This window comes from Stenotrophomonas geniculata ATCC 19374 = JCM 13324, assembly GCF_001431625.1.
GTDB classification, from domain to species: domain Bacteria; phylum Pseudomonadota; class Gammaproteobacteria; order Xanthomonadales; family Xanthomonadaceae; genus Stenotrophomonas; species Stenotrophomonas geniculata.
In genome coordinates this window covers 1-57,089 of sequence record NZ_LLXT01000111.1, presented here as the reverse complement: position 1 = coordinate 57,089, position 57,089 = coordinate 1, and the positions used below count along the sequence as shown (strand labels likewise).

Below are 57,089 nucleotides of genomic sequence, written 5' to 3'. Positions count from 1 at the left end.
CAGCGCGGCGCCCAGATCAGCCAGCAGGTCACGCTCGGCCTCGATCCCAACCGACAGGCGCAGCAGCCCTTCACTGATGCCCGCGGCGGCGCGCGCTTCGGCGGTCATCGCCGCATGGGTCATGGTGGCCGGATGCGCGATCAGGCTTTCGACGCCGCCCAGCGATTCGGCCAGGGTGAAACAGCGCAGGCCATCGACGAAGGCACGCACTGCGGCATGCGGATCATCGCCTTCGCAGTCGGCCAGTTCGAACGACAACATCGCGCCAAAGCCGCTTTGCTGGCGTGCGGCGATGGCATGCCCGGGGTGATCGGCCAGGCCCGGGTAGTAGACCCTACCGACTGCCGGATGCTGGTCCAGCAGGGCAACGATCGACGCGGTGTTCTCCTGGTGCACGCGCAGGCGCGCATCCAGCGTGCGCAGGCCGCGCAGGGTCAGGAACGCATCGAACGGCGAACCGGTCAGGCCCAGCGCGTTGCCCCACCACACCAGCTGCTCGTGCAGTGCCTGATCGCGCGCGACCACCGCACCACCCACCACATCGCTGTGGCCATTGATGTACTTGGTGGTGGAATGCAGCACCAGATCTGCGCCGAAGGCCAGCGGTTGCTGCAGCGCCGGCGACAGGAAGGTGTTGTCGACCACCACGAGTGCACCGGCCTTGTGCGCGGCATCGATGACGAAGCGCAGGTCGGTGATGCGCAGCAGCGGGTTGGACGGGGTTTCCACCAGCACCAGCTTCGGCTGGGTGGCCAGCGCCTGTGCCAGTGCACGCGGATCGGTCAGGTCGGCGGTGACCAGTTCGAAGTGGCCCTTCTTCGCCAGCGCATTGAACAGGCGCCAGCTGCCACCGTACGCATCGTGCGGCACCACCAGGGTATCTCCCGGCTGCAGCAGTGCATTCAGCACCAGGTTGATCGCCCCCATGCCGGTGGCGGTGATCACGCCGCCGGCACCGCCTTCCAGTTCGGCCAGCGCCTCACCCAGCAGGTCGCGGGTGGGGTTGCCACTGCGCGTGTAGTCGTACTGGCGCTTGTTGCCGAAGCCTTCAAAGCTGAAGTTCGACGACAGCACGATCGGCGGGGTGACCGCGCCATGGGCGGTATCGCGATCGATGCCGGCACGGACGGCGGCGGTGGTGCGACTACAGGACGGCTCGTTGGCGTGCAGGCTCATGCGGACTCTCCAGAGGTGCGGAAGGCAGTGGCGAGGATCGCGTCGATGCGATCGGCTTCTTTGAGGAAGGCGTCGTGGCCGTAGGGCGAGCGCAGCACGCGCAGGCTGCCGCGCGGGCCCAGACCTTCGACCAGGCCGACGAGGTCGGCCAGCGGCACCAGGCGGTCGCCCTCCACGGCCACCACCACGGTCGGCGGCAGGATCGCGGCGGGGTCGACGCGGTGCAGGTCGATCGATTCGGACAGGCGCAGGTAGGCGGTCACCGGTGTGCGCGCGACGTACTGTGCGCCGGCGGCGTCGAGATAGTCTTCGGCGGCCACGCGCACGCGGCCGTTGATCACTTCCGGCGCGGCGTCGAAGCGCTCGCCGAATTCTTCCGGGGTGCGGTAGCTGAGCATGGCGAACTGCCGGGCCAGCGCCAGGCCATGATCTTCGCCGCACTGCAGCTGGCCCAGCGCGACGGCGCGGCGCTGCAACGCGCGCCAGGCGGCGGCATACGGGTGCGGGCGATGTGCACCGCTGGCCAGCACCAGCTGGCGCACGCGGGCACGATGACGGATCGCGAACTGCTGGCCGACCAGCGCGCCATACGAATAGCCGACGAAGGCTTTCAGCGCGCGGATGCCGAGATGATCCAGCACCAGCGCCAATGCGTCGGCCTGATCGGCGGTATCGATCGGCACGTCCAGCGCACCGTCGGCGCCGATGAAATCGAACGCCAATACGCGCAGCTGCTGCGGATCCAGCGTGCGCCCCCTGCCGACCAGCTCTTCGGCCCAGCCCTTCTCGCTGAACTGTGCGTTGGAGGCCACATGGCGATGCGCGGAGATGCCGCCGGCCAGTACCACCACCGGCGCGTTGGCCGGGCCGACCCACTCGTAGCGCAGGCGCACCGGGCTGGGACAGGCATGACGCATCGACAGCACCGCGGCGAACTCACCGCGCTCGGCATGCACACGGTCTTCGACCGGCACGCTGACGGGGACAAAGGGTTCGGGGCGAACGGCGGTACTGGTGGCGAAGCTCATGGCGGGATCCGGTTGGGGAATCGGCCATCGAGCCTTCGCGGGGCCCGCGTTCGAGATGCACGTGTGGTGCATGGTTCGAACCATCTTTCGGTGGACGCCACGGTCCCCGCAGGATTTGGCACCTACGCGGACGCTTGCGCGCCTGCGGGCTGCCCCGGCTTCAAAGGGCCTGTCCCTCTGCCGGTCTCGATGGTGAGGCCACGATGCCAGCCCTTCCGTGCACTGTCAATCCCTTCATGCGGATAAAGCGATGAATATTTTCGTCCCGGGTATGCGAAGGGCGTCGCGGTTGTCCCGTTCAGGATCCGGTACAGTCCCGGCGGTCCCTGCCGCTGGACCCCCCCGATGCCACGCCTGCCCCTGACCTGGCTGCTGCTGCCCCTGCTGGCGAGTGCGACGGCCAGCGCCGGCGACTGGCGCCAGGGCTGGGGACTGGTACCTCCTCCCGCTTCTGCCGCCCGCGCAGGCGATGCCGAGGCTGCCGCACCGATGGCCCAGCTGCGCCTGCAACCGGTCGGCACGCAATGGCAGGCCCGCATCGACAACACCCTGGCCGGACCGCTGCAGATCGAGCTGCGCGCTGCACCCGGACACCCGGTCGAAGGGCTGCCGGTGCAATCGCTGATCCAGGGCGACAGCAGCCTGGTGGTCGGCCACCTGCCTGCCCCGCTCGACGGCCGCACGCTGGACCTGCGCCTGCAGTCGGTACCGGGCAACCCGGCCGCACAGGCCGAGGATGTGGCCTATCGCCTGCCGTTCGATGCGGCCCGTCCACGCGTGGACCAGGCGCCGCAGGGCCGGTTCAGCCACGACGACGAGGAAAACCGCGATGCGGTCGACTTCGCGCTGCCTGAAGGCACGTTGGTGCTGGCCGCACGCGAGGGCACGGTGATGCAGATCCAGGATGGCTTCCGTGGCAACGGCCAGGACCGCGAACGCGATGGTGGCCGCGCCAACTTCATCCGCGTGCTGCACAGCGACGGCAGCATGGCCCTGTACGGCCACCTGCAGGCCGGCGGCATGCGCGTGCGTCGCGGCCAGGCGGTGGGGGCCGGGCAGCCGATCGGCCTGTCCGGCAACAGTGGCTACAGCAGCGCCCCACACCTGCACTTCGTGGTACAGGTCAACCGCGGCATGGGCCTGCGCTCGGTGCCGGCACGCATCTTCGCCGAGCAGGGCCAGCTGCAGTTCGCCCGCCAGGGCGAGGCCGACGGCGGTACCGGGCGCTGACCGGCCCCGGCCGGTATAATCGGGCGCTTATCTCTTTGAAAAGCGCCCCGGGCGGGCGCCACTGCCATGTCCGAAGTCGCCAACGAAGCGTCGCGTCGCCGCACCTTCGCTATCATTTCCCACCCTGACGCCGGCAAGACCACGCTGACCGAAAAGCTGCTGCTGTTCGGAGGCGCGATCCAGATGGCCGGTTCGGTGAAGGGCCGCAAGGCTGCCCGCCACGCCACCTCCGACTGGATGGCGCTGGAAAAGGAGCGCGGCATCTCCGTCACCTCCTCGGTGATGCAGTTCCCGTACGAAGGCAAGATCGTCAACCTGCTCGACACCCCCGGCCACGCCGACTTCGGCGAGGACACCTACCGCGTGCTGACCGCGGTGGACTCGGCGCTGATGGTGATCGACGTGGCCAAGGGCGTGGAAGAGCGCACCATCAAGCTGATGGAAGTGTGCCGCCTGCGCGACACCCCGATCATGACCTTCATCAACAAGCTCGACCGCGAGGGCAAGGACCCGATCGAGCTGCTGGATGAAGTGGAAACCGTGCTCGGCATCCAGTGCGCCCCGGTCACCTGGCCGATCGGCATGGGCCAGCGCCTGAAGGGCGTGGTGCATCTGCTCACCGGCGAAGTGCACCTGTACGAACCGGGCCGCAACTTCACCCGCCAGGACTCGACCATCTTCCCGTCCATCGATGCCCCCGGCCTGGCCGAGAAGATCGGTGCACAGATGCTGGCCGACCTGCGCGACGAACTGGAACTGGTGCAGGGCGCCAGCCACCCGTTCGACCTGGACGCTTATCGCGCCGGCAAGCAGACCCCGGTGTTCTTCGGCTCGGGCGTGAACAACTTCGGCGTGCAGCCGCTGCTGGACTTCTTCGTCGAGCATGCGCCGTCGCCGCAGGCACGCTCCACCACCGGCCGCGAGATTGCCCCGGAAGAGAACAAGCTGACCGGCTTCGTGTTCAAGATCCAGGCCAACATGGACCCGCAGCACCGTGACCGCGTGGCGTTCATGCGCGTCTGCTCGGGCCGTTTCAGCGCCGGCATGAAGACCTTCCACGTGCGCACCGGCAAGGAAATGAAGCTGGCCAACGCCCTGACCTTCATGGCCAGCGATCGTGAAATCGCCGCCGAAGCGTGGCCGGGCGATGTGATCGGCATCCACAACCACGGCACCATTTCCATCGGCGATACCTTCACCGAAGGCGAAGCGGTCACCTTCACCGGTATTCCGAACTTCGCCCCGGAGCTGTTCCGTCGCGCACGCCTGCGTGATCCGCTCAAGCTCAAGCAGCTGCAGAAGGGCCTGGCCCAGCTGTCCGAGGAAGGTGCGACCCAGTTCTTCCGCCCGCTGACCAGCAACGACCTGATCCTGGGTGCGGTCGGTGTGCTGCAGTTCGACGTGGCCGCGTACCGCCTGAAGGACGAGTACGGCGTGGAAGCCACCTTCGAGCCGGTCAGCGTGACCACTGCGCGTTGGGTCCACTGCAGCAACGAAAAGAAGCTGGAAGAGTTCCGCGAGAAGAACGCACTGAACCTGGCACTGGATGCGGCCGGCCACCTGGTCTACCTGGCACCGACCCGGGTCAACCTTCAGCTGGCGCAGGAACGCTCGCCGGACGTGCGCTTCTCGGCCACCCGCGAAGCGGCGCATACGGTTTCGGTGGGCTGATGCCACGCGGTCGGATCCCTTTCCGCAGGAAAGGGCTCTGACTCCTGCAGTGCCGGGCGTTCATCCACGCATGGCGTGGATCTACCATGGACCCGGCGCAGGCCGGCAATTCATCGACCATACGGTGACGGGCGTGCAGACGCCGCCCATCGCGGCGATGATAGGGGGGTGCGGGTCCCCCTCCCCGCGAACGATGCCTACGCCATGTCCACGACTTCCGTTGCTTCGATCCGCGAAGAAATCGCCAGCGCCCTGACCCACGGCCTCGGTGCCGTGCTCGCTCTGGGCGCCGGTGCGGTACTGATCACCCTGGCCGCCATCTACAGCGATGGCTGGCAGCTGGCCGGCGCGATCGTATTCGGCATTGCGCTTCTGCTGCTGTACACCGCCTCCACGCTGTACCACGCCATCCAGCACCCGGTCGCCAAGGGCCGCCTGAAGGTGTTCGACCACTGCGCAATCTACGTATTGATCGCCGGCACCTATACCCCGTTCACCCTGATCGGCCTGCGTGGCCCGTGGGGCTGGGGCCTGTTCGCCGCGATCTGGACCCTGGCCCTAGCCGGGGTGGTGTTCAAGCTGTTCTACACCGGCCGCTTCAAGGCGCTTTCCACCGGCATCTACATCGCCATGGGCTGGCTGGTGATCGTGGCGATCAAGCCGATGCTGGCCTCGATCGACGGCTGGACGCTGGGCTGGCTGCTGGCCGGCGGCCTGTCGTACACGCTGGGCACCTATTTCTATCACCGCGAATCGATCCCCTATTCGCACGCGATCTGGCACCTGTTCGTGATCGGCGGCAGCGTCTGCCACTTCGTCGCGGTGACCATGCAGGTGCTGTAACGGCGCGGGTTGTGCACACCACGCACATGGACGCTTCGCGCCCCGTCCACGATGAAGGGGCAACCATGGCAGCGTGAATGCTGCCGCCTCCCCTGCCGCAACGCGCGCTTCCCGCTGGCGCCTCCGCAGACCTGGCCCGCGCGGCCGGCGCTGGCTCACGGTCCTGGTCTTCCTGCTGGCAGTGATCCTGGTGGTGATCGCGCTGTGGGACTGGAACTGGTTCAAGGGTCCGGTCGAGCGCGCGGTGCAGGCACGCACCGGTCGTGCACTGCACATCGGCCACCTGGATGTCGACCTCGGCCGAACCAGCACCATCCGTGCCGATGCGATCACCTTCGCCAATGCCGCCTGGGCGAAACAGCCGAACATGGCCACGGCCGACCGCGTCGAGATCGACGTGCGGGTATGGCCCCTGCTGCGCGGCAGCGTGCAGCTGCCGGAGGTGCGCCTGACCCGACCGGACGTGCTGCTGGAAACCGCCCCGCGCAAGGGCGAGCCGGGCAACTGGGATTTCCTGGGTGACAGCAGAGGCGGGACAAGCCCGCAACTCAAGCGCCTGCGCATCGACGACGGCCGGCTGCAGTTCCTCGACGCACTGGGCCGTACCGACATCCGCGTGGGCGTGCGCAGCGGCCAACCGAAACAGGCCGATGCCTCGCCGCCGCTGCTGGTGCGGGGCAAGGGCCGCTGGCAGGGCAACCCGTTCACCCTGCAGGGCGGTACCGAATCACCGCTGGAACTGACCGACAGCGACCACCCGTTCCGCATCCACCTCGACGGCCGCGCCGGTGCCACCCACGCAGTGGCCCGCGGCACGCTCACCAACCCCTTCCAGCTGCGCGTGTTCGACCTGCAGTTCGCGCTCAGTGGCCAGGATCTGGCCGATCTCTACCCGCTGCTCGGCATCGCCATCCCGCCCTCACCGCCCTATGCGTTGGACGGACGCCTGAAGCGCGACCACAACGTCTGGCGTTACGACGGCTTCACCGGCAAGGTCGGCGACAGCGACCTGGGGGGCAACCTGCAGTTCGAGGTGGGACGCGACCGTCCACGACTGACCGCGACGCTGGAATCCAGGCGCCTGGACTTCGATGACCTGGCCGGCTTCGTCGGCGCGCCACCGAAGACCGGCGGCGGCGAAACCGCCAACGCAGAACAGAAGGCCGAGGCCGCACGCGTTGCTGCCCGTGCACGCGTGCTGCCCGACACGCCCTACAACCTCGGCAAGCTGCGCGCGATGGATGCCGACGTGCGCTGGAAGGCCCACCGCATCAACGCCCCTTCGTTGCCGCTGGACGACATGGATGCGCACCTGCTGCTGGATGACGGCGTGCTACGGCTGGACCCGCTGAACTTCGGCGTGGCCGGCGGCGATATCCGCAGCACGATCCGCATGGATGCACGTCAGCCGCAGATCCGCACCGCGCTGAAGGCCAGCGTGCGCGGCGTGCAGCTGGGCCAGCTGCTCCCGGACGCGAAGCTGGCCGAGCAGGCCAAGGGCGGCATCGGCGGCGAAGTGGACCTGAGCGGCCGTGGCAACTCGATCGCCGCCATGCTGGGCAGCAGCGATGGCAAGGTCGGCCTGGCGATGGGCCGCGGCCATGTCGGTAACCTGGTAATGGAACTGGCGGGGCTGGACATTACCGAATCGCTGAAATTCCTGGTGACCGGCGACAAGCAGATCCCCCTACGCTGCGCCTTCGCCGACTTCGGCGTGCGCGACGGCCTGATGACCAGCCAGGCACTGGCGGTGGATACCACCGACACGATCCTCATCGGCGAAGGCACGGTCAGCCTGCGCGACGAGACCCTGGACCTGCTGCTGAAACCGCGCCCGAAGGACAAGAGCATCCTGGTTCTGCGCTCTCCGCTGCATATCAGCGGCACGTTCAAGGACCCGTCGTTCCGCCCGGACTTCAAGGCGCTGGGTATTCGTGGCGCCGTGGCCCTGGCGCTGGGCAGCATCGCGCCGCCGGCGGCGTTGCTGGCGACGATCGAACTGGGGCCGGGGAAGGATGCCGACTGCGGGGGGCAGTATGCGAAGTAGGTTTACAGCGTTGTTCGCGGCGCCTGCATTGATCGCGGCCTGAGGGGGACGGGTGACGCAGGCAGGACACGCCGCAAGTACGTCCCTGTAGGCTCGATGGCGCCATCCATGGCGCCAACGGTCCTGCCTGCGTCACCCGTCCCCCTTCCGACAGTTTCCTGCGCGCGCGGAACGAGAGCGGAAATTCAAAGTCAAAAGAAAAAAGCAAAGTCAAAAGCTGTTGCCAACCAAGGTTGGCAGCTACCAAGGGCGAGGCACCGCGCATGTACGCACCGCGCTCGCAGAAATGTGTCCAGAGGCGGAGGGTGCGGCTGTGGCTTTGGCTGTGGCTCTGGCTTCGAAAAGCGGGCCGGCGGGCCGCAGGCCCGCCAGCGACACCCTCACCCGGCGACGATGTACTGCTGCAGCTGATCCAGCTCGCGCCGCTGCGCGTCGATCACCGATTTCACCAGGTCGCCGATGGAAATCACCCCCAGCACCTGCGCCCCCTCCACCACCGGCAGGTGGCGGATGCGGTAATCGGTCACCAGCTGCAGGCAGTGCTCTACCTGTTCGCCCGGCGAGACCGTCACCACCTTCGCCGTCATGATCTCGGCCACCGCCGTATCACGCGACGAACGATCACGCAGCACGATCTTGCGCGCGTAATCGCGCTCCGAAAGGATCCCGACCAGCCGCGGCCCGTCCATCACCAGCACCGCGCCAATGCCCTTTTCCGCCATCAACCGGATCGCATCGATCACCGCCGCATCCGGCGCGACCGCATGTACTTCAGGAGACTTGCCGTCCAACAGTTGCCGTACCGTGGTCATCTGCCTGCCCTCCGAGGGTGGGTTGCAGGGCCGAGTCTGCCACGGTGGATGCTAGCCACGCGTCAACCAGGTACAACGGGCGCTGCTTGGATTCCTCGTACAGCCGTCCCAGGTACTCACCGATCAGGCCCAGGGCGATCAACTGCACCCCGCCCAGGAACAGGATCACCGCCATCATCGTCGGCCAACCCGCCACCCGGTCACCGTACAGGGCCGCCTTGGCGATCACCCATACACCGAATACGAAAGCAACCGCCGCCGTGGCCAGGCCCATGTAGGTCGCCGCCCGCAGGGGAACGGTCGAGAACCCGGTGATACCTTCCAGCGCGAAGTTCCACAGCCGCCAAAGGCTGAACTTGCTGGAGCCGGCCACGCGCGCGTGGCGGTGGTAGGGCACGGCAATCCGCTTGAATCCGACCCAGCTGAAAAGACCCTTCATGAAGCGATGGCGTTCACGCATCTCGCGCAGCGCGCTCAGCGCGCGCGGCGACAGCAGGCGGAAGTCACCGGTATCGGCAGGGATCGGCGTGCGTGAGAGGCGACCGATCACCCGGTAGAACGCCGCCGCCGTGGCGCGCTTGATCCAGGCCTCGCCGTCGCGGGCCATGCGCGTGCCATAGATGTTGTCATGCCCTTCGCGCCAGCGCGCAACGAACTGCGGCACCAGTTCCGGCGGGTCCTGGCCATCGGCGTCCAGGATCATCGCTGCGCCTTCGCGCACCAGATCCAGGCCGGCAGTCAGCGCGGCCTCCTTGCCGAAATTGCGCGACAGCTTCAACGCCGATACGCGCGCGTCGCCCTGCGCCAATCCTGCGATCACCTGCCAGGTCCCGTCGTGGCTGCCGTCGTCCACATACAGGATGTGACCATCGACGTCGGGCATACCATCGAGCACCGCGCACAGCCGTGGATGCAGCAGCGGCAGTGCCAGGGCCTCGTTGTAGGCGGCGATGACAAAAGTGAGCCGTTCGCGGTTCATGTCCGGAATTGTACGTTGCCGGCGCGCACACGACCCGCCGCCTGCCGATCGCAGCGCGCCCGCCTCAGTCCTCCGACAGATAGGACGCGCCGCCCAGCTGTCGTGCCTGGCGCTGGATCCATGCCGCGCGCCGCTGCACGTACGGCCCTGGCTTGGCCGCGTTGTAGCGTCGCGGTGCCGGCAACACCGCCGCCAGCCGCGCACTCTCGGCCGGACTCAACCGGGCCGCGTCCTTGCCCCAGAACGTCTGTGCCGCTGCCTGCGCGCCATATACGCCATCGCCGAACTCGGCGATGTTGGCGTACATCTCCAGGATGCGTTCCTTCGGCCACAGTGCTTCGATCAGCACCGTGTACCAGACTTCCAGGCCCTTGCGCACCCAGCTGCGGCCCTGCCAGAGGAACAGGTTCTTGGCGACCTGCTGGCTGATCGTGCTGGCCCCCCGCAGGCGCCCGCCCTTGGCGTTGTGGTCGCGGGCCTTCTCGATGGCCTGCAGGTCAAAGCCGTTGTGGTCGGGAAAGCGCTGGTCCTCTGCGGCCACCAGCGAGATCGGCAGGCTCGCTGCCATCTGGTCCAGGTCGCGCCACTGGTAGTGCAGGCGATAGGACCAGTCGGCCTCGCCCAAGGCCTCGCCATAGCGCCACAGCATGACCGTGGATACCGGCGGGTCGATGAACCGCAGCACCAGCACCTGCAGGCAGCTGAAAGCGGCCAGCAGCAGCGGCAGCCAGAGCAGCCGTTTCCAGCGCCAGCGCCTGCGGCGCGGGACTTCCGCGATGGCCTCCACCTTGTGCTGCTCTCCCCCTGCCCCCATTACTGGTGCATCCTTCTTCTATCTGGTTGTCGGCGCATTATCCGGCAACCGCCCTCGTTTACGCGCGATGTGAGCCGATGACCGCCAACCCCGATTCCCTGATCCGCTTCCTGCTTCCCGATGCTGGCGTCCGTGGCGTCCACGTGCGCCTGCAGGCCACCTGGCAGGAGATTCTGTCCCACGCCGAGTACCCGGATACCGCCGCCGAACTGCTCGGCGAGGCCTGCGTGGCCTCGGCGCTGTTCACCGGCCACACCAAGATCGATGGCCGCCTCTCGATCCAGCTGCGCAGCAGCACCGCCCTGCGCACCCTGTTCGCCGAGTGCACCGCCGCCGGTACCCTGCGCGGCATCGCCCAGCTCAGCGAGGGCGCCGATGCGCCGCGCGACCTGTCCCGCCTGGGTGATGACGCCCTCCTCGCGATCACCATCGAGAACCCGGGCCTGGACCCACGCGAGCCGCAGCGCTACCAGAGCCTGGTCGCGCTGACCGCGCCGGAGCTGGACGAGGCCTTCGAGGACTACTTCCGCCAGTCCGAACAGCTGCCGACCCGCCTGCTGCTGGCGGCCGACCGCAAAGGCGCCGCCGGCCTGCTGCTGCAGAAGCTGCCGGGCGACGAGGGTGACGAGGACGGCTGGGCGCGTGCCAGCGCCCTGTTCGAGACCCTGGGCAAGGCCGAGCTGCTGGCGACCCCGGCCGAGCAGCTGCTGCACCGCCTGTTCCACGAAGAGAAGCCGGAACTGATGGGCGACAAGCCGCTGTCCTTCGCCTGCTCCTGTTCCCGCGAGCGGGTCGCATCGATGCTGCAGTCGCTGGGCGAAGACGAGGCCCGTGCCGCGGCCGCGGACACCGGCGCCGTCGAGGTCCGTTGCGAATTCTGCGGGCGGGAGTATCACTTTCCTTTGACGGAGTTCGGCATACTGTTCCACGGTGCCGAGGGGACTGTACCGGCGCCTGAACGGCTTCAGTAAACGGCTTGTCTTGCATCTGGGGGGATCAAGGCTTGTTAAGAATTCATAAACACCCTAGGATCAAGTTCCCGTCTCTGCGGGAACTTCCGTTGTCCGTCCCTGTCTGAACTGGTCCGATGCGTACCTTCCTGCGTCTACCGCTGGCCCTGCTGATCGCCCTTGGCGCGATCACGGGCGTGCACGCGCAGAGCAAGGACACCCGGACCGTGCTGCCGGTGTGGAACAAGGGCAGCGGCAAGGTCGAGGCCCTGCTGTACCTGGAGCCCACGGGTGAACAGGCCGCCGGCGCCCGCTGGCACTTCGGCCGCAACTCGCTGGATGCGGCCTTCGGCCTGTCCTCCGGCGATTCACTGGGCCTGCTCTGCAACAGCAGCAGCGGGACCAGCATGAGCGGCCTGGCCAGTCACTGCATGCTGGCCAGCCTGGGTGACGACGACGACCTCAACAGCCGCCGCTTCACCGGCACCGCCGCGCTGAACCGCGGCAACAGCCGCCTCGGCATCACCGCGGGCACCGGCCGTGAAACGCTGCCGGCGTGGCTGTCAGGCCCGAACAAGACACCCTCGCTGCGCGCCGAGCAGAACGACCTGACCGTATTCGCGCAGAAGAACATCGGCCGCGAGGGTTTTGTCTCGATTGCCGGTACCTACGCCAAGGCCCGCCTGGTACCGCTGGCCGACGCCGCGCCGTCCATCGTCGACCGCTGGGACAGCAAGAGCCTGAGCATCGGCGCCGGCTATGGCAACTTCACCGGCAGCATCATCGGCCGCGTGATCGACGTACCGGGCAAGCCCGGCAAGTGGGAAGGCCTGGGCATCGGCCTGACCTGGCGTACCCCGTGGTCCGGCCAGCTTACCGTTGGCGCCGAGAACGTGATCAGCCGCGGCAAGAATCCGTTCTCCCCACGCAATGAAAGCAACGACGACGGCACCGTGCCGTACGTGCGTTACGAACAGGACCTGTAACTCCAGCCGCGGCGCAGCATACGGCCCCGCATGGTCGCCAGGCCCAACGGCTGCGAGTCGTTGGGTCAACGCGCTGAACGCCCGTCACACCAGGCATTGCGGCTGCGGCACGAGGCCAGTCCGAGGCCTGCCTTCATCTATTTCACACAAGTCATTAACAGCCCTTTAATTATTGGAAAAGGGCAGTTAGTATCGGCTCAGCTTCACGTGTTTTGGTGGCGCCTTTCGCCTCCCGCGTGAAGCACTCAGCAGCACCACCAAGAATCCTTGGAGAGAGAGCCAATGAACAGCAAGACCAGCAAGCTGCGCGATGCAGTTGTCCTCGCGCTGATCGCAAGTGCCGGTACGGCGGCTACCGCCAGTGCCCAGGAAGGGAAGTCAGGGCAGGCGGGTACGACCCAGCTCGACCGTATTGAAGTAACCGGTTCGCGCATCAAGCGCACGGATGTTGAAGGCCCCAGCCCGGTCAGCGTGATTTCCCGCCAGGACATCGAAACCTCCGGCGAAATCTCGGTCGCGGACTTCCTCCGCAACAACATCTACAACTCGTTCGGTTCCACCCGTGAGTCGTCGGGCTCGGCAACCGGTTCCGCAGCCACCATCAGTCTGCGCGGCCTCGGCTCTGAGTACACGCTGGTCCTGCTGGACGGCCGTCGCATGACGTCCTCGCCGACCCTCGGTGGCGGTGCGCAGAACATCAACCTGATTCCGACGGCCGCCGTCGAGCGCATTGAAATCCTGCGCGAAGGCGCAGGTGCAGTGTACGGTTCGGATGCCATCGGCGGCGTGGTCAACGTGATCCTGCGTAAGGATTATGAAGGCCTGGGCTTCAGCGTCGGCTATGAAAATCCTGAAATCGGCCCGGCCGGTCGCACCGGCAGCCTGTCCGGTGGCATCAGCTCCGACCGTGGCAACCTGACGTTCGTGATCGACCATCAGGAACGCGAGTTGATGTACAACCGTGATATCAAGAAATACGTCACTGATGCAGGGCTGACCTGGGGCCTCAGCCCGTACAACTCGAGCGCGACCTTCTCCGGCGCCCGCACCGGCAGCGCCAGCGTCGCCAACTGCGACACCTTCGAGAACAGCGTCCGCATCAGCCCGACCCGCTGCGGCTTCGACCACGGCGCGACCTCGGCCAACGAAGCCTCGATGTCGCGTGACTCGCTGCTGCTGAACGGCAACTACCAGCTGACCGACAACACCTCGTTCTTCTTCCGTGCAATTGCGTCGGATACCAAGAGCGTTGGCGTTTATGCGTCGGCCCCGGTCGACAACGCCGGCGGCGGCCGTCCGCTGACCATCGCAGCCAACAATCCATTCAATCCGTTTGGCGAGGACGGCGTGCTGTCCTACCGGTTCACCCCGCTGGGTACGCGTGATGCCGTCCGTCGCGATACCTATCGCGATTTCAACTTCGGCCTGCGCGGTACGCTGGACCTGTTCGGCGGCGCCGACTGGGAAGTCGGTGTTGGCCATGGACGTGTCCGCCAGAGCTCGGTGAACTACAACTACGGCATCGGCAGCATCCTGCAGGACATGGTTGATTCGGGCGAGTACAACCCGTTCGATCCCACCCATCCGAGCGTGGCCGCTGCGGCTCCGAAGATCGCACACACCGTGTACGTGGAATCGGAACAGCGCACGGTCTCGGCCGACGGCAACATCTCCTTCGACCTGTTCCAGATGCCCGCCGGCGCCGTCAGCTTCGTGACCGGCTTCGAGTACCGCGATGACCGCCTGTCCATGGCCTACGACGCACAGAGCGCCGCAGGCAACGTGTTCGGCTCGGCAGGTGCAGGTACGGGTGGTGAGCGGTCCTACTACGCAGGCTACTTCGAAACCCTGATCCCGCTGTTCAGCAGCCTGACCGCCACTGTGGCCGGCCGCTATGACAGCTACAACGATCTGGGCAGCAAGTTCTCGCCGCGCGTATCGCTGGAGTTCCGTCCGATCGACTCGCTGCTGGTTCGTGGCTCCTGGGGCAAGGGCTTCCGTGCTCCGACCCTGGATGACATGTACGGCTCCAACTCCACGACCAACCTGAACAGCCCGGTGCTGAGTGCGATCGGCCACAACGGCGGCGACGAACTCGCATGCAAGGCCTTGTCCGCCGTCCGCGCTTCGACCGGCAATACCGGTTACCAGCCGTACCCGGTTGATCCCTGCAGCACCAGCAGCCAGTACCAGTGGCTGGTTTCCTCGAACCGCAATCTGAAGCCGGAGGAATCGAAGAACTGGAACGTCGGCTTCGTGTTCAGCCCGACCGAAGCACTGTCGATGGCAGTCGACTACTACGATGTGCAGATCGACAACGTGATCACTTCGGTGCCGCGTCCGCTGGCATGGCGCTACGGTGACGCAGGCCAGCCCGGCTATGGCGTTGATCGTGGTCCGGACATCACTGCACCGAATGGCGCAGTACTGCCGGGTATCCCGTTCCAGATCAAGCTGCCGATCGACAACGGTGCTTCGAAGAAGGTCCGTGGTATCGACGCCGAGTTGAACTTCCGCCAGAGCCTGGGCACCTACGGCGACCTGATGGCAAGGCTGAATTGGGCCCACCAGATCGAATTCACCGAAACCTCGATCATCAACGACAAGGTTGAACTGCTGGGCACCGGCGGCTATCCGAAGGATCGCGCGCAGTTCACCCTGGGCTGGAGCTACGGCGACGTCAGCATTGCGGCGATCACCAACTACATCGGCAAGAGCGGTTCGGAAGACACGCGCCTGCCGAGCTGGATCACCAATGATCTGCAGTTGACCTGGAATGCGCCGTGGAAGGGCAAGGTGACTCTGGGCGTCCGCAATGTCGGCAACAAGCTGCCGCCGTTCAACGATTCACTGAACTCCTTCCCGTACTACGACAACAGCCTGTACAACATCTGGGGCCGTACCCCGTACATGCGTTACGAACAGAACTTCTGATCCACGCCTGTCAGCAGTAGTGCAGCGACCCGCTTGTGCGGGTCGCTGCTTTTGGGCAGTCTTGCAGCTGCGTCAACTTCCCATGATGTGCATAACCTGTGCACCGGGCCCCGCCACAATGCATGACGGAAGCGCCGCAATGAGCGCAGATCCCCACTCCTTCCCGCAGGCAGCGCACTGGACCCAGCTCTGGCGCACCGGCGTGCTTCATTCGTGCAGTCACGGCATCGAAGGAAACTACGATGGCGAACTGCGTCTCTTCTGGGAGCGCAACGCCGCGGTTCTGCCACAAGGCGCGCGTGTGCTTGACGTTGGCACCGGCAACGGCGCCATCGCCCTCTTGATCCATCGGTTCCGCCCCGATCTTCAAGTGGTGGGCACCGACCTGGCCGATGTCGACCCCCGCTCGAATGTCGCCAATGGCAGAGAGCTTTTCTCCGGAATCACCTTCCTGCCTCGTACGCCGATGCACGCCATTCCGCTGGCAGACGGTAGTGTGGACCTTCTGGCATCGCAGTATGCATTCGAGTATGCAGCTCAGGGCCCAGCACTTCAGGAGTTTTCCCGGCTGATCGGGCCTGGAGGGCGAATCGCGTGGATCCTGCACAGCACGAACAGCGAAATCTCGCGCATCTCATCGCGCCAAGCCCAAGCCATCGCCGATGTACTGCGGAGCGACGGCATCTTTGATCGGGCTGAACAAGTGATCAAGGAACTGTACGCGGCCAAGGCCAGTGGCCCCTCCTTTCTTTCGGGGAGCAGAACTGCGGAGCAATCCCGCCTGGCTTTCAACGAGGCGGCAGGCGCGCTTGTCGACCGTGCCCTGGCGGAGCGGGATCTGCCGGTCCTGGGCCGGAGCGTCGGCATTCTGCAGGACGCGCTGGGCCCCGCCGCGCAGGATCCATCGACCGCCCTGCGGCGACTTCAGAGTGGTCGTGCCCTGCTTGCAGAGGAAGCCGCTCGCCTGCAGGAGCTCATGCGGGCGACCCGAAGCGAGGACGAGATGAAGCGCCTGGCGGCCGCATTGGGTGCCCAAGGCATGAATTCAGGATTTGAACCTCTGATGTATCGCGGGGTAAACATGGGCTGGGCGTTGGAGGCAGTACGTGAATGAGGCCGCTGAGGCTCGCCGTTATCACCATGCAGCTCGGCTGGATGATGCCCTCCCGCACTACAGGCGAGCACTGCTGCTGGATCCGTCTGACGATGTTCTTCGCTACGACGCAGCGCTTTGCATGATGCAACTCGGCCACGCACAAGAAGCCGCAGTACTGTTCCAGCAGATCCATCCCGCGTCCACCGCCTGGCAACCGGCACGCGCCCCTCTTGCGATCTGCCTGCGTGACAGCCATCGTGCGGGAGAGGCGCTTGAACCCGCACGCCAGGCAATCACGACGGCAGAACCGCAAGCATGGCAATGGATGCTGCTTGGTGACCTCCAGCAACGCACGGGCCAACAAATGGCTGCTGTCGACAGCCTCCAACGCGCGCTCGCGCTGGATCCCACCCTTCTTGAGGCCCACCACCTGCTGGGTCTCGCCCTGCAGGAAACGGGCAGGTACGAGGAGGCGATCAAGAGCTATGAAGTTGTAGCCGCCCAACTTCCCATGGAGCTCATCAACATCGCTCAGTGCCTTCAGCACCTCGGCCGGTGGGAATCCGCACGTGACGTACTGGCGCAACTTCACACGCTGCAGCCCGCACGTATGGACGTAATGTGCTGGCTCGCGCATGTCCATGCACAGCTGTGCGAGTTCGATGCCACGGACCGGATCGTGGCGCGGCTCATTGCACAGTTGCGCGTGACCACGCCCACAGCCGACGACGTACCGCAACCATTCACCTTCGCGACGCTGCCATTGGGCAACGACCTGCACAGGCAGCTGCTGGATCATGCGGCCGCATCGATCCAGGCCGGCCGGCAACCGTTGCCACGGGCGGCTGCCCGTCGGCACGGCCACCCAAGAATCGGCTACCTTTCCAGTGACCTGCACCACCACACCGTGGGCACCCTGTTGCACGGATTCTTCGCAGCGCATGATCGGAGCCGGTTCGAAGTGCATGTGTACGATTCCGGCCGGCAGCCGGCGTCCATCAACGGCGCAGAACACATCGAGCACGTTGGCGCGCTGAGCGACGCTGAGCTGGCAAAGCGACTGCACGAAGCGGATCTGGATATTCTCATCGATCTCAACGGCCCAACGTATGGAGGTCGGCCTGGAGCTCTGGCATATCGACCAGCGCGCATGCAACTGGGATGGCTGGGCTACCTCTCCGGACAACAATCGCCATGGCTTGATGGCATCATCCTCGACCACAGCCTGGCACCGGCAGACACCTCATGGCCGTTTTCCGACCGGGTACTTCGCCTGGCTGGCAGCGTGTTTCCAGCAGCAGAGCCCCACTCTCCGCCTGGACGAGACCGTGCGCGCTGGAAGCTACCCCATGCATCACCGGTAGCAGCCAGCTTCAATAGCAGCCATAAACTGAGCAGATCGCTGCTGGAGTGCTGGACGCAGATCCTGCGCGAGGCGCCTGATGCACTCTTGCTGGTCTGCCTGGCACCACAGGCACACCGCGGATTCCTGCAATCGTGGGACCTGCTCGGGGGAGACCGCGACCGGCTTCGCCTGCTGTCGCCGATGCCGGCCGAGCAATACCTGGAATGCATGGCGTCATGCGATCTGTTCCTTGATGCATTCAATTACCAGGCCGGTGCGACTGCGATTGATGCAGCATCGGCAGGGTTGCCACTACTGACCTGCCCCGGAGAGCTGCCGCTTTCGCGACTGGGGAGCAGTGTGAACAGGCAACTGGGAATGCCCGAACTGATCTGCAACGGACACCATGATTATGTGCGGCGCGCAGTGACACTGCTCCGTAACCCGGCTGCGCTTTCAGAACTCCGCCAGCGGGTCACCGTCCGCAACAAGGACAGTGCGTTGCATTCGGCAGCACGTGCGGCTACCGATCTTCAAGCGCTTTATCAAGACCTGCTGGGGGAGTGAACACCCATGGAAACACTGGACCATATCCCTGATGTGGAACTGGAGCGCGAGATCGCCATGTTGTTTCTAGCCGGCGAGAAGGACCGGGCGCTGCTTCGCCTGCAGGATGAGCAGCTTGCGCAAACCCATCCCAGGCTGGCATTCCAATTGGCGCTGCTGCTGATCGAAATTGGCGACTGGAAACACGCGAAGCAGCAGCTTGATCGGGTACTCAGCCTTGAGCCGCGCTTTCTGCCAGCCTTGCGACGTCGCGCAGCGCTGCTGGCCCATGATGACGACCTGACCGCCGCAGAGGAGGACTTCCAGCGCATCGTGAAGGTCGCGCCAGATGAAACGTCGGCTGTCGCCAACATCGGTGTTGTCCTGTTGCGGCGTGGCAATCACGCGGCCGCATTGCCTTGGCTGCAACGAGCTGCAACGCAGTCGCCTGCTGACGCTCGCATCCAGCACAGCCTGGCCAACGCTCTCAGCGGAGCGGGTCAACATGCTCTGGCACTGGATCTGTTCCACCGGCTTGCACAGGGCTCTCCCGGAAACACCGATCTGGCCGCAGACTGGGCCATTGCCCTGCTGCGCGGCGGTGATGCGGCGTCGGCTCATGCACGTTTCCTGACCCTTCTTTCAGAACATCCCCACGACCAGCGCTGCTGGGCCGGGCGCTATCTGTCCGCATGCGCTCTGAAACTGCAGGATGCCCTCGGCTTGATGGACTACCCGCTCCTGCTGCGGCAGATCAGGACCGATCTGGACACCACAGCGTTGATCGATGCGGTGCTGCAGTTGCCGTCATTACGCTGGGAGCCTGCGGGCAAAACCACTCTTGGCGGCCTTCAAAGTGCGATGCTCGACCTGGCGCCAGCAAGCCCATTCCACGAATTCGGCCAGCAGGTGAGCAACGCACTCCACGATTATCTGCTGCAACTGCGCGGAAGCCTGCTCGACGCCCCTCTCGACGCCTGGCGACTGAGCCTGCCTTCACGATGGACGCTGCAGGCCTGGGCAACGGTGCTGCATGGCGATGGAGGACATCAGGATCCACACCTGCATCCCGCCGGCCGCATCAGTGGGGTGCTTTACCTCGATGCCGGCAACTCTGCCAGGGGAGACGGGGATCTCGTGTTTGGGCATGCCCCCAGGGACATCGACACAGCGGGCGAACCGCACGCGCATCGTCATGTGGCCCGCAGCGGCGACATGCTTCTCTTCCCCTCCTGGTTCCTCCATCACACAACGCCGTACCACGGAACGCGACCGCGCATCAGTCTGGCATTCGACCTGCTGCCAGCGTCGCTGTGAACAAGTCCCTTTCATCCGCTGAGGCATTTCACATGGAACGTCGAATAGTTACGGAACGCCTCATTCTGCAGCCCCACTGCCGGGATGACCTCGATGACTGCACCAGCATGTGGTCAGACCCGGCGGTCCTGCGCATGATCCGCGACCACCCTTTCAGCCGGCACGAGACCTGGCTTCGCATACTGCGATATGCAGGCCATTGGGCAATGCTTGGATACGGCTACTGGACCATCCGCCATCGCAACGATGGAAGATTCTACGGAGAGCTCGGCTTTGCCCTTACCCTGCGTGACCTGCCTGGAGAGGCCGCCGGCCTGCCTGAATTCGGCTGCACGTTGTCGCGTCGTGGCTGGGGACGCGGCATCGCCCAGGAGGCCACTGCCGGCGTGCTGGAATGGATGGATCGCGTTGCTCGGATCGAAGCCACTTCAGCGATTACCGATCTCCGCAACCGATCGGCGCTGGCGTTGGCCAACGCCGTCGGCTATAGCATCGTCGAGGAAATGGATTTTGAAGGCAATCCATTCGCAGTGCTCACACGCACCTCCAGCCTCACGACGCTCACTTCATGATGTAGTTCCGGCAACAGACGCCGGATGACGGGCAACGTCAGGCGTCGTGGCGACGATTGGCGCCATCGTGCCGCGAATAGAAATAGACCAGCGCATTGCGCTCGCCGGCCGTCACCCGTGCGACCTCGTGCCGCAACTTGCAGGTCGTAAGCAGCACCGTGCCGTAGGTCGCCGCATAGGCATGGCGCGCACCGGCATCGTCGTGGACGACAAAATCACCGCCTGCGAAATCGTGCCCCAACTGGATGATCATCGAGTAGTCATAGTCCGGATTGCTGGCAGCATCCAGATGCAGGCCGATGAAGGAACCCGCCGTCATGCGGTTCATCTGTGCCCGACGGATATGGAAGGCATCCTGTGACTGGAACAGTTCTGCAATCGCGTTCCGGCACTCCTCCCGGTTGAGGATCCCCAGGATCTGGTCTGCGTGCGGGCGATTGACCACCTGCGGAACCTCGCCTTGCCGATCAACCATGATGCGACGCACGTAGATGTCGTGCGTGTCGCCTGCGTCGCCCTGCGTGACGGCCTCTTCAGGCAGCAACGACTGGAGCCTTTCAAGCTCTTTCAATGTCGAGGCGTCAAACACAACGCCCATCGGGATCAACGTACTGCCGGTCGTTTTCAACTCATCCGCGTAGCGGGAAAGTTGCGAGGCTTCCAATACCATACTCATGCAGCGTCCTCCTTTCGTTTGGGAAAGCAATCAATCAAGCCAAGGCAGAAAATTTCTCCAGGAATGCGCCGCGCTCATCGGGGTTCAGTACCGGTGCCCAGCCGATGCTGGCGCCGCTGCTGGCATTGACAACCCGATTGCCAACCGCTGATCGCACGACGCAACCGCTGGCCGCGCCCTCATGCAAGTACACGCCCACCACTGTACGGTGAGGCGCCAAGCCAAGGTCGCGATCGTCCAGATGGACCAGTTCCGGAACATCGAGCATCGGCTGCTGGACCCAGTCGCCAGCTCCAGATGTGCTCAACCGGCGCGCCAACAGGGCAGCGGCGGCGCTACCGGAGGGAACGACATCCTGCCCGCCGTAGCCGTACTTTTTCTTGAACACGATGTTGCTGTCGGATTCGTTCAATGCGGCTACATCGTCGACAGTGACGAAATGCGTGGGCACCACCCAGCGCTGTACTGCCCCCCATTCCATCGGCGTCAGTACCTGCCGGTAGCCCTCATCCCACAGCAATGCCAGCCATGCCTTGCTCATCAGCAGTTCGGCTTCAAGGCCATTGGAGAACCTCGCACCGCTGTCGAGGATGTCCAGGTACACATCGTGATCAGAAAGCACGTCGTCATAGGTAAAGCGACGATGGACCAGTGTCCTGCTCATATCCATGCCCGAGCGCCGCGCATGGCGCCAACTACGTTCATCATGCACCGAAATGTCCAGTCCAGGCAGAGAACGCCGCAACCACTGCTGGCTGAGATCGCCACTGGGATAACCCATTGCCGAGTGCGTGCTCCAGTCGAGCAGATGGAGGCTAAGGTAGCCCTCACGCACGATGCTTCGCGCGTACATGCTGGCAAGATTGTTTACCGGTACCGCCTGACTACCCTCTGCGTCCCAGCCAAGCACGTCGGCGAACGCTCGATAGTGTTCGAACAATTCGAAGCCACCCACCGCTGCGGAGAAATTGAGCTCGCATATCCGCATGCCATCGGCGCAAGGCAACAGATCGGCACGCATCACGCGATGTTGGCCGCTGCGAAGCTGCTCCCAGTCCACCAAGGGTGCCCATGCAGGGTCGACCCCCATTAGCTGAAGAAGGTCACTACGCGCATGCCGGCGCAATGCTTCGTCGACCACGCGCTGCAGGCCGGATGCAACCAGCTGCAAGCCGTCAACCAGTTGCTCGTAGTCGTTGCGATCAAACAACAACGGATGCGCGGAAAAGCGCATCCGAGGTGCATTCAAGGCGATCCGGAAGGCCTCGAGGCGTCGCTGTATCTCTGCGTATGCCATGGTGCCGGGCAACGATTGGAAGGCCGGCAATGCCTGCTGATTGATTCCGTGGAACATCCCTGTCCTCGCCCGAGATCCGTGAAGGCATCCTGAACATTCAATCATCCAGCACTTGCTGTCAAGCGACGGGCAGCCGGCTATCGGCCGCAGGCTTTCAACTTCAACCGTTCGGAATCAGCGTCTCGATGAGATGCTCGACATAGGCTTCGAAATCCTCGCGCGCCTGCTTGGGCTGCTGCAGCTGCAGGGACAGCTGCAGGAAGCCGACATAGGCGGCGTAGGCCAGGCGTGCGCGATGGCGTGCATCGGTCGAGCTGAGCCCTGCCTGGCGGAACGAGGCGATCAGATAGTCGAGGCGGCGCTGCGACACGCGGTCGATCACCGGCCGCACCATCGGATGGTCCAATGCCTTCAGCAGCTCGCTGTAGATGATGTGCGGCTGCACTTCATGCGCCACCATCTGGAACAGCTGGCGCAGGCGCACGCGCGGATCCGGTACGTCTTCCAGGCTGCCGAACACCTGTTCCTGTTCGAACAGTTCCCAGCGTTCCAGCGCGGCCTGCAACAAGGCGTCACGCGAGGGGAAATGCCAATAGAAACTGCCCTTGGTCACGCCGAGTCGCCGCGCCAGCGGTTCCACCGCAACGGCGCCTACGCCTTGTTCAGCAATCAGGTCGAGGGCCGCCTGGGCCCAGTCCTCGGCACTCAGGCGGCTGTTGCGGCCGGCGCGCGGTTCGCCGGCGGAAGCGTCAGGTTGATTCATGGGCTGATTTAACCATACGCCGGGGTTCGTTGCAGTACGCCGTTGCGGTCGAAACCGTCAAAGGCCTCTCCTGCAGGCCTGTCGCACTGCACCATACGATGCAGTATTGACTTCCCTCACAGGCGATCCATACTAGCAAGTATGGTTACGTCCCCTACTCCCGCTGCGTTCCATGACCTGCGCCTGGAGGCGGCCCATGGCGCCCGCCTCGCCGCCACTGCCAGCGACCACGGTCGCCGTGGCCGGGTGCTGTTCGCGCACGGCTTCGGCCAGACCCGTCATGCTTGGAATGCCACCGCGCGTGCCCTGTCTGCAGCCGGCCTGCAGACCCTGGCTTATGACGCACGCGGCCACGGCGATTCGGACTGGAATGCCGCCGACCTGCCCTACCACGGCGAACAGTTCGCCGATGACCTGATCGTGCTGGCCGGCGAGCAGCCGCGCCCGCCGGTGCTGGTCGCAGCCTCGATGGGCGGCCTGTTCGGCCTGCTGGCCGAATCGCGCTGGCCAGGCCTGTTCTCGGCGATGGTGCTGGTCGACATCACCCCGCGTTGGGATACCGCCGGTGTTGAACGCATCCTGGCCTTCATGACCGCCCATCCCGACGGCTTCGCCTCGCTCACCCAGGCCGCCGACGTGATCTCGGCCTACATGCCGCACCGCCCGCGCAAATCCGAGCAGTCGCTGCGCGCCCTGCTGCGCGAGGACGGCCATGGCCGCTGGCGCTGGCACTGGGATCCGCGACTGGTGGCCGAACTGGCCCGCGACAGCGAGCAGCACCAGGATGCACTGGCCGAGGCCGCGCGGCAGGTGAAGTGCCCGCTGCTGCTGGTCAGCGGCGGCCGCAGCGACCTGGTCACGCCGCAGACCGTGGCCGAATTCCTGGCGTTGGCGCCGCACGCGCGCCATGTACAGCTGCCGCAGGCCACGCACATGGTCGCCGGCGATGACAACGACGCCTTTACCGCTACTGTGTTGGACTATCTGGACGTGTTGCCCGCAGCAGACGCTGCGGCTTCGTCCGCCACAAACGAGCACGTCACCGGAGCACGCTCATGAGCATCGTTCTTCCCTTCCTCGCCCTGCTGCTGGCAGGCGCGTTCGTCGCCTACCACCGCATGCGGCTGGTTACCTGGACGCTGATCAGCGTGGCCCTGCTGGCCGCCTGCTGGTTCATTCCCTACGTCAACCAGACCGCCACGATCGTCGCGGCCGCCGTGCTTGCCGTCATCGCCGTGCCGCTGCTGCTGCCGTTCATCCGCAAGCCGCTGCTGACCGGCCCGATGATGAAGGTGTTCCGCAAGGTGCTGCCGCCGCTGTCGCAGACCGAGCGCATCGCGCTGGAAACCGGCTCGGTCGGCTTCGAGGGCGAGCTGTTCACCGGTGATCCGGACTGGAACATCCTGCTCAACTATCCCAAGCCGCAGCTGACCGCCGAAGAACAGGCCTTCCTTGATGGCCCGGTGGAAGAGCTGTGCACCATGGTCAACGACTGGGAAATCACCCACGTCCATGCCGACCTGCCGCCGGAGCTGTGGGCCTTCATCAAGAAGAACAAGTTCTTCGGCATGATCATCCCGAAGGAATACGGCGGCCTGGGCTTCTCCGCACTGGCCCACCACAAGGTGATCCAGAAGCTGGCCTCGGTGTCTTCGGTGGTCAGCTCCACCGTCGGCGTGCCGAACTCGCTGGGCCCGGGTGAACTGCTGGTGCATTACGGCACCCAGGAACAGAAGGACCAGTACCTGCCGCGCCTGGCCGATGGTCGCGAGGTGCCCTGCTTCGGCCTGACCGGTCCGTTCGCCGGTTCCGACGCCACCTCCATTCCGGACTACGGCATCGTCTGCAAGGGCGAGTGGAACGGCGAGCAGGTGCTCGGCGTCAAGCTGACCTTCGACAAGCGCTACATCACCCTGGCGCCGGTCGCATCGCTGATCGGCCTGGCCTTCCGCATGTACGACCCGGATGGCCTGATCGGCGATACCCGCGACATCGGCATCACCCTGGGCCTGCTGCCGCGCGACACCGCTGGTGTTGAAATCGGCCGTCGCCACTTCCCGCTGAACTCGACCTTCCAGAACGGTCCGATCCGCGGCAAGGACGTGTTCATTCCGCTGACCCAGCTGATCGGTGGCGCAGCCATGGCCGGCAAGGGCTGGAACATGCTCAACGAGTGCCTGGCCGTGGGCCGCTCGATCACGCTGCCGTCCACCGCCAGTGGCGGTGCCAAGGCCGGTGCCGCCGTCACCGGCGCCTACGCACGCATCCGCAAGCAGTTCGGCCTGTCGGTCGGCCGCTTCGAGGGCGTGGAAGAAGCGCTGGCCCGCATCGGCGGCAAGGCCTACAAGATCAGCGCGCTGTCGCAGGCCACCGCCGCGGCGGTCGACCGTGGTGACGTGCCGTCGGTGCCGTCGGCGATCGCCAAGTACCACTGCACCAACATGAGCCGCGAGGTGATCTCGGACATGATGGACGTGATCGGCGGCAAGGGCATCATCCTGGGGCCGCGCAACTTCGCCGGCCGCAGCTGGCAGGCCGCGCCGATCGCGATCACCGTGGAAGGCGCCAACATCATGACCCGCAGCCTGCTGATCTTCGGCCAGGGTGCGATCCTCTGCCACCCGTGGGTGCTGAAGGAAATGAAGGCCGCGCAGGATCCGGACACCCGTGCCGGCCTGCAGGAGTTCGACCGCAGCCTGTTCGGCCACATCCGCTTCGGTATCTCCAATGCCGTGCGTTCGTTCTGGTTCGGCCTGACCGGCGCGCGCTTCGGCGCCGCCCCGGGCGACGCCTATACCCGCCGCTACTTCCGCAAGCTGGACCGTTACTCGGCCAACCTGGCGCTGATGGCCGACATCTCGATGATGACCCTCGGCGGCAAGCTGAAGTTCAAGGAATCGCTGTCAGGCCGCCTGGGCGATGTGCTGAGCCACGTCTACATGACCAGCGCCATGCTCAAGCGCTACCACGACGAAGGCGCACCGCAGGCCGACCAGCCGCTGCTGGCCTGGGCCTTCCATGACAGCGTGCACAAGATCGAGGGATCGCTGTCGGCCGCGCTGCGCAACTTCCCGATCCGTCCGATCGGCTGGCTGATGTGGGCGCTGATCTTCCCGCTGGGCCGTCGTGCCGAGGCTCCGGGCGACCGTCTGAGCCGCCGCGTCGCCGCCCTGCTGATGGCGCCGAACGAAGCGCGTGATCGTCTGGCCAGCGGCGTGTTCCTGACCCCGTGCGAGAACAACCCGGGTGGCCGCATCAACAGCTACCTGAGCAAGGCGATCATGGCCGAGCCGGTGGAGCGCAAGTTCCTCAAGGCGCTGAAGAGCAAGGGCATCGAAGCGCTGGACTTCAAGGCCCAGCTGGACGAAGCCGTGGCCGAGGGCGTGATCACCCAGGACGAGCGCAGCCTGCTGGAAGAGCTGCGCACGCTGACCCTGGACACCATCACCGTGGACGATTTCGACACCCACGAGCTGCGCGCGGCCAGCTACTACGACCGCCAGCACAAGGATCCGCATTCGCAGGCGGCCTGATCGCCCGCGACACGCGTTGCCTTCGACGGCGGGCCTCGGCCCGCCGTCGTTCTATCCGCCGACCGGAAACCGCTCATGTCCACGCCCCTGCTTTCGCTCTACCGCCGCCTGCAGCGCTGGCCCGCCGGCAACTGGCTGTTCTCGCGCGCGGTCTGCTTCAAGGCGCCCTACTTCGCCAGCATCGCACCGCGCATCACCCGCCTGGAACACGGCCGCTGCGAAGGCACGCTGGCCGATCGCCGCAAGGTGCGCAACCACATCGGCACGGTGCATGCGATCGCGATGTGCAACCTGGCCGAGCTGACCGCCGGGCTGATGGTGGACGCCAGCCTGCCGGCAGACATGCGCTGGATCCCCAAGGGCATGGACGTGAAATACCAGGCCAAGGCCTTGGGCACGTTGAAGGCCGTGGCGACGCCAGTGTTGTCCATCGTCAGTGCTGCGGACGGCTACGACCTGCCGGTGAAGGTCAGCGTGACCGATGCGGCAGGGACCGAGGTGTTCCATGCGACCATCGCGATGTGGGTATCGCCACGCCCTCCGCGCACAGGCTGATCAACCATGACGACCACTGAACTGCTGGTGCGCCTGGCAGGCATTCACAGCCTGGGGTTTGCCGCCTTCCATCTGGCGTTCTGGCGGCTGTTCGGCTGGAAACGCGAGCTCGCCCAGCTCGGCATGGCCAATCGCGCGATCATGCAGATCCTGAATCTGCGCGTGATCTATGTGTTCCTGGGAATGGGGCTGATCGCGCTGATCTTTGCCCCGGACCTGGTCGACACTCGTCTGGGGGTGGTCCTGCTGGGCTTCATGGCGGTGTTCTGGGTGGGCCGCACGCTTGAACAATTCGTCTTCCTGCGTATCAACGACTGGCGCGTACACCTGCTGACAGGCCTGTTCGTGCTGGGTGCGGCGCTGCATGCCGTGCCAATGTGGCTGGGCTTCATGCGCGCCATCAGCCGCTGAGCGATGGCGCTTGCCAGCACGCGCCCACTTCAGAGCACTCGCAACACCAGTGCCAGGATCGCCGGTACGGCCTGGATCATGAATATGCGCGGGCTTACGCTCCATGCGCCATAGGCCCCCGCCACTACCACGCAGCCCAACGAGAACGTCACCAGCACCGGCTGCGCCATCACCAGCCCCACCACGATGCCCGCCGCCAGGAAGCCGTTGTACAGGCCCTGGTTGGCCGCCAGCACGCGCGTGGTCTCCGCCTTCTCCGGCGTGTTGCGGAACGTCTTCAAGCCCAGCGGACGGGTCCACAGGAACATCTCCAGCACCAGGAAGTACAGGTGCAGCACCGCGACCAGCACGGTCAGCAGCAGCGCGATCAGCGACATGGTTTCTCTCCTCGAAATGACTGGACGGGATCAGCGGTCGCGCGGCAGCTTTTTTTCTTCGCGCAGTACACCAAACGCGGCGGCGGTCATGCACGCGGCAACCACCACGCCACCGATGAACACCACATGTGAACCAAACAGCGACAAGCCCTTGTGCACCCACGCAAAGCTCAGGTCCGCGCCGCGGTACACCACCGTATCGATGGCCGCGCCGGCCTTGTAACGCCACTGCCGGTCCACGCGGGTATAGATGGTTTCACGTGCCGGCTTGGCCAATGCGAACTCGCTGGCGCGGGTCATCACCTGCACCACGGCCACCATCAACGGCATGGGTGAAGCGGCAAGCACCGAGAAGCCGATCAGGATCGCAAAGCCAGGGATCAACAGGGCCGGCGCGATGCCGTGGCGCGACAGCAGCCAGCGGGTCAGGCCCAGCTGCATCAGCAGCGCCAGTGCGTTCACCGCCAGATCGATACGCGAGAAGAAGGCCGTGGCAGCGCCTGCATCGTTGAACGCTGCACGCACGATACTGGCCTGCTGGTTGTACAGCAGGGTGCCCACGCCCACACCGAAAACCACCATGATCGCCAGCCAGCGCAGCAACGGCTCACGCACGATCAGTTTCAGGCCGTCCAGCACGCTGCCGCCCATCGGCTGCTCGCCGGATACCAGCTGCTGCTCCTGCTCACGCAGCACCGCCCAGTGCCGCAGCCGCCAGATGCTCAACAGGCAGATGGCGAGAAAGCCTGCCGAGACCAGCATCAGATTGGCAATGCCCACGCGCTGCACCAGCGCACTGGTGATGACCGGACCAAGGAAGGCACCGACGGTGCCGGCCGCGCCGATGTAACCGTAGAAGGCACGTGCCTGCGCGTTGGAAAACACATCGGCCATGAAGCTCCAGAACACCGCCACCGCGAACAGGTTGAAGACGGTGATCCAGAAAAAGAACGCCATCCCGCGGCCTGGCACACCGCTATCGAACAGTACGTAGAAGCCCAGCAGAGTGACGATGAAGAACCCATACACCGCCGGCAGGAACACCCGCCGCGGGAAGCGGCTGACCAGCCAGCCGTACACCGGCTGCAGTACCAGCATGATCACGAACACGCAGGAGAACAGGAACTGCAGGACGAAGTCCTTCAGCGCGATGCCATGGCTGGCAAACCAGGCGATCAGCATCGGCGGAAACACGGTCTCCAGGTCAGCCGAGGCAGCCATCGCCTCACGCACCGGGCGCAGCACGTAGTAGCCACTGAGCAGGCAGAAGAAGTACAGGAACGACCACCACAGCGCCGGCGACTCACGCAGTGCCACCGTCAGCCCACGCAGCGGCCCCTTGCCCTTCACCGCGCTCACGCGGCGTCCCTCGCCAGAAGACGGCGGTTGGACAGCGGCATGGCAGGCTCCGGGGGCGGTGAAGCGCGTACGTTAGCCAATGCACTGCAACATCGCCAGCAGCAGCCACGCAGAAGGCTGCAACGCAGTGTCACGGCCCCACCCATACGACACGTTCCGATACATGCCTTCAGGGCGTCAAAATTCCAACTTTTTCAACGAGATGCGCATTCATCTTCGCTTTGTTTGTGCACAAGGGAAAAGCGGCGCTAGAATCGCCATCAGCAGTCGCGCACGGGTCTCCACGATGAAAAAGAACAGCCTGCGTCGTCCGATCCGTTCGGCGGCCACCGGTTTGCTGGGCATGTTGATGCCCGTTGCCTTGTCCACCACCGCGCAGACCCCGCCGCCATTGCCGCCGATGCCGGCCAACATCGAATCCGCCGCCACCGCCGTCGCCCACACGCAGCCCGCCGCCTACCGCACCGGCCTGGTGCCGCAGGTGCAGCTGCCGGCGGCCGGCTTCAACGTGGCCAATATCGAATCGATGGCGCAGCAGCTTACCTATGGCGAGCGCGTGCCGGGCATGGCGGTGGCCATCGTGCAGGGCGGGCGCATCCTCAGCGCGCGCGGCTATGGCGTTACCGACGTCAACAACCCGCTGCCGGTCGATGCCCACACCGTGTTCCGCCTGGCCTCGCTGTCCAAGGCCTTCGCCGGCACCATGGCCGGCCTGCTGGTCAACGACGGCACGCTGCGCTGGGACAGCAAGGTCACCGACTATGTGCCGGGCTTCCGCCTGAACTCGCCGGAAGCGACCGATCGCCTGACCGTGGCCGACGTGCTCAGCCATCGCGTCGGCCTGCCCTACAACGCCTACGACCGCGACATCGAAGGCAACGCCGAGTACTACTCGCTGACCCAGAAGCTGGCCAACACCAGCCTGAAGTGCCTGCCGGGCGACTGCTACGCCTACCAGAACGTGGCCTTCAGCCTGATCGGCGACGTCGTCTATGCCGCCTCCGGCAGCTTCTACGAGCAGTCGGTCGAGCGCCGCATCTTCAAGCCGCTGGGCATGAACGATGCCAGCCTTGGCCTGGCTGGCATCCAGGCCAGCTCGCGCTGGGCGCGTCCGCACGTGCGCAGCCGCAATGGCTGGGTGTCGCTGACACCGAAGCCGACCTACTACCGCGTCGCCCCGGCGGCCGGCGTCAACGCCAGCGCCAGCGACATGGCGCAATGGCTGCTGGCCCACACCGGCCACCGCCCGGACGTGCTGCCGGCACCGCTGCTGGCCACGCTGCATTCGAGCCTGATCAGCACCCCCGGCGAGATGCGTTCGGGCTGGCGCCGCGAGCGCCTGCACTCGGCCGGCTACGCCCTGGGCTGGCGCACCTTCGACTACGCCGGCCACGACGTGGTGTTCCATGCCGGTGCCGTGCAGGGCTATCGCGGCCTGGTCGCGCTGGTGCCGGAACGCGATCTCGGCATCGCCATCATGTGGAATGGCGAAAGCAGCCTGCCCAGCGGCCTGCTGCCGACCGTGCTCGATTCCGCGCTCGGCCTGCCTGCGCAGCGCTGGCTGGATGTGGACACCGACTTCGGCAGCGACAACCTGATGGCCGAGGGCGCAAGCCCGGCGCAGCAGGACAAGCGCAAGGGCAAGGGTGCCTCGAGCAACCGCGCGGTGGCGTCCCCGCGCTGATCAGGCGGGCTCGACCGTAAACATGAAGGGCGGCCTGAGGGCTGCCCTTTTTGTTGTTGTGTAGCGCCGAGCCGTGCTCGGCTGAGCGGAATTCTGGCGCGAGGCAGCCGAGCATGGGCTCGGCTCTACAGCTCCGCAGCGCTAGTGCGCGAAGTAGTGCATGCCGCCATCCACCGGAATCACCACACCGGTGATGTAGCCGGCCAGCGGCGAAGCCAGGAAGGCCACCAGCGGCGCCACTTCGTCCGGCTCGCCGAAGCGCCCGATCGGAATGTTGCGTGCAATGAACTCGCGCCGGCTTTCCTCGGTGGGATGCAGGCGATCAAGAATCTGCGGGCTGTTGATGCGCCCCGGTGCAATCGCATTCACCGTAATGCCCTGCCCGGCCACCTCCGACGACAACCCCTTGCTCCACAGATGCAGCGCCGCCTTCGCCGCGGTGGCGGCATTCACCGAACGTGGCTCCATCGAACCGCTGAAATTGATCACCCGCCCCCATGCCTGCGCCTGCATGCCGGGCAACAGCGCCTGGGTCAGCCGTCGTGCGGCGGAGAAGTTCAGGGCGATCGCTTCCTCCCAGACCTCGTCATCGGCATCCGCCGTGGTCGGCCGGGAGCCCCCTGCGGCATTGACCAGGATGTCCACGCGCTGCAATGCCTCCCGGGATGCCTCCGCGATGGACCGGACGTCGTCGGCGACGGTGACATCGCCGACCACGATGACCGGTGCCGCGCCGCCTTCGGCTTCGATCCGCGCCGCCAGCGCCTGCAGGGGCGCGCGCTGCCGCGACGTGATGGCGACGCGCACGCCCTGGGCCGCCAGATGCCTGGCGACGGCGGCACCGATGCCACTGCCCGCCCCCGTGACCAATGCGGTACGGCCTGCAAGATTCAAGTCCATGGTGTTCTCCTGTCCACGTGGCCGGCCAATCCAGCCCTTGCACGACATGCTGTTTGATCACCCCTGATTGATAAACTCCGCGCAGGTTTCAGCATTCAACACCCGGAGTGTCAGATGAACGTGCTGGAAAGCATGCAGGTCTACGTGCTGATCGTGGACAAGGGCAGCCTCAGTGCAGCGGCGGCGGCGATGGATATCTCCGCGACGATGGCCGGCAAGCATCTGCGCGCATTGGAGGCACGGTTGGGCATGCAGTTGTTGAGCCGTACCACCCGGCGCCAGCATATGACGCCCTTCGGCGAGGACTACTACACCCGCTGCCGGGAGATCCTGCGCCTGGTGGAAGAAACCGATGCGCAGGCGCAGCACCAGCAGCTGGCACCGGCGGGTACGCTGCGCATCAGTGCGCCGGTGATCTTCGGCACGCATGCGCTGGTACCGGCACTGGCCGAGTACATGGCGCGCCATCCGGAGGTCCGGGTCGAAGCCACGCTGACCGACCGCGTGGTCGACCTCGCCGAGGAGGGTTTCGAAGCGGCGCTGCGCATCGGCACGCTGGCCGACAGCAGCATGCTGGTGGCGCGTGCGCTGGCACCGTATCGCTTGATGATGTGCGCATCGCCCGGATACCTCGCCCGGCACGGTACGCCCTCCGACCTGCAGGCGCTTGCCCGGCACCAATGCCTGTCCTTCGAACCCAGCGCACTGGCGCAGTGGCTGCAGGTCGATGCTGGCGGGCTTGAGCGTGTGCCCGACGGCCGGCTGCAGATCAACAACGGCGAAGCACTGCGCACGGCGGCGCTGCATGGGCTGGGCATCGTGCTGCAGTCGGCACTGCTGCTGGCTGCCGACGTCGACGCCGGACGCCTGGTGCAGCTGTTCCCGGAGCATGGCCAGACCGGTCGGCCGATGCACGTGGTCTACGCCCACGATCGCTACCACTCGACCCGCCTGCGCAGCTTCCTGGACTTCCTGGCGGAGCGCTTTCCACCGGCGCCGCACCGCTAGCGTCGTCCGTCAGAAAAGCCGTCGGGCATGGCCCGACGCTACAAACCGCTCCATAAAAAAACCCCCTCCCCGCTGGGCAGCCAGGGAAGGGGGTTTCAGGATACGGCTATCGGGAAGTACTTAGATCAGCGGCGCCGGGGTTGCCGGCAGAGCGACCGGAGCGGCCTTCTTCTTGCGGGCGGCCGGCTTGCGCTTGGCAACCTTCTTCGCTGCCTTCTTCGGGGCAGCCTTCTTGGTGGCCTTCTTCGCGGTCTTCTTTACTGCCTTCTTGGCGGTCTTCTTGACGGCCTTCTTGGCAGTCGCCTTCTTCGCGACCTTCTTGGCCGGCTTGCGGGCCGTTGCCTTCTTGGCAGTCTTCTTGGTGGCCTTCTTGGCGGTCTTCTTGACGGCCTTCTTGGCAGTGGACTTCTTGGCTACCTTCTTCGCCGCCTTCTTCGCAGTGGCCTTCTTGGCGACCTTCTTCGCCGCCTTCTTCACTGCCTTCTTGGCGGTCGCCTTCTTCGCGACCTTCTTCACTGCCTTCTTGGCAGCAGCCTTCTTCGCGACCTTCTTCACCGCTTTCTTGGCGGCGGGCTTCTTCTTCGCAGCTTTCTTGGTTGCCATGGGATGGCTCCTCGTCAGTGATAGGGAGTTGAAACGCCCAGTTGGATCAAACCCGCGGATGCTGCGTGCGGGGACCGCCGGCGCGTCAGGCGCGCCGTTACGGATGCGGCAATGCCCGCCTCGATCGGCGGAGCGGACATCGGAACGGGAGTTGCCTTGCATTTCTCCGGGGGAAGCGGGGCCATGTCCACCGTCATCAGGGTCGCGGTGGTCTTGAAGGGGCTGCTTCGCATCGGACGATTGATTCTGCGCACTCGGTTGGGCAGGCAAGGTCTGCTGAGGCGAAACCTAATCACGGTTTTTTTTACTGTCAACAACCCCCGCGAAAAATTTTCACATCCGCGCCAGCCCGGACGCCGCCCGCGCCACCGCCGTGCGCGCCCTGCAACGACCATTGAAGCGGCGCGCACGCGCGTCGCATGCGACGACGTCGATGCGCTCTCTGAACAAAAAACACTTGAAATAAGCACTCTGCGCAGATAGGCACATGTTCTGGACAACAGCGCACGTGCATCGCCGATGGTCACCGGCACCGTCGCCAACGCCAGCACAACGGGGCCGCAACGGGGGGCGAAAAGTTTTCACATCTGATCGCTTCGGCGCAGGGCGGAAACGCGGATTTGCGCAAAACTGCGCACGCCGATCGGCACCGTTCGTCTGTCGGCTGATGCCACGCCGAGGGTGCAAAGCGAACCCGCCGTCATGAGTCCGACGCACTCGCCAAAACAAAAACGGCCACCCGAAGGTGGCCGTTCCAGAACCCGGAAGTGACGACTCAGTGGTCGTCGTTTTCCAGGGCTTCGGCATACGCGTCCGGATCCAGCAGTTCGTTGAGCTCTTCGGCGTTGGTCAGTTCGACCACGAACATCCAGCCTTCGCCGTAGGCATCTTCATTGATGGTTTCCGGCTTGTCGGACAGCGCCGAGTTGACCTCGACGACCTTGCCGCTGATCGGGCTGTAGACGTCCGAGGCGGCCTTCACCGACTCGACAACGGCGATCTGCTCGCCAGCCTTGGCGTCGGCACCGACTTCCGGCAGTTCGACGTAGACCAGGTCACCCAGCAGGCCTTGGGCGTGGTCGGAAATACCGACGGTGACACGGCCATTGCCTTCGACACGGGCCCACTCATGGGACTTGAGGAACTTGAGGTCGCCGGGGATCTCGCTCATGGGACTGCTCCAGAGATATGCAGGGGTGGAAAAAACGGGGCTAGTGTAACCAACCGGCCGCCACTGCTGTCAGTGACGATCGGCAGTTTCGGATCAGGCGTCGGCGAGCACGCCGGGCTGGGCCTGGCCTTCGCGCACGAACGGGAACTTGACCACGCGTACCGGTACCTGCCGGCCGCGGATGTCGACGGTGACCTCGCCGAGTTCACCGGCCGGTACGCGGGCGAAGGCGATGCCCTTGGCCAGGGTCGGCGAGAAGGTGCCGGACAGGATCTCGCCCTGGCCGCCCGCGGTGGTCACCGCCTGGCCGTGGCGCAGCACGCCCTTCTCGTCCATCACCAGGCCGATCATCTGGCGTGCGGTGCCGGCGGCCTTCTGCGCTTCCAGCACGTCGCGGCCGATGAAGTCGCGGCCTTCGTCCAGCGACACGGTCCAGGCCAGCGCCGCTTCGTACGGGCTGATCTCTTCGTCCATGTCCTGGCCGTACAGGTTCATGCCGGCTTCCAGGCGCAGCGTGTCGCGTGCGCCGAGGCCGGCCGGCTTCACGCCCGCCGCCAGCAGGCGGTTCCAGAACGCGACCACGGCGTCCTGCGGCAGCAGGATCTCGAAACCGTCTTCGCCGGTGTAACCGGTACGGGCGACGAACAGTTCGACGCCGTCATCGGACTGCACCTGCAGGGCGGCGAAACGGCCCAGCTTGGTCAGCGCCTGACGGTCCGCATCACGCGCCAGGCCGATCACGATGTCGCGCGCCTGCGGTCCCTGCACGGCCAGGATGGCCAGGTCCGGGCGCTGCTCGACGGTGACGCCGAACGGCGCAGCCTGCTCGCGCAGCCAGGCCAGGTCCTTCTCGCGGGTGGAGGCATTGACCACCATGCGGAAGAAATCGTCGCCCAGGTAGTAGACGATCAGGTCGTCGATGACGCCGCCGCGCGGGTTCAGCATGCACGAGTACAGCGCCTTGCCGGTCACCTTCAGCTTGTCGACCGAGTTGGCCAGCAGGCGGCGCAGGAACGGCTTGACCTGCTCACCGCGCAGGTCGACCACCGTCATGTGGCTGACGTCGAACACACCGGACTCGCGACGCACCTGGTGGTGCTCGTCCAGCTGCGAGCCGTAGTGGATGGGCATGTCCCAACCCCCGAAATCGACCATCTTGGCGCCAAGGGCGCGGTGGGTATCGTTGAGCAGCGTCTTCTGGGTCATGACCGGGTCCGGCAGCAGAGGAAACAAGAATCCCCATTATCCCAGATCGGTCGCCCGCAGGCGTGCCGCAGCGCAGCGCCGGAGCTGTAGAGCCGAGCCCATGCCCGGCTGCTCTTCGTGTGGGAGCCGAGCGTGGACTCGGCTCTACAGGGGGCGGCCCGCGTCCTCGACCACCAGCACCGTGCCCTGCACGCTGCGCACCCGCACCCACGTGCCCGCAGGCAGCTCCGGACCGCTCACCTGCCAGGACGCATCGTCAATGCTGACCCGTCCCTGGCCACCGACGATGCCCTGCTGCAGTACCACCTCCCGGCCGACCAGCTGCTCGGCGCGGCGGTTGAGCAACGGCGCATCGCTGGGCCGTGCCCGCGGCCGCCCCCAGCGCCGGTAGCACTGGATCGAGACCACACTCAGCAGGACGAAAGCGATCACCTGCCACAACAGCGGAATGTCACTGAACACCGCAACCAGTACGAACACCGCCGCCGCGCCAATGCCGATCCACAGCATGAACGCACCCGGCGCCAGCGCTTCGGCCGCGAACAGCAGCAGCGCCAACGCGCCCCAACCGACGACTTCCCAGCGCATGTCAGCCTCCGAGCGGCGGCGGCCGCTTGCCGGCGGCCTTGTTGTCCTGGCTGGCCAGCGCCTGCTTCGCCAGTTCGGCCACGCCCGCGATCGAACCGATCACACCACTGGCCTCCATCGGCATCAGCACCAGCTTCTGGTTCGGCGAACTGGCCAGTTCCTTGAACGCTTCCACGTACTTCTGCGCAACAAAGTAGTTGATCGCCTGCACGTCACCCTCGGCAATCGCCGCCGACACCACCTTAGTCGCCATCGCTTCGGCCTCGGCCAGGCGCTCGCGTGCCTCGGCATCACGGAACGCAGCTTCGCGGCGGCCTTCGGCCTCCAGCACGGTGGCCTGCTTTTCGCCATCGGCGCGCAGGATCTCCGACTGGCGTGAACCCTCTGCCTCGAGGATCTGCGCGCGCTTTTCGCGCTCGGCCTTCATCTGCCGCGCCATCGCGTCCAGCAGATCCCGCGGCGGCTGGATGTCGCGGATCTCGATGCGGTTGACCTTCACGCCCCAGGGATTGGTGGCATGGTCGACCACGCTCAGCAGCTGGGCATTGATCACCTCGCGCTGGCTGAGCGATTCGTCCAGGTCCATCGAACCGATCACGGTACGGATGTTGGTCTGCACCAGGGCGATCATCGCCACTTCCAGGTTGGCCACCTCATAGGCGGCCTTGGCAGCATCCAGTACTTGGAAGAACACCACGCCGTCCACGCGCACGGCGGCGTTGTCCTTGGTGATCACTTCCTGGCTGGGCACATCCAGCACCTGCTCCATCATGTTCACCTTGCGCCCCACCCCGTACACGATCGGGATCAGGAAATGCAGGCCGGGGGTCATGGTATGCGTGTAGCGCCCGAAGCGCTCGACGGTCCATTCGTAGCCCTGGGGCACCATCCGTACCGCCTTGAACAGGATCACCACGGCCACGAAGGCCAGTACCACGGTAAAGAACATGGTCGGGAACATCTTGCTTTCCTTATCGATGACGTCCAGGCCCCAGCATAGCGCGTGAAGGCCGCATTCACAGCGGAGCTACCAGGGCACGCGCCCGCGCAGGATGTCGGCGAACATCACCCAGTCGCCCATGAACGAGTACAGCGGGTGCTGGAAGGTGGCCGGGCGGTTCTTCTCGAAAAAGAAATGGCCGACCCAGGCGAAGCTGTAACCGCAGAACAGGGCGGCCAGCACAAGGATGGGTTGGCCGCGCAGGATCGCCGCCGCAACCAGCAGCAGCACCCCGCAGCTACCGACGAAGTGCAGCCGGCGCGACACCGGATGGCGGTGCTCGCTGAGGTAGAACGGATAGAACTCGCGGAAGCTGGCGAAGCGGGACATGCGCATGCTCCGGAGCCATGGTCAGGCCCATCATGCGCCTTTCGGGGGGCGCTGCGCTGCCTTGCAGCACCGAACCATGCTCGGCTTGCGCGTGCCAGCGCGGTCGGAAAGAAGAGCAGCCGAGCGTGGGCTCGGCTCTACAGAACCGCCTTGCCCGGACCTACACCGATGAGGTGCGCGGCCCGAACATGATCACCGCCATGCCGGCCAGGCACAGCGCGGCGCCGAACAGGTCCCAGCGGCTGGGACGGATGCCATCGACCAGCCACAGCCAGAACAGCGCGGTGCCGATGTAGACGCCACCGTAGGCGGCATAGACCCGACCACTGGCGGTCGGATGCAGGGTCAACAGCCAGGCAAACAGGGCCAGGCTGGCGGCCGCCGGCAGCAGCAGCCAGATGCTGCCGCCCTTGCGCAGCCAAAGCCACGGCAGGTAGCAGCCGACGATCTCGGCCAGCGCGGTCAGCAGAAACAGGCCGAGTGTCTTCACGCCTTCTCCGCCGCCTTGGCGTGCTGCCAGAGCGCTTCCTGCGCCTCCAGGTCCATCGCAGCCAGCGCCCCACCCTGCGCATCGGCCTGCGCTTCCATCGCACGAAAGCGACGTTCGAACTTGTGGTTGGCCCCGCGCAGCGCTGCACCCAGATCGATATCGGCGTGGCGCGCCAGGTTGGCGCAGACGAACAGCAGGTCGCCCAGTTCTTCCTGCAGGCGCGCCTTGTTGCCGGCGATATCGCCGCGCTCGAACTCCTCGCGCAGCTCCTGCAGTTCCTCGGCCGCCTTGTCCAGCACCGGCATCGGGCCCGGCCAGTCGAAGCCGACCTTGGCCGCGCGCGACTGCAGCTTCACTGCCCGCTGCCATTCCGGCAGGCCGCGCGAGATGCCGGCCAGCGCGGAGGTGTCCTGCTCGCCCTTGGCGGCGCGCTCGGCCCGTTTGATCGCCTCCCAGTTACGCATTACCCCGTCGGCATCATCGACACTGACCTCGGCGAACACGTGCGGGTGGCGGCGCTGCATCTTGTCGCTGATCGCGCGGGCCACGTCTGCGAAGGCGAAGCTGCCCTGCTCTTCGGCCATGCGCGCATGGAACACCACCTGCAGCAACAGGTCGCCCAGCTCGTCGCACAGGTCGTCGAGGTCGCCGCGGTCGATCGCATCGGCCACCTCGTAGGCTTCCTCGATGGTGTACGGCGCGATGGTCGCGAAGTTCTGCTCCAGGTCCCACGGGCAGCCGCCCTGCGGATCGCGCAGGCGCGCCATGATCGCCAGCAGGCGCTCCAGTTCGTTGCTTGCGGCGCTGCCGGTGGTGGGGGTGTCGTGCGCGCTCATGCGGCCTCCAGGGTCAATCGGACAACCAGTCACGCCATGGCAGGCTGGTATCACCAAGGGCAATGAAATCGCCGTTCAACAGGGTCTCGCGGCGGTTGTAGCGGAACGGCTTGCCGGTCGCGGCCGACAGTACCGCACCACCGGCGGCGTGCAGCACGCACTGGCCGGCAGCGGTATCCCATTCGGAGGTCGAACCCAGCCGCGGATAGACATCCAGGCCACCTTCGGCGATCCGGCAGAATTTCAGCGACGAGCCCTGCGCGATGGTCTCGATGCGGCCCATCCTCGCCAGCAGCGCCTCGGTCTCCGGTGAGCGGTGCGAACGGCTGGCGGCAACCCGCAACGGTGCGGTGGCCGGTGTACGGGTGCGCAGCACGGTGTCGTGCAGGCCCTGCCGGCGATAGGCCAACTCGCCGCGCATGGCATGCCAGACGATGCCGGTGACCGGGGCCAGCACCACGCCGAAAGCCGGTGCGCCCTGGTAGATCAACGCGATGTTGACGCTGAACTCGCCGTTGCGCTTGACGAACTCGCGGGTGCCGTCGAGCGGGTCGACCAGCCAGTAGGCCCCCCAGTGGCGGCGCTGCTCCCAGCCCACCTGCGCCGATTCCTCGGACAGGATCGGCAGGTCCGGGGTCAGCTGCTGCAGGCCCTGTTCAATGACCTGGTTGGCCGCCAGGTCGGCACTGGTGACCGGGCTGTTGTCGTCCTTGATCTGCACCTCGAAGCCATCGGCATAGACCTGCATGATGGCCTGTCCGGCTTCCTGGGCGATGGCGATGGCGGTCTCGCGCAGGTCCGTGGTCAGTTTGATCATCGCAATCCCTGCAGCCACTGGCGGGCGATGAACAGCGCCGCCAGCGAGCGTCCCTCGGAGAAGTCCTCACGCAGCATCAGCTGGTCCAGCTCGGCCAGCTTCCACGGGACAACTTCCAGTTCTTCCGGCTCGTCGCCGGCCAGCTTTTCCGGGTACAGGTCGCGCGCCACCACCAGCCACGACTGGTGGCTCATATAGGTCGGGGCAAGGGTCATTGCGCGCAGCACGTCGACCCGGCGCGCACCGTAACCGGCCTCTTCCTTCAGTTCGCGGTCCGCAGCCTGCTCGGGAGTCTCGCCGGCATCGATCCGGCCCTTGACCAGGCCCAGTTCGTAGCGGTGCATGCCTGCGGCGTATTCACGTACCAGCAGCACGGTCTCGTCGTCGAGCATCGGCACCACCACCACCGCACCATGGCCACGGCTGACCAGGCGCTCGAAGCGGCGGCGTTCGCCGTTGGAGAACTCCAGGTCCAGGTGCTGGCGCTGGAAGGGACCGTTCTCCTCATCGGTGATCCGATGGATGATCGGCAAGCGACGGCCGGCACGGTCATCGTTCATGCGGAATCTCCGCGGCGGCCGGCGCCTGCGCCGGGGCCGATAGAATGTGCAGGCAGCAACATGTTCATGAGCCCGAAATGCTAGCAGACCCAACCCCCTCCCCGCTGGCCCACCATTGGCGGCAGCGCGACCTGCAGGTGCTGTGGCACCCCTGCACGCAGATGCGCGAGCATCCGGACACCCTGCCGCTGGTGCCGATCGCCCGTGGCGAAGGTGCCTGGCTGATCGACCACGATGGCAACCGCTATCTGGATGCGGTCAGCAGCTGGTGGACCAACCTGTTCGGCCATGCCGAACCGCGCATCGGTGGCGCCATCGCCGCCCAGGCGACGCAGCTGGAACAGGTGATGCTGGCCGGCTTCGGCCATGAGCCGGCCATTACCCTGGCCGAACGCCTGCTGGCGCTGGCGCCACGCCAGCCCGGCCGCGAGCCGTTGGCCAAGGTGTTCTACGCCGACAACGGCTCGGCCGGCGTGGAAGCGGCCCTGAAGATGGCCTTCCAGTATTTCCAGAACCGTGGGGAATCGCGGCGTACGCGTTTCATCGCACTGGAGAACGGCTACCACGGCGAGACCCTGGGCGCGCTGGCGCTGGGTGACATCCCGCTGTATCGCCGCGTCTATGCGCCGCTGCTGGCCGAAGCGCTGTTCGCGCCGTCGCCCGATGCCTACCTGGCCGAACCCGGCCAGAGCGCGGCCGACCGCGCGCGGCAGGCTGCCGACGGCCTGGCCACCCTGTTCGACCAGCATCCGGGCGAGATCTGCGCGGTGATCCTGGAACCGCGCCTGCAGTGTGCCGGCGGCATGCGCATGCACGATCCGGTGTACCTGCAGCGCGTGCGCGAACTGTGTGATGCGCATGGCGCGTTCATGATCGCCGACGAGATCGCCACCGGCTTCGGCCGCACCGGCACCCTGTTCGCCTGCGAACAGGCCGGGGTGATGCCGGACCTGATGTGCCTGTCCAAGGGCCTGACCGGCGGCTTCCTGCCGCTGGCCGCGGTGCTGGCCACGCAGGCGCTGTACGACGCCTTCCTTGACGACTCGCGCGAGCGCGCGTTCCTGCACTCGCACAGCTACACCGGCAACCCGCTGGCCTGCGCGGCCGCGCTGGCGACGCTGGACATCTTCCGCGACGACGATGTGATCGCCCGCAACCGCAGCATCGCTTCCGTGATGGGTACGCTGGCGGCACCGTTCAACGACCATCCGCACGTGGCCGACGTGCGCCAGGCCGGCATGGTGGTGGCCTTCGAGCTGTCGCGCGACGGTAACAAGCGCACGCCGTTCGACCCGGCCATGCGGCTGGGCCTGCACGCCTACAAGGCCGCCTTGAAGCGCGGCGTGGTGCTGCGCCCGCTAGGCGACGTGCTGTACTGGATGCCACCCTACTGCGTGGACGACGAACAACTGGAGCTGCTGGCACATACCACACTGGCGGCGATTGACGAGGCGATTGCATGCGCGTGACCCGCTGCCCCATCGACCTGGCGCTGCACAGCGGCCAGACCGTGACCCTGCCGGAAGAGACGGCCAACCACCTGGTGCGGGTGATGCGCCTGCGCGAAGGCGATACCTGCGTCCTGTTCAACGGCGATGGCCACGACTACAGCGCGACGCTGACGGTGGCCGGCAAACGCGAGGTGCAGGTACGCATCGACGCCGTGCAGGCCATCAAGAATGAATCGCCACTGGCGATCACCCTGCTGCAGGGCATCGCGCGCGGCGAGAAGATGGACCTGATCCTGCAGAAGGCCACCGAACTGGGCGTGGCGGCGATCATTCCGGTCAACGCCGAGCGCACTGAGGTGAAGCTTGATGCAGCTCGAGCGGAGAAGCGCGTGGCGCACTGGAACAACGTGGTGACCTCGGCCTGCGGCCAATCCGGGCGCGCGCGCATTCCGCAGGTGGGCTCGCCACTGTCACTGGCGCAGGCTGCGGCAACGCTGCCGGCCGATACGCTGCGGCTGACGCTGGACCCGCTGGGTGCCCATCGCCTGTCGACGCTGGCGGCCGCTCCGGCAGGCGGCATCGTGATCGCGATCGGCCCGGAAGGCGGCTGGTCGCCGCGCGACCGCGATCAACTGGCGGCGGCAGGCTTCCAGGGGCTGCAGCTGGGCCCGCGCATCCTGCGCACGGAAACCGCGGGGCTGGCCGCGATCGCGGCACTGCAGGCGCGGTTGGGCGATCTGGGATAAGGCTGATTCGTTGTGGTGCCGACCGCTGGCCGGCATCCACGGGATCATGAGGTTGCCGGCCAGCGGCCGGCACTACCGCGACCAGCGCGTTCAGGGCAGCAGCCGAGCGCAGGCTCGGCTCTACAGTGCCCGCGCCAGATTGCAGTTTCCTTGTAGAGCCGAGCCATGCTCGGCTCGGTGCCGGTCGGCAGCCGGCACTACCGTTTGGTAGATCAGGCCGCCAGTGAATCCAGGGCGGCTTCCAGTGCGTCCAGGTTCGGCAACAGCGCGCTCTGCTCACCCAGCAGCACGCGCATGTGCACGATCTGCGGCAGGGTTTCTTCGGAGGCGTCGGCCAGCAGGCCGTCGCGCGGCACCGAGATCAGCTGCGGGAAATTCTGCGTCAGCAGCGCATAGTAGGGGCGCTGCGCGTTGCCGCTCAGGGCCTTCAGCACCACCACTTTGTTGTGGCCGGCCACCGCCTCTTCGCCCAGCCCCGAAAGGCGTGCGAACGACACCAGCGGCACCTGCCAGCCGTGCCAGCCGATTTCGCCAACCAGCCAGCGCGGCGCATCGGAGACCGGCTGCACCGGCACGCGCGACATCATTTCGGCCACGGTGGCATTGGGCAGCAGTACGCGCTCGTTGCCGGCCTGGATCAGGACGCCGCGGATTTCGTCATTGCTGGCGTAGCTCATGGTGCCTCTCCGTTATCGTCTTCCGAGCCCCAGCGCGAGGCGATGGCCTGCGCCAGTTCCTGTGGCTCACCCGCCACCATGCCAGCGGCGACCACCGCCGTGGCTGCGGCAGGGTCATAGCAGCCCTCGCCGACCTGCCCGGCCACCCAGGCGCCGGCGGCGGCCAGATCCAGCGCCGGACCAACATGCGCAAGATCGGCACCGCTGAGCAGGACCAGCGCAGTGTGGTCAGCCGGCAGCGCGGCAATCGAAATACCCTGCGCGTCGCTGACGAAATGCAGGCCGTCACTGGCTGCCTGCACGCCAATGTCATCGGCCAGCACGTGCACTTCACCGGGTGTTGCACGCTGGCCGGCTTCGGCCAGCTGCACCGGCAACGGCGACACGCGTGCCATCTGCTTGACCAGGTTGCCGTAGCGTCCGCCATCCAGGCGCATGTGCACCAGGACCGGCACGCTCAGCGAAGACGGCAGCGCGCCGAGCAGGCGACGCAACGCGTCCGGGCCACCGATGCCGGCCAGCACCAGCAGCGATCCGGCGCGTGCGCCCACGGGCGCTGCGGCATCCAGGTCGACCAGGCTCAGATGACCGGTATCGAAGGAAGGCAGCGATGCCTCCACGGCAGCGTGGTGCGGAGCGGCGGCCGGGGCATCGGCCCCGTCTTCGACCAGGGACCAGGCGGTGTGGTCGAAGGAGACCGGCGGCAGGGGCGCTGCTGCGGGCGCGGTCTCTGCCAGCGATGGCAGTGCGGGCGGCTCCAGCGGCTCGGGCACGACCGGCTGCAACGCCGCCAGCGCCTGTTCCAGCGCGATCGGTTCGTGCAGCTGCGCGGGCGGCGAGTACAGGCTGTCAGCAGGGACCTCGTCGGCCCAGCTCAATGCCTGGTCCAGGTGCGGCTGCAACGCTTCTTCCTGCGGCGCCGGCGGTGGTGCCGGGTGGCCCGGCTCCAGCTGCAGGCCGGGTTCTTCTTCGGCCCCCGGCGGCAACACCTGCTGGTGGCCATGCAGCTTGGCGGCCAGATGACGGCCCCAGCGCTGAGCCTCCCAGCCATCACGACGTGCGGCCAGCTCGGCCTCGTCGAAGACCAGGGTCAGGCCCGGTGCGGACAGCACCGCTTCCAGGCGCTCCAATGCATCCTCGATGGCGGCCTCCAGCGCGATCACCACGAACTGCGGGCGCGCCTCCTGCAGGACCCGCACCTCCAGCGTATTGGGATCATCTTCCAGCACCAGCTGTACATCGGCGTGCGACAACGCCTCGCACAGGCGCTCACGCGCCGCGCCGGGGCGGGCCAGCAGGGCAACGGCCGGAGCCGTTTGGGTTTCACTCACGGACACGGGCGATCCCCAGCAGGTCGTACACGTTACGCATCAGGTCCAGTTCCTGGTACGGCTTGCCCAGGTAACGCTGGACACCGATCTCGAAGGCGCGCTGGCGGTGCTTGTCGCCGCTGCGCGAGGTGATCATCACGATCGGCACATCCTTGTAGCGCGGGTCGGCGCGCATCGCGGTGGCCAGCTCGTAGCCATCCATGCGCGGCATCTCGATATCCAGCAGCATCAGGTCCGGCACGCGCTCTTCCAGGCGTTCCAGCGCCTCCACGCCGTCGCGGGCAACGCTGACCTCGAAATTGTGGCGTTCGAGGATGCGGCCGGTGACCTTGCGCATGGTCAGGGAGTCGTCCACCACCATCACCAGCGGCACCTGGCGCTCCTGGCGCGGCGCATTGGCCAGTACCGGCAGTGTCGGATTGGCGAGGAAGCGGCGCACCAGCGGCGCCACGTCCAGGATCACCACCACTCGGCCATCGCCGGTGATGGTCGCGCCGTAGATGCCCGGCACCGATGCGATCTGCAAGCCGACCGGCTTGACCACGATTTCGCGGTTGCCCAGCACCTGGTCGATCGCCACGGCGGCACGCAGGTCGCCGGCGCGGACCAGCAGCAGCGGCACCTGGTCCTGGCCGTCGGCACGCGCCGGAGCCTGCCCGACCAGGCTGCCGAGGTCGTACAGCGGATAGTCCTCGCCGCTGTAGCGATAGCTGCTGTCGGCCGCTTCGAAACGCTCACGCGACAGGCGGCCGATGCCACTGACCGAGGCGACCGGCACCGCAAAGGTGGTTTCGCCGATCTGCACGAACACCGCCTGGGTGACGGCCAGCGTCTGCGGCAGGCGCAGGGTGAAGCGCACGCCCTGGCCCCGCACCGACTGGATGTCGACCGAACCGCCGAGCTGGCGCACTTCGTTGCGCACCACGTCCATGCCCACGCCGCGGCCGGCCAGCTGGCTGACCTGATCGGCGGTGGTGAAGCCGGACGCGAAGATCAGGTTGTCCAGCTCCTGCTCGTTCGGCTGCGCATCGGCGGCCAGCAGGCCGCGGTCGATGGCGCGGCGGCGGATCGCTTCGCGATCCAGGCCGGCGCCGTCATCGGCCACTTCCAGCACGATTTCCGAACCTTCGCGGTGCAGGCGGATGGCGATCTCGCCCTCCTCCGGCTTGCCGGCGGCGCGGCGCTGCTCCGGCGCCTCCAGGCCATGGGCCACGGAGTTGCGCAGCATGTGTTCCAGCGGCGCGACCATGCGGTCGAGGACGTTGCGGTCCAGTTCGCCGTGGGTACCTTCCAGGGTCAGGTGGACCTGCTTGCCGGTATCCATGCCGGACTGGCGGACCACGCGGCGCAGGCGCGGCACCAGGCCGTCGAACGGCACCATGCGCGCGCGCATCAGGCCATCCTGCAGCTCGGAGCTGACGCGCGATTGCTGCTGCAGCAGCGAATCGTACTGGCGCGACAGATCGTCAAGCACGCCCTGCAGGCCCCCCAGGTCGGCCGCCGACTCGTTCAGCGCACGGCTGAGCTGCTGCAGGGTGGAGAAGCGGTCCAGTTCCAGCGGATCGAATTTCTGGTCGGCCTGGTCCTGTTCGCGCTGGTAGCGGGCGACGATCTGCGCCTCGGTTTCCAGGTCGAGTCGGCGCAGCTGGTCGCGCAGTCGCGCATTGGTGCGCTCCAGTTCGCCCATGGCACCACGGAAGGCACCGAGCTGCTGTTCAAGCCGCGAGCGGTAGATCGCCACTTCACCGGCATGGTTGACCAGGCGGTCGAGCAGGTCGGCGCGCACGCGCACCTGCTCCTGCTGCGGACGCGCCAGCGGATCTTCATCGACCACGCCTTCTGCCGGCAGCGGTGCCGACAACGGCGCATCGAGCAGTGCCGGAGCCGGGCTGGCGACCGGTGCCGAGTCGGTTTCTGCGACGCTCGCCACGTTGGCCGCCGCTGCCGCAGCGATATCGGTGGTGGTACGCACTTCGAACGCGTCGACCAGGTCCTGCGCCGGTTCCACCACGCGATGATCACCGGTGCGGGTGAGCAGCTGGTGCAGGCGATCGAAGCCACGCTCCAGCAGCTGCACATCACGGCGCTCGATCTCGGTGCGACCGGCGGCGACGGCTTCCAGCAGCGATTCGATGCTGTGGCCGAGATCGCCGATGGCGTTGATGCCGGCCATGCGCGCGCCCCCCTTGAGGGTGTGCAGGTCACGCTGCAGGCCGGCCAGCACCTCGCGATCCTGCGGTGCATCGCGCAGTTCGCTGATCAGGCCATCACAGTGGTCGAGCAGGTCCTTGCCTTCATCGACAAAGATATCGACCAGCTCGCGGTCGTACACGCTGAAGTCAAGTGCGTCGGCGCCGTCTTCGGCATCGGCCGCATCAGGCGCCTGCTCGAGGTGCGGCGCACGGGGCGTGACGTCGGCCTCTGCAATCTCGGCATCGGCGTCGGCATCGGCTTCAACCATGCCCTGGCCCGGCGCCTCTTCCATCTCGAAGAAGCGCACCGCAGCAGCGCTGCCCTGCGGGGACTCCGCGGTGATCTCCTCAATCACCGTCGCCGGGGACGGCTGATCGGCGCTCTCTCCTTCACCGACCGCCGCCTCCCCGCCGACGTCCGCATCCTCGGCAAAGGCATCTGCCTCGCCCGGCGCGAGTTCGCTGGCCTGGAGGCCGATCACGGGCCATTGCCCGTCGTCGTCCAGGGTCTGCTCTTCCTCGATCACGTGCAGGCCGGCCTCGAGCGCGGCTGCCAGCGTGACCGGTTCTGCAAAACCCGGCACAGCCATTTCATCCTGCAGGCTCGACAGCCCGCTGTCGAGTGGCAGTGCAGCAGCGTCGTCAATGACGCGGTCATCGCCACGGCCCGAATCAAATGACAGCGACGTATTCAGGTCGATCGCGTCAACATCCGCAGACACCGGCAGCTCTTCCGCGTCACGGTCATCCACCGGCAGCGCACTGGCGTCGAGGTACGGCGACAGATCGTCGGCCATGGTCAGATCAGCGTCTTCGACCGTCGCGATCGTGGGCACGGCATCTGCGTCGGCCACTTCGACAACAGGCGCACTCTCGACCGGCTGGATCGATTCAATCGTGCCGATGTCCGCCACGGCAGGTTCATCTTCGCCTGGCACCGACGCCCAGCCGGCGTCGAAGTAACGCGAAAGATCGTCGCTGGCGGTCAGCTCGCCCACGTCCAGGCCGCTGTCGGCCGCGACATCCAGCGGCTGCGGCTCGGCTGCAGCTGGAACCGGTTCCAGCGCATCTTCGGCAAGCAGTTGCGGCTCGGCAATGAGATCGGGCTCCGCATCGAAAGCGGACGGCATGCCGGTTTCGTCCAGCGCGTCCAGCCCAGCCAGCGGCGCTTCGGCTTCGGATGCCGGCTCGACATCAGCCGCCAGCTCGACGCCCTCCTCATCCTCGTCTTCCAGCGCGAACAGCGGCCAGCGTGCTTCCGGCAGCTCGCCGGCCAACGCCTGCAGCCGCTGCACCAACGCGCCCTGCGAAACAATGCGCGGCTGTTCGGCCTGCAGCGCCTCCATGGTCGCGGTGATCGCCTGCGCAGTCGCATCCAGTGCGGCAACGCCTTCGTCGCCAGGCACCACGTCGGCGGCCAGCGCGCGCTTGATGTAGGACTCGGCACCGCCGGTAACCGCCGTGATTTCCGGCACTTCGGTCATCGCGAAGGCGCCGTTCATGGTGTGCACTGCGCGCAGCAGCGCGTCGCTGACCGGCTGCGGTGCCTGCTGCGCCGAGCGCAGCCAATCCTGCAGGGTGGCCTGGTGGACTTCCACTTCGGCTTCGAGGATCTCGCGCAGCACGCTGTCGATGTTGGCTGGCGTGCCCACGGCCTCGGGCACCGGCTCGGCTTCGTCCTGCACCGACGCGATGGCTTCGGCCGCCAGGATGCGGCTGATCTCGTCCTCGCCTTCGGCCTCGGCCACCGGTGCGGCCGCTACCGGCAGCGGCACGTAATAGGTTTCCTCACCGGCGCCGACACGATCGGCGATGGCCTGCATCGCCTGCAGGTCCACGCTGATGCGCTGGCCATGGCGCAGCGCGGCGTTCAGCTGCGGCAGCGCGGCATGTGCGTTATCGACCATCGCCAGCACGGCCGGAGTGGCCGGGCGACTGCCATCAAGCACGCGGTTGAGCATGCCTTCGATCTTCCAGGCGAACTCGCCCAGGGTGCGCGCCCCCACCAGGCGGCCACTGCCCTTGAGGGTGTGGAAGATGCGCCGGATCGGCCGCAGCCGGTCCATGTTGTCCAGCTGCACACGCCATGCCGGCAGCAGCGTGCCAAGGTTGGTCAGCTCGTCGTCGAACTCTTCCAGGAACACCTCGCGGATGTCCTCGTCGATGTTCTCGGCATCGTCGTCGAAGCCGGCCTCGAAGCCGGCCTCGGTCCCAGCCACGACCGGGATGTCCGCAGCGGGCGGAGCCGCCATGGCCTGCGGATTGAAGTCGGCCGCCGCAGCGCTCAGCTCGGCAAAGAACTGCGCGTCGGCTTCGCTGAAATCGATGGGTGCGATGGTGTCGATATCAATCACCGACACCGCCGGTGCCGGTGCACCGGAGGCCGGCGTCAGCATCTCGGTCATCGGCGCGGGCACGTCCTCCGGCACACCCGCCGGAACGGCGTCCACTCCGGCAACCACAGGGCTTTCGTCTACCCGCAGGGGCGTGGCGGCATCGACGATCTCCAGCGACGGATGCAATCCGGCGTCGTCGTCCAGCGACAGCGTCTCCATCGCGTGCAGCGACAGCACGTCGTCGGCATTGTCCAGTGCATCGCCGTCGAAACGGAATACCACGTCCTCGCCGGCGGCAACCGCATCGTGCTCGGCAGCGACCGGGTCGAACACCGGCGCGGCAAAACCAGCGGTGTCGAAGGGCACCGAGGCGTCGGCGTCGCCCTCGACAGCCATCACGGCCGCATCGGCCACTGCCGGCGGCGCTGCCTCCGACAGTGTCCACTGCGGCGCCGATCCCACTCCGGTTTCGACCCGTTCGAAACTGACCGGGTCGAAGCTGGCGAAGGTCGGACTGCGCTCGTCTTCGGCACTCGCGGCCGGATCGGAGTCGGAATGGAACGGTGCGAGATCCCATTGCGGCACGTCGGGTGCAGGCGCGCTGGAGGCGGCGAAGACCAAGGGCGCATCTGCGTCATCCTGCAGCGACAGCGGTGCGGATGCAACGGTCCCCAGCGCACCGAACATCAGGCTGTTGTCCACCACCTCCGGTGCAGGCGTGGCCGGTGGCGGATCAAAGGTAAAGTCCGGCAGCGGCACCGGCACAGTGCCGGCGGCGGGCGCGGCCGGCTGCACCGGAATCTCGATGCGCTCCGGCTGCAACGGCTCGGCCTGCAGCGCGACCGGCTCGCGTTCGATCAGCAGCGATGCGAACGGAATCGGCGCGGCGGCAACCGGTTCCACCGCGTTGCGATCCGGCAACGGCCAGTAGCGCAGCGCTTCAAGGCTGCTGCGGGTGATGTCGAGAATGTCCTCGCGGCCCGGGCGGCGGTCGCGCAGTGCTTCGAGGTAGTACTCCAGGCTGGCCATGGCATCGGCCAGGGTGTCCAGCTGACGGCCACTGGGCACGCGCTGGCGACCGATCAGCTCGGCTTCGATGTACTGCTGCACACCGCGCAGGTAATCGGCAGCCGTGCCCAGATCCAGCATGCGCAGCGCGCCGGAGACATCGCCCAGCAGGCGCGGCACGTCCTGCAGCTCGGCATGGTTCCAGCTGGTTTCAATGAACGCGACGAAGTGCTCGCGCGCGGCGGCGAAGTTGGCGATGGCCTCATGCGCCAGCACCTCAACCGTGCGGCGGTTCTCCACCGCGCTCGGATCGTCCTCGCCACTGCCGCCGGCGCCCAGATGAGCAACCTGGTCATCCAGCGAGGCATCCACGTACAGCAGTGCCCCGGCGATATCCAGCAGCAGGTTCTCGTCGATCTGCTGGCGCCCTTCGACCACGCCACGCAGTGCATCACGCTGCTGCACGACCACGCCGCGGGCAACGCCCAGGCCCATCATGCCCAGCGTATCGGCCACCGCACCGAGCTCGTCGGCCTGGGTCTGCAGCTGCTCCGGCGCACCGCCGGTACGCAGGTGCAGGTCCAGCGCATCCTTGATGCGCAGCAGTTCTTCCTTCACTGCGCTGCCCACGGTATCGAGCAGCTCGCGGTTGCGCCCGCTCAGACTGCCGCGGGCATGGTCCAGCTCGGCCTCGGTGGCGGTGACGCTGTCCGGTGCGAATGCCAGCAGTACGCTGTCATGCACGCCTTCTTCGCCACGTGCGGCACGGATCTCGTTGAGCAGCGGCATCAGCACGATCGGGATGTCGCGATGCCCGTTCTGCAGGCGCTCCAGGTAGTCGGGCAGCAGCACGCTGCCACGCATCAGGGTCGCGCAGGCTTCATCCCGATCGGCCACACCCCCAGCGCCGATGGCATTGGCCAGCTGTTCAAGCTCCTCGGCCACCATCGCCGGGGCATACAGTTCGACCATGCGCAGGGTGCCCTGCACCTGGTGCAGGTAGCCGGCGCAGATGCGCATGCGGCTGGCATCGGCCGGGTCTTCCGCGTAGTACTCGACCTCGTTGCGCACCTGGCGCAGGGTCTCGTCCAGCTCAGGCTTGACCCAACCCAGCGCTGCGTGGCTCATCGCATCGCGCAGACTGCTCATGGACGCGCTCCGTTCGCCGCCGCGCGGAAGCCGCGCGAGTTCTGGCGTGGGGAATGGAAATGCTTCATCGACTGGTTCCTTGCTCGCCGCCCTGCCCGCGTCACGCCGGCAGCTTGAAGTCGGCGACCGAACGACGCAGGTCGGCCGCCAGCTGCGCGAGGTGGCCGATCGATTCGGCGGTCTGCCCGGCACCCTGCGAGGTCTGGCCGGTGATCTGCCGGATCACGCCCATGGTGCGGGTGATGTCCGAGGCCGCGGCCGACTGCTGCTGGGCGGCGATGGAGATGTTCTTGATGAGGGTGTTCAGTGCATTGGACACGCGCTCGATTTCGGTCAGCGCGGTGCCAGCGTCCTCGGCCAGGCGTGCACCGGACACCACCTCGGCGGTGGTCTGTTCCATCGACGTGACCGCTTCATTGGTGTCGGCCTGGATGGCCTGCACCAGGTTCTCGATGCGTCGGGTCGCGCCGGAGGTACGTTCTGCCAGGCGCTGCACTTCGTCCGCCACGACCGCGAAACCACGGCCGGCTTCACCGGCCGAGGCCGCCTGCACCGCCGCGTTCAACGCCAGGATGTTGGTCTGCTCGGAAATGTCGTTGATCAGTTCCACGATCGAGCCGATTTCCTGCGACGACTCGCCCAGGCGCTTGATACGCTTGGAGGTTTCCTGGATCTGGTCGCGGATCTGGTCCATGCCCTGGATGGTCTCGCGCACCACGCCGGCACCCTCGGCGGCGATCACCACCGAGCGCTGTGCCACGTCGGCCGACTCAGCCGAGTTGCGCGACACCTGTTCGATGCTCGCCGCGATTTCGCCGATGCGGTCCGACGCCGAAGTGATCTGGTTGGCCTGGTGGCCCGCCGCCTCTGCCAGCTGCATGGCGGTGGCCTGGGTTTCCTGGGTGGACAGCGCGACCTTGGCCGAGGTGTCGTTGATGGTGGTCACCAGGTGGCGCAGCTCGTCGACGGCGTAGTTGATCGCGTCGGCGATGGCGCCGGTCATGTCCTCGGTCACCGAGGCCTTCACCGTCAGGTCGCCCTCACCCAGCGAGGAAATTTCGTCCAGCAGCCGCATGATCGCCTGCTGGTTGCGGCTGTTGAACTCCACCTGGGTCTGGTAGCGCAGTTCCTGCTCGCGCGAACGGCTGCGCACGTTGGTGGAGACGAAACCGATGATCGCGATCAGCGACAGCGCGCCGGACACCACGCCAATCCAGAAATTCGGGAACAGGCGGGTATCGGACACCGAACCGAACGAGGAGAACGCCTCGAACAGCTTGCGGCTGTCGTCCAGCATGTGCGCAGAACCCTGGCCCAGTGCGGTGGCCGCCGACTGCGCGGCGAACAGCTGGCGCGAGCTGGCCAGGATCGCGTCGGCGTCCTGCTTCATCGCTTCCCACTTCTGCTGCGACTGCTCCAGCGCGGCCACGGCGGCAGCACCGCGCACGGCGGTGATGCCCAGTTCCTCGTTGCCGTTGCGCAGGCCGTCGAGCACCTGCGAGAACACGGTGATGTCGCGGGCCAGTGCATCCCCCGAGGTGGCAGCGGCGCTGCCACCGGCACGCATTTCCGTCACGCGGCGGGCCATGGAGCCGGCCACCACCACCTGCTGCAGGGCGCTGTACACCTGCGACGACGGGGCGCCGGAAGCGGACATCGCACGCACCAGCTCGTTCAGCTGGGCCTGTAGCCCCGGCACGGCGCCGGTGAAGTTGTTGGCGTTGCCGGCCAGGGCCAGCACCGCCGGTTCACTGGCGACCAGCTGCCCGGCCTGCTTGCCCAGCGGCGCCCAGGTTTCGCCCAGGGTGGCGATCGCACCGGACACGCCCGGTTCCTTGCCGTAGCGCCCCTGCAGGGTCGACACGTTCTGTTCGATCGCGTTGCGGGTGGCCTTGAAGGCGGTGAACGCCTGCGCGTTGCCGCCCACCGCGTCACGGCCTTGGTTGGCCAGCTGCTGTGACAGCACCTGCAGGTCGGCCGCCTTGGACCCGGCATCGGCCAGGCGACTGCCCTGCCAGGTGGCGACGCCGGTGTTGACGCCGAACAGGATCATCGATGCCAGCAGCAGGAACAGCCAGAGGTTGCTGCCGCCCAGCCGCAGCTTGCCGGTCTTGGTGGCGTCCGAAGCAGTACTCATCGTTCAACCTCGATCTTCAATGCAGGGGGCGTTGCCCGGCCTCAGGCCGCGGCTTGCCGGAATTCAGGGGTACGCGACAGCAGCGAGAGCGAGAACACGCCCCAGTCGTGGCCGTCGGCGTGGAAGGCGCGATCGACGAAGTGGCCGTAACGCCCTTCGGCCAGCATGCCGGCTTCGATCTGCTGGTCCAGTTCGAAACTGCGCTGGCCGAACAGCTCATCGATGGTCAGCGCGACGTCGCCGCCGGCCTGGCGCATGATCAGCACGCGCTGGCCTTCCTGCTGCACGGTACGCGTGCCTTCCAGGAAGTACTTCAGGTCGACCACCGGGAACAGGTTGCCGCGCAGGTTGCCCACGCCCAGCAGCCATGGCTGCGCGCACGGTACCGGGGTGACCGGCGGCATCGGCACGATTTCCACCACCTCGCGGAAATCGGACACCAGCCGGCGCTGGCCGACGCGGTAACCCACGCCACGCCAGAGGTCCTGCGCGAACTGCCGCTCGGGCAGCTGCACCGCGTGGGCCAGGCTGCGCCGTTCGTAGGCTTCGAGGATGTCGAAGGGCGAGCGCATCAGGCCACCAGCTCGTTGATCCGCGCGATCAGTTCATCCTCGCGCGGCGGCTTGACGATGTAGTCGGCCGCGCCCTGGCGCAGGCCCCAGGCCTTGTCGGTTTCCATCGCCTTGGTGCTGACGATGATCACCGGGATGTGCTTGATCGCTGCATCACGGGCCATCGCGCGGGTGGCCTGGAAGCCGCTCATGCCAGGCAGGACCACGTCCATCAGCACCAGCTGCGGCACCTGGTCGCGGACCAGCTGCAGTCCATCCTCGGCGTTGTCCGCTTCCAGCACCTCGTGGCCGGCACGGCGCAGCCACTGGGTGAACACCGCACGGTCGGTCGGTGAATCCTCGATCAGAACGATACGAGCCATTGTGCCTTTCCCCCCTGGTCAGGCGTTGACGTATGTGCGGATGGCACCCAGCAGTTCTTCACGCGTGAAAGGCTTCGTCAGGTATTGCTCCGAGCCGACGATGCGTCCCCGCGCCTTGTCGAACAGGCCATCCTTGGACGAGAGCATGATGACCGGGGTCGCCTTGAACAGCTGGTTGCCCTTGATCAGCGCACAGGTCTGGTACCCATCCAGGCGCGGCATCATGATGTCGACGAAGATGATCTGCGGTTGCTGGTCTGCGATCTTCGCAAGCGCTTCGAAGCCGTCGGTGGCGGTGACCACCTCGCAGCCTTCGCGCTTGAGCAGCGTTTCCGCAGTCCTGCGGATGGTCTTCGAATCATCGATGACCATCACCCGGAGTCCTGCGAGTTCCCCGCCCGCAGTCGTGTTTTCAGTCATTGCCTATCCCCAAGCGCACGGCCCGATCTCTGGCGGGGGCCGCTACGAAAGCGTATCTATATCGCACTTTCCGCGCCCGCTTCAAGGCCGCCCCTTGGCGCGGGGCATGGCACCCTCCTGAACGTGACGGGTTTCGCAATGCGTGCGCGGGCGCCGGGCGGACGCTGCGTTGCAGTACGGCGGGGAGGCGCGCGGGCGGCGTTGCCGCTACCATCAACGCCTTGCCTGACAGGTGCGCCCATGCCGTTGAACGTCATCGTGGTGATGGACCCCATCGCCCACATCAAGATCGCCAAGGACACCACCTTCGCCATGCTGCTGGAAGCCCAGCGCCGCGGCCATGCCCTGCACTACGTGCGCCCGGGCGGCCTGGCCCTGGAGGGCGGCGTAGCGGTGGCCCAGACCGCGCCGCTGCAGGTGCGCGATGACCCGGCCGGCTGGTATGAGCTGGGCGCATTCAGCCGCACCGCATTCGGCCCCGGCCAGATCGTGCTGATGCGCAAGGATCCGCCGGTCGACGCCGAATACGTCTACGACACCCAGGTGCTGGACGTGGCCGCAGCGGCCGGCGCCTGCGTGGTCAACAACCCGCAGGGCCTGCGCGACTACAACGAGAAGCTGGCCGCCCTGCTGTTCCCGCAGTGCTGCCCGCCGACCCTGGTCAGCCGCGACGCCAAGGCGTTGAAGGCCTTCGCGCTGGAGCATGGCCAGGCCGTGCTGAAGCCGCTGGACGGCATGGGCGGCCGCTCGATCTTCCGCAGCGGCCAGGGCGATCCGAACCTGAACGTGATTCTGGAAACGCTGACCGACGGCGGCCACAGGATGGCGCTGGCGCAGAAGTTCATTCCCGACATCACCGCCGGCGACAAGCGCATCCTGCTGGTCGATGGCGAACCGGTCGACTACTGCCTGGCGCGCATCCCACAGGGCGACGAATTCCGCGGCAACCTCGCCGCCGGCGGCCGTGGTGAAGGCCGCCCGCTGAGCGAGCGCGACCGCTGGATCGCCGCCCAGGTGGGCCCGGAGATGAAGCGTCGCGGCATGCGCTTCGTCGGCCTGGACGTGATCGGTGATTACCTGACCGAGGTCAACGTGACCAGCCCGACCTGCGTGCGCGAACTGGACGCGCAGTACGGCCTGAACATTGCCGGCACCCTGTTCGACGCACTCGAGGCCGGCCTGCGCTGATGCCGTCCGCACCTGCCGTCCTGCCCCCGCCGCCGCGCGAAGCGCAACGGCTGGGGGCGACCATCGCGCTGTCGGTGCTGGTCCACGCCCTGCTGATCCTGGGCGTGGGCTTTGCCGTGAAGGGCGATGCACCGCTGGTGCCGACGCTGGAAGTGATCTTCAGCCAGACCCGCACCGCGCTGACGCCGAAGCAGGCTGATTTCCTGGCCGCGGCCAACCAGGAAGGCGGTGGCGAACACGACCGCGCACAGCGTCCACGCGACAACCAGGCCGGCATCGTCCCACAGGCCCAGTCCGGGCTGAGCCCGGTGCCGCAGCAGCAGCAATCGGCCGCGCCGGTTCCGCCGCCGCAGGCACGGGTGGTCAGCAGCCGCAATGGCGAAGAGGTGGTGGCGCAGGCACAGTCCCGCCCCACGCCGGATCAGCCCGAACCGGACGCACCGCTGAGCGCGCGCGAGCAGCGCGATGTGGAGATGGCGCGGTTGGCTGCCGAAGTGCATCTGCGCTCGGCGCAGTACGCCAAGCGCCCGAACCGCAAGTTCGTGTCGGCCAGCACGCGCGAATATGCCTATGCCAATTACCTGCGTGCCTGGGTCGACCGCGCCGAGCGCGTAGGCAATCTGAATTACCCGGACGAGGCCCGGCAGCGCCGCCTCGGTGGCCAGGTGGTGATCAGCGTGGGGGTGCGCCGCGATGGCAGCGTGGAGAGCAGCCGGATCCTGCGTTCGAGCGGGACGCCGCTGCTGGATGAGGCGGCACTGCGGGTGGTGAAGCTGGCCCAGCCGTTCCCGCCGTTGCCGAAGACCGAAGACGAGATCGACATCCTGCAGGTCACCCGCACGTGGGTGTTCCTGCCGGGCGGCACCCTGCACGACGACCGGTAGGGGTTCGTTGCCCGGGCCTGCGGCCCGGGACCCGCTGCAAAGCCAGAGCAACGGCAACAGCCAAAGCAGCGGTCGGGATGTTGGGCTTGGCGGGGCGGTGTGGGCTTGCAGGACACGCCGTAAACC

Annotated in this window: 50 protein-coding genes and 1 riboswitch (1 of these 51 running past the window's edge); of the genes, 22 read left to right on the top strand and 28 right to left on the bottom strand. The window is 66.4% G+C overall.

Annotation, left to right across the window (positions count from 1 at the left end):
• On the bottom strand, positions 1–1,176 hold the 5' portion of the coding sequence (locus ARC63_RS12775; protein WP_010482748.1) for an O-succinylhomoserine (thiol)-lyase. It extends 60 nt beyond the left edge of the window; 1,176 of the gene's 1,236 nt are visible here — the first part of the coding sequence; it begins with the start codon at positions 1,174–1,176; its stop codon lies beyond the left edge, outside the window.
• On the bottom strand, positions 1,173–2,204 hold the full coding sequence (gene metX / locus ARC63_RS12770) for a homoserine O-succinyltransferase MetX (protein WP_057503487.1): 1,032 nt from the start codon (positions 2,202–2,204) through the stop codon (positions 1,173–1,175). The genes ARC63_RS12775 and metX overlap by 4 nt, the downstream gene beginning before the upstream one ends.
• A 77-nt stretch (positions 2,205–2,281) precedes the next feature.
• A riboswitch (SAM riboswitch) is annotated at positions 2,282–2,400 on the bottom strand.
• A 149-nt stretch (positions 2,401–2,549) separates the two neighbouring features.
• On the opposite strand from metX, the gene ARC63_RS12765 reads away from it, so the two are divergent.
• The 4 genes from ARC63_RS12765 to ARC63_RS12750 all read left to right on the top strand — a co-directional run bounded on the left by ARC63_RS12765 (position 2,550) and on the right by ARC63_RS12750 (position 7,995).
• Positions 2,550–3,434 carry a M23 family metallopeptidase gene (locus tag ARC63_RS12765; protein ID WP_057503486.1) on the top strand — a complete coding sequence of 295 codons (885 nt, stop codon included), beginning with the start codon at positions 2,550–2,552 and terminating at the stop codon, positions 3,432–3,434.
• Positions 3,435–3,500: 66 nt separating this feature from the next.
• Positions 3,501–5,105 carry a peptide chain release factor 3 gene (locus ARC63_RS12760; protein WP_014038155.1) on the top strand — a complete coding sequence of 535 codons (1,605 nt, stop codon included), beginning with the start codon at positions 3,501–3,503 and terminating at the stop codon, positions 5,103–5,105.
• A 204-nt stretch (positions 5,106–5,309) separates the two neighbouring features.
• Complete coding sequence (gene trhA / locus ARC63_RS12755) at positions 5,310–5,948, top strand: PAQR family membrane homeostasis protein TrhA (protein WP_010482744.1); 639 nt, start codon at positions 5,310–5,312, stop codon at positions 5,946–5,948.
• Positions 5,949–6,021: 73 nt separating this feature from the next.
• Positions 6,022–7,995: an AsmA family protein gene (locus ARC63_RS12750; RefSeq protein ID WP_043399146.1), complete on the top strand. Its 1,974-nt coding sequence runs from the start codon at positions 6,022–6,024 to the stop codon at positions 7,993–7,995.
• A 380-nt stretch (positions 7,996–8,375) separates the two neighbouring features.
• On the opposite strand, the gene ARC63_RS12745 is transcribed toward ARC63_RS12750, so the two are convergent.
• From ARC63_RS12745 to mtgA, 3 genes are all read right to left on the bottom strand, one after another.
• Positions 8,376–8,807, bottom strand: coding sequence for a CBS domain-containing protein (locus ARC63_RS12745; protein ID WP_019336409.1), 432 nt, complete (start codon positions 8,805–8,807; stop codon positions 8,376–8,378).
• Positions 8,767–9,786 carry a glycosyltransferase family 2 protein gene (locus tag ARC63_RS12740; protein WP_010482740.1) on the bottom strand — a complete coding sequence of 340 codons (1,020 nt, stop codon included), beginning with the start codon at positions 9,784–9,786 and terminating at the stop codon, positions 8,767–8,769. The genes ARC63_RS12745 and ARC63_RS12740 overlap by 41 nt, the downstream gene beginning before the upstream one ends.
• 64 nt (positions 9,787–9,850) lie before the next feature.
• Positions 9,851–10,600, bottom strand: a complete 750-nt coding sequence (gene mtgA / locus ARC63_RS12735) for a monofunctional biosynthetic peptidoglycan transglycosylase (protein ID WP_043399149.1) — start codon at positions 10,598–10,600, stop codon at positions 9,851–9,853.
• 77 nt (positions 10,601–10,677) lie between these two features.
• Here mtgA and hslO point away from each other — a divergent pair, with 77 nt between their 5' ends.
• The 7 genes from hslO (at position 10,678) to ARC63_RS12695 (ending at position 20,346) form a co-directional block, all read left to right on the top strand.
• A complete protein-coding gene (gene hslO / locus ARC63_RS12730) occupies positions 10,678–11,571 on the top strand; it encodes an Hsp33 family molecular chaperone HslO (RefSeq protein ID WP_049410630.1) in 894 nt (297 codons plus the stop codon).
• Positions 11,572–11,687: 116 nt separating this feature from the next.
• Positions 11,688–12,536, top strand: a complete 849-nt coding sequence (locus tag ARC63_RS12725; protein ID WP_010482736.1) for an XOO1806 family protein — start codon at positions 11,688–11,690, stop codon at positions 12,534–12,536.
• A gap of 282 nt (positions 12,537–12,818) precedes the next feature.
• Positions 12,819–15,470 (top strand): TonB-dependent receptor plug domain-containing protein, encoded by a 2,652-nt coding sequence (locus tag ARC63_RS12720; protein WP_049481850.1) that lies wholly within the window; start codon positions 12,819–12,821, stop codon positions 15,468–15,470.
• 139 nt (positions 15,471–15,609) lie between these two features.
• Positions 15,610–16,584 (top strand): class I SAM-dependent methyltransferase, encoded by a 975-nt coding sequence (locus ARC63_RS12715; protein WP_057503485.1) that lies wholly within the window; start codon positions 15,610–15,612, stop codon positions 16,582–16,584.
• Positions 16,577–18,478, top strand: coding sequence for an O-linked N-acetylglucosamine transferase, SPINDLY family protein (locus ARC63_RS12710; RefSeq protein ID WP_139042425.1), 1,902 nt, complete (start codon positions 16,577–16,579; stop codon positions 18,476–18,478). Before ARC63_RS12715 ends, ARC63_RS12710 begins: the two co-directional genes overlap by 8 nt.
• Before the next feature lie 6 nt (positions 18,479–18,484).
• Complete coding sequence (locus tag ARC63_RS22860; protein ID WP_082587868.1) at positions 18,485–19,774, top strand: 2OG-Fe(II) oxygenase family protein; 1,290 nt, start codon at positions 18,485–18,487, stop codon at positions 19,772–19,774.
• Positions 19,775–19,806: 32 nt separating this feature from the next.
• On the top strand, positions 19,807–20,346 hold the full coding sequence (locus tag ARC63_RS12695) for a GNAT family N-acetyltransferase (RefSeq protein ID WP_053092030.1): 540 nt from the start codon (positions 19,807–19,809) through the stop codon (positions 20,344–20,346).
• A 37-nt stretch (positions 20,347–20,383) separates the two neighbouring features.
• Here ARC63_RS12695 and ARC63_RS12690 read toward each other — a convergent pair whose 3' ends face one another.
• From ARC63_RS12690 to ARC63_RS12680, 3 genes are all read right to left on the bottom strand, one after another.
• Complete coding sequence (locus tag ARC63_RS12690; RefSeq protein WP_049481843.1) at positions 20,384–21,022, bottom strand: 2OG-Fe(II) oxygenase family protein; 639 nt, start codon at positions 21,020–21,022, stop codon at positions 20,384–20,386.
• A 34-nt stretch (positions 21,023–21,056) separates the two neighbouring features.
• Positions 21,057–22,376 (bottom strand): hypothetical protein, encoded by a 1,320-nt coding sequence (locus ARC63_RS12685; protein ID WP_057503482.1) that lies wholly within the window; start codon positions 22,374–22,376, stop codon positions 21,057–21,059.
• 103 nt (positions 22,377–22,479) lie between these two features.
• Positions 22,480–23,082, bottom strand: a complete 603-nt coding sequence (locus ARC63_RS12680) for a TetR/AcrR family transcriptional regulator (RefSeq protein WP_006464233.1) — start codon at positions 23,080–23,082, stop codon at positions 22,480–22,482.
• Positions 23,083–23,223: 141 nt separating this feature from the next.
• Between ARC63_RS12680 and ARC63_RS12675 the strand changes: the two genes are divergently transcribed.
• The 4 genes from ARC63_RS12675 (at position 23,224) to ARC63_RS12660 (ending at position 27,581) form a co-directional block, all read left to right on the top strand.
• On the top strand, positions 23,224–24,141 hold the full coding sequence (locus ARC63_RS12675) for an alpha/beta fold hydrolase (RefSeq protein ID WP_043399152.1): 918 nt from the start codon (positions 23,224–23,226) through the stop codon (positions 24,139–24,141).
• A complete protein-coding gene (locus ARC63_RS12670; RefSeq protein ID WP_057503481.1) occupies positions 24,138–26,615 on the top strand; it encodes an acyl-CoA dehydrogenase in 2,478 nt (825 codons plus the stop codon). The genes ARC63_RS12675 and ARC63_RS12670 overlap by 4 nt, the downstream gene beginning before the upstream one ends.
• 75 nt (positions 26,616–26,690) lie before the next feature.
• Positions 26,691–27,170 (top strand): hotdog fold domain-containing protein, encoded by a 480-nt coding sequence (locus tag ARC63_RS12665; RefSeq protein ID WP_057503480.1) that lies wholly within the window; start codon positions 26,691–26,693, stop codon positions 27,168–27,170.
• A gap of 27 nt (positions 27,171–27,197) precedes the next feature.
• Positions 27,198–27,581, top strand: a complete 384-nt coding sequence (locus tag ARC63_RS12660) for a hypothetical protein (protein WP_231298639.1) — start codon at positions 27,198–27,200, stop codon at positions 27,579–27,581.
• Between the two features lie 29 nt (positions 27,582–27,610).
• On the opposite strand, the gene ARC63_RS12655 is transcribed toward ARC63_RS12660, so the two are convergent.
• Together ARC63_RS12655 and ARC63_RS12650 are read right to left on the bottom strand one after the other, a co-directional pair.
• Positions 27,611–27,958, bottom strand: coding sequence for a DUF1304 domain-containing protein (locus tag ARC63_RS12655; RefSeq protein ID WP_057503478.1), 348 nt, complete (start codon positions 27,956–27,958; stop codon positions 27,611–27,613).
• A gap of 30 nt (positions 27,959–27,988) precedes the next feature.
• Positions 27,989–29,317, bottom strand: coding sequence for an NTP/NDP exchange transporter (locus tag ARC63_RS12650; RefSeq protein ID WP_057503477.1), 1,329 nt, complete (start codon positions 29,315–29,317; stop codon positions 27,989–27,991).
• 286 nt (positions 29,318–29,603) lie between these two features.
• Between ARC63_RS12650 and ARC63_RS12645 the strand changes: the two genes are divergently transcribed.
• On the top strand, positions 29,604–31,001 hold the full coding sequence (locus ARC63_RS12645; protein WP_057503476.1) for a serine hydrolase domain-containing protein: 1,398 nt from the start codon (positions 29,604–29,606) through the stop codon (positions 30,999–31,001).
• A 141-nt stretch (positions 31,002–31,142) separates the two neighbouring features.
• Here the strand turns inward: ARC63_RS12645 and ARC63_RS12640 are convergent, their stop codons facing one another.
• Entirely contained in the window at positions 31,143–31,901 is a 759-nt protein-coding gene (locus ARC63_RS12640) for an SDR family NAD(P)-dependent oxidoreductase (RefSeq protein WP_057503475.1), read from the bottom strand.
• A gap of 114 nt (positions 31,902–32,015) precedes the next feature.
• Between ARC63_RS12640 and ARC63_RS12635 the strand changes: the two genes are divergently transcribed.
• Complete coding sequence (locus ARC63_RS12635; protein WP_057503474.1) at positions 32,016–32,909, top strand: LysR family transcriptional regulator; 894 nt, start codon at positions 32,016–32,018, stop codon at positions 32,907–32,909.
• A gap of 120 nt (positions 32,910–33,029) precedes the next feature.
• Here ARC63_RS12635 and ARC63_RS12630 read toward each other — a convergent pair whose 3' ends face one another.
• Positions 33,030–33,512, bottom strand: coding sequence for a hypothetical protein (locus ARC63_RS12630; protein WP_057503473.1), 483 nt, complete (start codon positions 33,510–33,512; stop codon positions 33,030–33,032).
• A gap of 183 nt (positions 33,513–33,695) precedes the next feature.
• On the opposite strand from ARC63_RS12630, the gene ARC63_RS23265 reads away from it, so the two are divergent.
• Entirely contained in the window at positions 33,696–33,995 is a 300-nt protein-coding gene (locus tag ARC63_RS23265; RefSeq protein ID WP_125438507.1) for a hypothetical protein, read from the top strand.
• 292 nt (positions 33,996–34,287) lie between these two features.
• Here the strand turns inward: ARC63_RS23265 and gcvH are convergent, their stop codons facing one another.
• From gcvH to nudE, 9 genes are all read right to left on the bottom strand, one after another.
• A complete protein-coding gene (gene gcvH, locus ARC63_RS12625) occupies positions 34,288–34,683 on the bottom strand; it encodes a glycine cleavage system protein GcvH (protein ID WP_010482723.1) in 396 nt (131 codons plus the stop codon).
• A 93-nt stretch (positions 34,684–34,776) separates the two neighbouring features.
• On the bottom strand, positions 34,777–35,889 hold the full coding sequence (gcvT, locus tag ARC63_RS12620) for a glycine cleavage system aminomethyltransferase GcvT (protein ID WP_010482722.1): 1,113 nt from the start codon (positions 35,887–35,889) through the stop codon (positions 34,777–34,779).
• Positions 35,890–36,033: 144 nt separating this feature from the next.
• Positions 36,034–36,477: an NfeD family protein gene (locus tag ARC63_RS12615; protein WP_010482721.1), complete on the bottom strand. Its 444-nt coding sequence runs from the start codon at positions 36,475–36,477 to the stop codon at positions 36,034–36,036.
• A gap of 1 nt (position 36,478) precedes the next feature.
• Complete coding sequence (locus ARC63_RS12610; protein ID WP_005410704.1) at positions 36,479–37,438, bottom strand: SPFH domain-containing protein; 960 nt, start codon at positions 37,436–37,438, stop codon at positions 36,479–36,481.
• Positions 37,439–37,504: 66 nt separating this feature from the next.
• The gene (locus ARC63_RS12605; protein WP_010482717.1) at positions 37,505–37,807 is read right to left on the bottom strand and encodes an Mpo1-like protein; all 303 of its coding nucleotides are present in this window, start codon (positions 37,805–37,807) and stop codon (positions 37,505–37,507) included.
• Between the two features lie 160 nt (positions 37,808–37,967).
• Positions 37,968–38,297 carry a YnfA family protein gene (locus ARC63_RS12600; RefSeq protein ID WP_010482716.1) on the bottom strand — a complete coding sequence of 110 codons (330 nt, stop codon included), beginning with the start codon at positions 38,295–38,297 and terminating at the stop codon, positions 37,968–37,970.
• Positions 38,294–39,133 carry a nucleoside triphosphate pyrophosphohydrolase gene (gene mazG / locus ARC63_RS12595; protein WP_049410658.1) on the bottom strand — a complete coding sequence of 280 codons (840 nt, stop codon included), beginning with the start codon at positions 39,131–39,133 and terminating at the stop codon, positions 38,294–38,296. Before mazG ends, ARC63_RS12600 begins: the two co-directional genes overlap by 4 nt.
• Positions 39,134–39,146: 13 nt before the next feature.
• Positions 39,147–39,950 carry a 3'(2'),5'-bisphosphate nucleotidase CysQ gene (cysQ, locus tag ARC63_RS12590; protein ID WP_057503472.1) on the bottom strand — a complete coding sequence of 268 codons (804 nt, stop codon included), beginning with the start codon at positions 39,948–39,950 and terminating at the stop codon, positions 39,147–39,149.
• Positions 39,947–40,510 (bottom strand): ADP compounds hydrolase NudE, encoded by a 564-nt coding sequence (gene nudE, locus ARC63_RS12585; RefSeq protein WP_010482713.1) that lies wholly within the window; start codon positions 40,508–40,510, stop codon positions 39,947–39,949. Before nudE ends, cysQ begins: the two co-directional genes overlap by 4 nt.
• 77 nt (positions 40,511–40,587) lie before the next feature.
• Between nudE and bioA the strand changes: the two genes are divergently transcribed.
• Positions 40,588–41,979, top strand: a complete 1,392-nt coding sequence (bioA, locus tag ARC63_RS12580) for an adenosylmethionine--8-amino-7-oxononanoate transaminase (protein ID WP_057503471.1) — start codon at positions 40,588–40,590, stop codon at positions 41,977–41,979.
• Positions 41,970–42,707: a 16S rRNA (uracil(1498)-N(3))-methyltransferase gene (locus ARC63_RS12575; protein WP_057503470.1), complete on the top strand. Its 738-nt coding sequence runs from the start codon at positions 41,970–41,972 to the stop codon at positions 42,705–42,707. Before bioA ends, ARC63_RS12575 begins: the two co-directional genes overlap by 10 nt.
• A gap of 212 nt (positions 42,708–42,919) precedes the next feature.
• Here the strand turns inward: ARC63_RS12575 and ARC63_RS12570 are convergent, their stop codons facing one another.
• The 7 genes from ARC63_RS12570 to pilG all read right to left on the bottom strand — a co-directional run bounded on the left by ARC63_RS12570 (position 42,920) and on the right by pilG (position 54,891).
• On the bottom strand, positions 42,920–43,384 hold the full coding sequence (locus ARC63_RS12570; RefSeq protein WP_010482710.1) for a chemotaxis protein CheW: 465 nt from the start codon (positions 43,382–43,384) through the stop codon (positions 42,920–42,922).
• On the bottom strand, positions 43,381–44,721 hold the full coding sequence (locus tag ARC63_RS12565) for a chemotaxis protein CheB (RefSeq protein ID WP_057503469.1): 1,341 nt from the start codon (positions 44,719–44,721) through the stop codon (positions 43,381–43,383). Before ARC63_RS12565 ends, ARC63_RS12570 begins: the two co-directional genes overlap by 4 nt.
• The gene (locus tag ARC63_RS12560; RefSeq protein WP_057503468.1) at positions 44,708–51,400 is read right to left on the bottom strand and encodes an Hpt domain-containing protein; all 6,693 of its coding nucleotides are present in this window, start codon (positions 51,398–51,400) and stop codon (positions 44,708–44,710) included. The genes ARC63_RS12565 and ARC63_RS12560 overlap by 14 nt, the downstream gene beginning before the upstream one ends.
• Before the next feature lie 100 nt (positions 51,401–51,500).
• Positions 51,501–53,537 carry a methyl-accepting chemotaxis protein gene (locus ARC63_RS12555; protein ID WP_010482706.1) on the bottom strand — a complete coding sequence of 679 codons (2,037 nt, stop codon included), beginning with the start codon at positions 53,535–53,537 and terminating at the stop codon, positions 51,501–51,503.
• 41 nt (positions 53,538–53,578) lie between these two features.
• Positions 53,579–54,109: a chemotaxis protein CheW gene (locus tag ARC63_RS12550; protein ID WP_049431795.1), complete on the bottom strand. Its 531-nt coding sequence runs from the start codon at positions 54,107–54,109 to the stop codon at positions 53,579–53,581.
• Complete coding sequence (locus tag ARC63_RS12545; protein WP_005410717.1) at positions 54,109–54,471, bottom strand: response regulator; 363 nt, start codon at positions 54,469–54,471, stop codon at positions 54,109–54,111. Before ARC63_RS12545 ends, ARC63_RS12550 begins: the two co-directional genes overlap by 1 nt.
• An 18-nt stretch (positions 54,472–54,489) precedes the next feature.
• Positions 54,490–54,891 (bottom strand): twitching motility response regulator PilG, encoded by a 402-nt coding sequence (pilG, locus tag ARC63_RS12540; protein ID WP_005418455.1) that lies wholly within the window; start codon positions 54,889–54,891, stop codon positions 54,490–54,492.
• A 240-nt stretch (positions 54,892–55,131) separates the two neighbouring features.
• On the opposite strand from pilG, the gene gshB reads away from it, so the two are divergent.
• Both gshB and ARC63_RS12530 read left to right on the top strand, forming a co-directional pair.
• Positions 55,132–56,079: a glutathione synthase gene (gshB, locus tag ARC63_RS12535; protein WP_057503467.1), complete on the top strand. Its 948-nt coding sequence runs from the start codon at positions 55,132–55,134 to the stop codon at positions 56,077–56,079.
• Positions 56,079–56,963, top strand: coding sequence for an energy transducer TonB family protein (locus tag ARC63_RS12530; RefSeq protein WP_010482701.1), 885 nt, complete (start codon positions 56,079–56,081; stop codon positions 56,961–56,963). The genes gshB and ARC63_RS12530 overlap by 1 nt, the downstream gene beginning before the upstream one ends.
• The last annotated feature ends 126 nt before the right edge of the window (positions 56,964–57,089 follow it).

Coding starts and splice junctions, on each gene's coding strand:
- ARC63_RS12550 (WP_049431795.1), bottom strand. CDS start 54,109: ATGCGCTCGCCCTTCGACATCCTCGAAGCCTACGAACGGCGCAGCCTG.
- trhA (WP_010482744.1), top strand. CDS start 5,310: ATGTCCACGACTTCCGTTGCTTCGATCCGCGAAGAAATCGCCAGCGCC.
- nudE (WP_010482713.1), bottom strand. CDS start 40,510: ATGAACGATGACCGTGCCGGCCGTCGCTTGCCGATCATCCATCGGATC.
- ARC63_RS12555 (WP_010482706.1), bottom strand. CDS start 53,537: ATGAGTACTGCTTCGGACGCCACCAAGACCGGCAAGCTGCGGCTGGGC.
- ARC63_RS12665 (WP_057503480.1), top strand. CDS start 26,691: ATGTCCACGCCCCTGCTTTCGCTCTACCGCCGCCTGCAGCGCTGGCCC.
- ARC63_RS12570 (WP_010482710.1), bottom strand. CDS start 43,384: ATGAGCTACGCCAGCAATGACGAAATCCGCGGCGTCCTGATCCAGGCC.
- ARC63_RS12645 (WP_057503476.1), top strand. CDS start 29,604: ATGAAAAAGAACAGCCTGCGTCGTCCGATCCGTTCGGCGGCCACCGGT.
- ARC63_RS12725 (WP_010482736.1), top strand. CDS start 11,688: ATGCGTACCTTCCTGCGTCTACCGCTGGCCCTGCTGATCGCCCTTGGC.
- ARC63_RS12605 (WP_010482717.1), bottom strand. CDS start 37,807: ATGTCCCGCTTCGCCAGCTTCCGCGAGTTCTATCCGTTCTACCTCAGC.
- ARC63_RS12655 (WP_057503478.1), bottom strand. CDS start 27,958: ATGTCGCTGATCGCGCTGCTGCTGACCGTGCTGGTCGCGGTGCTGCAC.
- ARC63_RS12745 (WP_019336409.1), bottom strand. CDS start 8,807: ATGACCACGGTACGGCAACTGTTGGACGGCAAGTCTCCTGAAGTACAT.
- cysQ (WP_057503472.1), bottom strand. CDS start 39,950: ATGATCAAACTGACCACGGACCTGCGCGAGACCGCCATCGCCATCGCC.
- mazG (WP_049410658.1), bottom strand. CDS start 39,133: ATGAGCGCGCACGACACCCCCACCACCGGCAGCGCCGCAAGCAACGAA.
- ARC63_RS12690 (WP_049481843.1), bottom strand. CDS start 21,022: ATGAGTATGGTATTGGAAGCCTCGCAACTTTCCCGCTACGCGGATGAG.
- ARC63_RS12630 (WP_057503473.1), bottom strand. CDS start 33,512: ATGGCAACCAAGAAAGCTGCGAAGAAGAAGCCCGCCGCCAAGAAAGCG.
- ARC63_RS12695 (WP_053092030.1), top strand. CDS start 19,807: ATGGAACGTCGAATAGTTACGGAACGCCTCATTCTGCAGCCCCACTGC.
- ARC63_RS12575 (WP_057503470.1), top strand. CDS start 41,970: ATGCGCGTGACCCGCTGCCCCATCGACCTGGCGCTGCACAGCGGCCAG.
- ARC63_RS22860 (WP_082587868.1), top strand. CDS start 18,485: ATGGAAACACTGGACCATATCCCTGATGTGGAACTGGAGCGCGAGATC.
- hslO (WP_049410630.1), top strand. CDS start 10,678: ATGACCGCCAACCCCGATTCCCTGATCCGCTTCCTGCTTCCCGATGCT.
- ARC63_RS12760 (WP_014038155.1), top strand. CDS start 3,501: ATGTCCGAAGTCGCCAACGAAGCGTCGCGTCGCCGCACCTTCGCTATC.
- pilG (WP_005418455.1), bottom strand. CDS start 54,891: ATGACTGAAAACACGACTGCGGGCGGGGAACTCGCAGGACTCCGGGTG.
- gcvT (WP_010482722.1), bottom strand. CDS start 35,889: ATGACCCAGAAGACGCTGCTCAACGATACCCACCGCGCCCTTGGCGCC.
- ARC63_RS12640 (WP_057503475.1), bottom strand. CDS start 31,901: ATGGACTTGAATCTTGCAGGCCGTACCGCATTGGTCACGGGGGCGGGC.
- gcvH (WP_010482723.1), bottom strand. CDS start 34,683: ATGAGCGAGATCCCCGGCGACCTCAAGTTCCTCAAGTCCCATGAGTGG.
- ARC63_RS12680 (WP_006464233.1), bottom strand. CDS start 23,082: ATGAATCAACCTGACGCTTCCGCCGGCGAACCGCGCGCCGGCCGCAAC.
- ARC63_RS12635 (WP_057503474.1), top strand. CDS start 32,016: ATGAACGTGCTGGAAAGCATGCAGGTCTACGTGCTGATCGTGGACAAG.
- ARC63_RS12685 (WP_057503482.1), bottom strand. CDS start 22,376: ATGTTCCACGGAATCAATCAGCAGGCATTGCCGGCCTTCCAATCGTTG.
- ARC63_RS23265 (WP_125438507.1), top strand. CDS start 33,696: ATGTCCACCGTCATCAGGGTCGCGGTGGTCTTGAAGGGGCTGCTTCGC.
- ARC63_RS12720 (WP_049481850.1), top strand. CDS start 12,819: ATGAACAGCAAGACCAGCAAGCTGCGCGATGCAGTTGTCCTCGCGCTG.
- ARC63_RS12530 (WP_010482701.1), top strand. CDS start 56,079: ATGCCGTCCGCACCTGCCGTCCTGCCCCCGCCGCCGCGCGAAGCGCAA.
- ARC63_RS12715 (WP_057503485.1), top strand. CDS start 15,610: ATGAGCGCAGATCCCCACTCCTTCCCGCAGGCAGCGCACTGGACCCAG.
- gshB (WP_057503467.1), top strand. CDS start 55,132: ATGCCGTTGAACGTCATCGTGGTGATGGACCCCATCGCCCACATCAAG.
- ARC63_RS12670 (WP_057503481.1), top strand. CDS start 24,138: ATGAGCATCGTTCTTCCCTTCCTCGCCCTGCTGCTGGCAGGCGCGTTC.
- bioA (WP_057503471.1), top strand. CDS start 40,588: ATGCTAGCAGACCCAACCCCCTCCCCGCTGGCCCACCATTGGCGGCAG.
- ARC63_RS12765 (WP_057503486.1), top strand. CDS start 2,550: ATGCCACGCCTGCCCCTGACCTGGCTGCTGCTGCCCCTGCTGGCGAGT.
- ARC63_RS12545 (WP_005410717.1), bottom strand. CDS start 54,471: ATGGCTCGTATCGTTCTGATCGAGGATTCACCGACCGACCGTGCGGTG.
- ARC63_RS12615 (WP_010482721.1), bottom strand. CDS start 36,477: ATGCGCTGGGAAGTCGTCGGTTGGGGCGCGTTGGCGCTGCTGCTGTTC.
- ARC63_RS12560 (WP_057503468.1), bottom strand. CDS start 51,400: ATGAGCAGTCTGCGCGATGCGATGAGCCACGCAGCGCTGGGTTGGGTC.
- mtgA (WP_043399149.1), bottom strand. CDS start 10,600: ATGGGGGCAGGGGGAGAGCAGCACAAGGTGGAGGCCATCGCGGAAGTC.
- ARC63_RS12675 (WP_043399152.1), top strand. CDS start 23,224: ATGGTTACGTCCCCTACTCCCGCTGCGTTCCATGACCTGCGCCTGGAG.
- ARC63_RS12610 (WP_005410704.1), bottom strand. CDS start 37,438: ATGTTCCCGACCATGTTCTTTACCGTGGTACTGGCCTTCGTGGCCGTG.
- metX (WP_057503487.1), bottom strand. CDS start 2,204: ATGAGCTTCGCCACCAGTACCGCCGTTCGCCCCGAACCCTTTGTCCCC.
- ARC63_RS12740 (WP_010482740.1), bottom strand. CDS start 9,786: ATGAACCGCGAACGGCTCACTTTTGTCATCGCCGCCTACAACGAGGCC.